Consider the following 57,336-nt stretch of genomic DNA (forward strand, 5'->3'; position numbering starts at 1 on the left):
ATGGTGTCGTTGGCGAAGGGTGCGAAGGTCACGATCGTCGATTCGTATGCGGGGTGGCGTGCGGTGACCTCCGGTACCAAGACGGGGTGGGTGCTCGCGTCCGCGGTGACCACCGCGCCGGCGGCCGCGACGAAGATCACGACCACCGCGGTCAACCTGAGGACCGCCGCATCGACCTCGAGCGCGAAGATCACCACGCTTGCACGGGGAACCACCGTGACGATCAAGGCGAGCAGCGGAAAGTGGTTCCAGGTCGCAGTGGGAACTCGCACCGGTTGGGTGCACGGGGACTACCTGCGCTGACTCGCCCCCGCTCACCGGAAAGGCCAAGCTCGCGGTCCATTAGGATTGCGGATGGCCTGCCCGGTGGCGAAGACCCGGCGGCATCACGACACCGCGAGGAACCTTGTGACCCAGATCGATTACAGCGCCTACGACACCCCCGGGCGCGGCCGAGGCATCCTCGACGTTTTCCGGTACCACTATCTGCTGCGTCTGCTCATCGGCAAGAGCACGTCCCTGCGGTACCGCAACTCGGTCCTCGGATGGTTCTGGTCGTACGTCCGGCCCACCGTCCAGTTCCTCGTCTACTACCTCGTGGTCGGCCAGATCCTCGGCCTGCACAGCAAGGTGCCCGCCTTCCCGCTCTACCTGTTCAGCGGCCTCGTACTCGTCAACCTCTTCAACGACACGATGTCGGCCGCGACGAGTTCGATCGTCAGCAACAAGGCGCTCGTGCGGAAGATCTACCTTCCGCGGGAGCTGTTCCCGCTCGCTGCCATCATCGGCACCTTCACGCACTTCCTCCCGCAGCTCGCGGTCCTCATCGTGGTGAGCCTGCTCTTCGGGTGGCTCCCATCCTTCGCTTCGGTCGGACTCGCCCTTCTCGGCATCCTGCTCGTCGTCACCTTCGTGATGGGCCTCGGGCTGTTCTTCTCGGCCGTCAATGTCCGGTTCCGCGACGCGAGCAACATCGTCGACATCATCCGCACCATCGCGACGTGGTCCGTGCCCATCCTCTACACGTGGGAGATGGTCCAGAAGGTCACGAGCAGTCATCACGTGCCGTGGTTGTTCGACCTCTACATGGCCAACCCTCTCGCCGTGGGAGTCGAGCTCTATCACCACGCCTTCTGGGGCACGCTCCCTGTCGTCAACGACGCGCAGCCCCGTCCCATCAACCTCGATTGGCCGCCCCAGTTCGAGTGGCATGTCGTGGCCGCCATCGGCGTCGTCCTTCTCTCACTGGTCATCGGCCAGTTCGTCTTCCGGCGCTTCGAGCGCAGCTTCGCACAGGACCTGTGATGTCGACTTCCCTTCAGCCCCAGCCCCGCATCATCGTCGACCACGTATCGAAGTGGTTCAGCAAGCGCAGCACCCGATCGATGAAGGACGCCTTCATCGCTGCGGTGCGGCGCCAGCCCGTGCGATCGACGAAGTTCCATGCCCTGAAGAACGTGTCGTTCTCCATCGGCGAGGGCGAATCCGTCGCCGTCATGGGCCTCAACGGTTCGGGGAAGTCCACGACGCTCAAGCTCGTCTCGGGCGTACTCGAGCCGGATTCGGGCCGCGTTCTCACCCGCGGCAAGGTCGCCGGCCTGATCGAGGTCGGTGCAGGGTTCCACCCCGACCTCACGGGACGCGAGAACGTCTTCCTCAACGCTGCCATCCTGGGGATGAGCGAGAAGGAGACGAAGGAACGCTTCGACGAGATCGTCGCCTTCAGCGAGATCGGCGACTTCATCGACCAGGAGGTCAAGCACTACTCGTCGGGCATGTTCATGCGCCTGGCGTTCAGTGTGGCGATCCACGTCGAGTTGGACGTCCTCCTCGTCGACGAGGTCCTCTCGGTGGGTGACGCGCCGTTCCGCGCCAAATGCAACGCGAAGCTCAAGGAGCTCGCCGAACAGGGCGTGACGATGATGGTCGTCAGCCACAGCAAGGGACAGGTCAAAGAGCTCTGCACCCGCGGGATCGTGCTGCGCAAGGGCGATGTCGTGTTCGATGGACCCATCGCCGAGGCGCTGGAGATCCTCGAATCCTGATACCGGAGCGCCGGCGAAGACGCGGCGCTAGCGGAGGTTCTTCATCTCCGACACCTGGACCGTGACGATCTGACCGGTCAGCTCCGACCCCAGGATGCCGACCGTCACCTTCGCGACGTCCTCGGCGTCCAGCAACGAGCCCTCTGGTTCCGAACCGAACGCCGCGGTGCGCATCGGGGTCGCGGTGCGCTGCGGGTTGATGCAGTTGATCCGCACCCCGTTCTCGGCCCATTCCTCGGCCAGCGCCTGGGTGAGGTTCACGACACCGGCCTTCGTGGCCGAGTAGGCCGCGTATCCGGACCGCCCGCGCGTGTACGAGCTGGAGGTGAAAAGAACCACCTGACCGCCATGACGGGCGAGGTGCGGATACGCTTCACGCGCGATGACCGCGGGGGCGAGGAGGTTCGTCTCGATGGTGTGCTCGAGATCCTCCTGAGACGTCTCGACCAGGGGGCCGATGCGGAGGACGCCGGCGGTGACGATGACGGCATCGATGCGGGACATCTTCTGGGCGGCCTCGGTGAGAGCGTCGCCGACCTGGAACGCCGACCGCACATCGGTGCCCGTGGAGGTGCGACTGAACTCCATGACGTTCGCGCCCTGCGCGCGGGCGAGTTCGACGATGCTCGCGCCGATGCCGTAGCTGCCGCCGAAGACGACGATCCCGGCCCCTGAGAGGTCGGGGAGCTCGCGCACGAGCCTCTCCATGGAGAGACTCGCCGACTGCAGCTGGAAGAGCTTGTCGGCGATGTGGACGTCGATCGGCTCGGTGACCTTCATGTTCTCCGGCGTCCCCTCGACGACGAAGATCGGAACGTCGGGCAGATAGGTGAACACGACGCCGCAATCATCCGTGGCGCGGAAAGCGGCGTCGCCCTCGGCGAGCTCGTACGCCTTCCGGATGGTTCCCAGCCGGAAGGCTTGCGGGGTCTGACCGCGCCGCAGCCGGGACCGGTCGGGAATCGCGGTGATGAGGCTCGCGTCGTCGACTTCGATGATCGTGTCGGCGGAGGCGATCGCGGTGTCGACCGCGTCGTAGGTGTCGAGCGCGCGGACGCAGTCGCTGATGATCCGCGCATCGATGAAAGGCCGGACGGCATCGTGGAAGAGGACCTTCGTGTCGTCGCCCTCGAGCACCGAGATCGCCAGCTTCGTGGTGTCGTTGCGCGTCGCGCCCCCCGGAAGGATGCGGCTGAGCTTGCCGAACCTTCCGCTCTCGATCAGGTGGTCGAGCTCGCTGATCGAGTCGGCGTTCATCATGACGATGATCTCGTCGATGTCGTCGCTGGCCTCGAGCGCCTCGAGCGTATGCTCGACGATCGCCTTCCCGGCGATCTTCAGCAGCTGCTTGGGGATGCCGAGGCCGACGCGGACCCCGATCCCGCCCGCCAGGACGACGGCGACGGTTCGACTCTGAGTGGGCATGTTGCTCCTCGGGTGGGGACGGTCCATCCTATCCGCCGACCCCTCGACGACCTGCTCACCGCCGCGCGAGGTGGCCCAGGAGCCGACGTAAACTGACCGGGTGCAGCGATGTGGGCGGATCTCGTGGTGACCATCACGGCGGTCGTGCCGCTGTATCGCGTGGAACCGTATCTGCCGGACCTGCTGCGCTCCCTCGATGCCCAGGCGCCGGGACCGTACGAACTCGACGTCGTGTTCGTTGACGACGGTTCCCCGGACGCGTCGGCTCGGATGGTCGAGCGCTGGTTGGCCTCGACGTCGGTCACGGGGGTGCTGGTCCGTCAGGACAACGCCGGTGTCAGTGCGGCGCGCAACCGCGGAATGGATTCCGCCACGGGGGAGTGGGTGACCTTCCCGGACTCCGACGATCTGCTGTCCGACGACTACTTCGCAGCTGTCGCACGGTTCCTGGCCGTGCACGCCGACGAGATCGACTTCGCCTCGGCGCGGCTCCTCCGGCTGCGGGAGCCCAGACCCGACCCCGAGGACGTCCACGCGCTCAGCTTCCGATTCGCTGGAGGTGACCGCGTGGTGTCGATGCGCGAGCGCCCGGACGTCTTCCAGCTGAACGTCGCGTCGGCGTTCTTCCGCCTCGCGGATCTGCGGCGTGCCGGAGCGCGGTTCCGCACCGGGCTCCACGCGTCCGAGGACGCGCTCTTCGTGGCCGAGTACCTGCTCGGTCTCGCCGCGCCGAGAGTAGGCCTGGTCGCCTCCGCCTCGTACATCTACCGTCGGCGAGCCGCGCGGGACTCCGCCGTCGACGCCTTTCGAACCGACCCGCGTGCGTACTACGAGCGATTCGTGGACGGGTACGAGCCACTCCTGAGCGGATGCGGCGACGCCGGCCCGCCGGAATGGCTGCAGTCGATGTTCCTGTACGAGTGCCAATGGCTGCTCCCCGTTCAGCTGACGCCGGACGGTCGCGCCGATGTCCTCGACGATGCGCAGCGGGAGACGACCCTCCGGGCCCTCGCGGCGTGCGCCCGCCACGTGACCGAGAAGCGACTGTTCGAGTACGACGCGACGGCGCTGCCCGTGGAGAGCCGACTCCTCCTGCAGGTGCTGGCCGGGCGATCCTTGCCGCCGTGGGTCGGGTCCTACGCGTCGCGTCGCCGAGACGGGGTGCGGCTGAGCACCCCCGTCACGGCGGGAGCCGGCATCCGTCTGTTCGACGAGGACGGCCGCCCGATGTCGGCGAACCGCGTCGAGCGCTTCGCTCCCGACTATTTCGGTCAGGACGTGCTGCAGCTGCACATCGCCGACGTCGATCGCGTGCCGCGTCGGGTCGAGGTCGACGGCCGCACCCGGCCCCTCGTCCGAGCCCGCGCGGGTGAAGGGATGACCGAGACGACGGACAGGCACCGTCGTGCGGTCGTCGGGACGTGGGCGATTCCGGCGCGGCAGGGCGACGTCCGGGTGTGGAAACCCGTGACCGATCCGGGAGTCGCCGTGAGGCTCCGGCTTCGGAGCGTCGTCACGGTTGCCGTGCGTCTCGGAAAGCGCGCCGTCCGTAGGGCGCTTCGACGCCGCACCCTCTGACGCCTCGTCCTGGGGCCGGGCGAGCGGCCGGGCGCACGCCGGTCACACCGGGTCCGCAGGCAACCCATGGCTAGAACGGCGATTCGTGCTTCCGGTTCCCGCCACCGCCGACGTCGCTCCCCGTCCGCGCCTCCTCCTGCTCGACCTGCTCCGTTTCGGCGCAGCCCTCGCCGTCGTGATGTATCACTACACGGCGCGACGACACTCGCAGTGGCAGGGCTCCTCCGCAGAGAACTTCCCGCTGATCTCCGGGCTGAGCGCCTACGGGTTCATGGGAGTGCAGCTGTTCTTCCTCATCAGCGGTTTCGTCATCCTGATGTCGGTCGAAGGGCGTTCCGTCGGCGACTTCGTGGCCGCGCGCGTCTCCCGTCTGTTCCCGGCGTACTGGGCGGCGGTCATCCTCGCCGCGATCCTGATCGCCTTCATCGCGGGAGATCAGCTCGACAAGAGCGTGACGTTCGTCCAGGTTCTGACGAACCTCACGATGCTCCAGGAGTGGGCGGGCGTGCCGCACGTGGACGGCGTCTACTGGACCCTCGCCGTGGAACTTCTGTTCTACGTGCTCATCGGCATCTTCATGAGTCGGAACCTGACCGTCGAGAAGGTGACCTGGCTGGCTTTCCTCTGGCCCCTGGCCGCCCTGATCGCGGACCGCTCGAACATGCAGTTCCTCGCGATGTTCCTTTCACCCGCGTACGCATCGCTCTTCGCAGCGGGGATGATGCTGTACGTCATCCACTCGCGCGGCTCGAACCTCCTTCGCTGGATGCTCGTCATCGGCAACGGCATCCTCGCCGCGCAGCAGACCATCATGTACGACATGGCCAACGCGGAGCGGCTCACCGGCATCGATCTCAAGGAGCCGGTCGCGGTCGCGATCATGGTCGTCATCTTCGCGGCGGTCGCCCTCGTGACGCTCTCACCGCTGCAGTTCCGAGAGGTTGCCTGGATGACCTACCTCGGTGCCCTGACCTACCCGCTGTACCTCGTCCACGAACTCTGGGGATGGTGGGTCATCGGGCAGCTCAGCCCTCACCTCAACAAGTGGGTGGTCCTCGTCGCGGCGATCGCCTTCGTGCTGTTGATGGCTGCGGCGATCGAGCGATGGGTGGAGCGCCGGTCGCGTCGCTGGTTGCGCACGCAGGTCAAGCGGTCCTTCACCCGCATCGAACGGACGCCGGCGACCACGCCCGCCCTCTAGCTGCGCGGATCACCGAGGCGCGCGCTGACGATCTCGGCGATCGCGTCCGCACACGGCGTCGCCCCGGGAGCGGGTGCGGGGTCGCCGGGCACCTGAACCCATCGTCGGGCGAACCGCTGCGCGTCGGCAGCGGAGGCGTCGGCTCGTCCGATGGCGCGGGCGAGCTCGTCGACGGTCCGAACGATCGGCCCCGGCAGGTCGCGCCGGTAGTCGAGGTAGAAGTCCCGTGACTCGAGGTAGGCATCGAGGTCGGGCGTGAGGAAGTACGTCGGGATGTCGAGCACCGATGCCTCGTACAGCGCCGACGAGTAGTCCGTGATGAACAGGTCCGCGATCGCGAGCATCTCCTGCGTCGAGAAGTCGCCTCCGGTGTCGACGTCGGGACCGAAGTCGGCGTGCATGAGGGGATGCAGCTTCACGACGGTGTGGACCCCGTGACCGTGGAGCGCCTCCGTCAGCGCGCGGACGTCGACCGCGACAGTGCCGTCGAGCCGGAACGTGGGCGCGAAGACCGCGATCCGCCGGCCCGCCAGGTGCGGCAGGGCCGCGAGGATGCGGGCGCGGGTGCGTTCGCGGCGCGCGGGATCGCGCAGCCTGTCGACGCGTGGCAGCGGCGCCACAGCGACGCGCTCGAGCGGAGTTCCGAACGCGTCGGCGAACGCGGGGCGGCATTCCTCCGCGCTCGTGAGCACGAGGTCGTAGCCCTGGTGCATGCGCATCGCGTCGGCCAGTCGTCTGTCGCGTCCCTCTTCGCGCCCGAGGATGCTGAGACCGAACTTCTTGAACGCCCCGAGCGCATGCCACATCTGGATCACGGTGAGCTCGTCACGGTGACGCAGGACGCTCGCGACGATCGCGTACGTGTCGATGATCAGTACGCGCGCCGTCGCCACGTGGTAGAGCTGGCGAAGCAGATGGAAGCCGTACCCGATCTTCCGCAGGATGCCGGGGGGAACCATCCGCACGAGCATGACGACGCGTACGGCGTCGTCATGCCGGGTGAGCGCGGCGGCGAGGTCGGTGAAGTCATCGGGGACGACGGGGTGCTCGCGGCTGATCATGACGACCTTCCGCTGTACGGGAAGGAGCTTGAGAGGCGCATACGCGACACTGAGGATGATGCGAGCGAGGCGCGCGGCGGCGACTCGGAGTCCCATCGCGCCTTCCGCGCGGGTGGGCTCGACGGAGCCCGGCGCGACCGCCTCCTCGTCCACGACGACCCGTTCAGGGGAGGCGAGCAGCATCCGCTCGACGATCCGAGCGGTCGACCCACCGTCCAGGGCGCCGCAGAACTCCTCGAGGAACGTGTCGAGGACGGCGTCATCGACCTCCGCGCGTCGGAGAGCCGCCGCCAGGTCCGCGGGCTCGCGCACGACCGGGCCGATCGCGTAGGAGTCGAAGGGGCGGTAGAAGGAGCGTGACCCGGCGTAGTCGTCGAGATCCGGAACGAACAGGACGACGGGACGCCGCAGCAGCGCGAACTCGAAGATGGAGGAGGAGTAGTCGGTGACGAGGATGTCGGTCGCCATGAGGAGGTCGTTCATCTCCTCCGATCCGCCGTCGAGGACACCGTCCGGGAGCGGTGGCGCGGACTTCGCCGCGAAGGGATGCTGCCGCACCACGACCCGGAATCCTTCGCCGAGCTCGGCGGCCACCCGTCCCCAGTCCGCGGACTCCTCGGGGCGCGCCGTGCGCTGACCGTTCCCGCGGAAGGTCGGAGCGTACAGGACGACCCGCGCATCGTCGCGCACACCGAGGCGGGCGCGCACGCGCGCTCGCGTCGTCGTGACGCGGTCGGCGTCGAAGAAGGCATCGGTCCGGGGCACGCCCAGCGCCTGCACGCGCGACACGTCGATCCCGAAGGCCTCCGCGTAGTCGGTCCGGATGCTCTCGGAGCTGACGGGCACATGCGTGTAGTTGCGGTGGATGTCGCTTCCCGGCACGGGGCCGCCCGGCAGACCCGCGCGACTGTGGCCGACCTGCTTGAAGGCGCCCGCAGCGTGCCAGATCTGCACGAGCCGTGCTCCGCGACGGATGGGCAGGGGGTAGATGATCGGGTAGAAGTCGTCGACGACGATGGTCCCACTCGTCGCCAGCAACCACGGCAGGCGGATGACGTCCCGCACGGGCCGCCGGGCGGTCAGGTGCGGCTTGAACACCCCCGCCACCTGTGCCTCCGGCATCCTGCGCAACAACTCGCCGCGGACGAAGCCCATGTTCCCGGTGAAGCCGAGATGGGAGTCGGAGAGGAAGAGGAACCGTTCGGGCCGGACCCGAGTGATCCGGAGCAGGATGCGGTAGGGCAGCGCGACGGGTTGCGCGCGGAGCCACCGGAGCACCCGACTCGTCCGGAGGAGTTCACGCACGAGCAGTCACCGCTTTCGGAGGGAATCGACCGATTCTACGTGGTCGCGCCTGTCAGCGAATCGAGCGGATGGCCTCGAAGGCGCGCTCGCAGTTCGCGCCGTCTCGGTCGATGAAGAACGTCGTCGCACGATCCGCGTAGACGGCCACCGACTCCGGCGCCACGAGGGCGTCGCGAATCGCGATCGCGGCCTCGTCGGCCTCGCGGGTCATCGGCCCGAACCCGTCGTCGGCATAGTCGAAGTAGCCGGCGCGGTGCGGGTGCTCCTCGAAGAACTGTTCGGCGTCGAACTGGAAGTAGACGACCGGGGTCTCGATGTACGCGGCCTCGAAGGCCAACGAGGAGTAGTCCGTCACGAGGACGCGGGCCCGCGCGATCACCGACTGGATGTCGTTGTCGCGGTAGCGGAAGACTTCCACCCCGGCAGGCACCCCGAGCCGGTCGAGGTGGGGCTCGAGGCTGGGGTGCGGCACGAATCCGACGCGGCACCCCTTCTCGGCCAGTGCCGGGTCGGTCGAGAGCCGCGCGAGCAACTCCCGCCACTGCGTCGCGTAGACCGAGTCGTCGAAATCGTCGATGAGCCCGCGCATCGTGCCCTTGTCGGTGATCTTCGTCATGAGGTACTCGCGCCAAGTGGGCATGACGAGGACGAGGTCACGTTCGGCCGCCGGGACGGCTGCGGCTTTCTGCGCCAGCGCATCATGTCGGGGGAAGCCCGTCAGGGCGACCTCGCGCCTCGTGAAGGTGTAGGGCGTGCCGTCGTCGACGAAGCTGTCGAACTCGGCCTGCCCGGTCGTCAGGATGAGGCGGATGGGCTTGCGGTTGAGCCAGCGAGAGATGTCGTCTTTGGTCACGCCGTGCTGCAGGAAGACGAACTGCCATTCCTGTTTGCGCAGGAGCTTCGTGCTCCACGGCTGCAGGACGTACTTGTCCACGTGCGAGGAGATGAGGAACTTCGCGTGGTGCAGCAACATGAAGTGCTCGGTGGAGCCGAAGTCGACGAGCCGGAAGCCCTCCTCGCTCAGTCGGGCCCAGTCCGAGCTCGACTTGCGGAGGACGTACCAGGCGTTCACGTCGCGACGGTTCTGCAGAACCCAGCGGTACAGGTGCTCGGCGTTGTCCTGGGCCTGGACGTCGCGGTCCATGAAGACCCACGCGCCGGCGTAGCGGGCCCGGACGGGCGGGGTCTTGGCGGCCCGGCGCGCGGCCGCGGCCCAGGGTCGACGCGCGGAGACCGACTCGCCGCGGACGATGCGTCCGACCTGCGCCGCGCGCTCGCGGATGCGCGCACCCCAGAGGTCGTGCGTGCGCTTCTCGGCTGCCGCGGGAGGAGCCGGCAGACGGCGCGCACGATCGGTGATACCCAGACGGTTGCGGAGACTGTCATTGGACACGGCGAGCTCGTGGGCGCCAGGACTGTTGTACCGGATCTCCGCGCGTCGGCCGTCGAGGCTGATGGTGAGGCCCTCGCGGGGCTCGAGCCACAGGATCCGTTCGTGCATGACGTCGTGGCCGAAGTAGACGATCACCCGGTCCTTCGCGTACGCCGGCACCACCGGCTCCCGGCCCACGGTGAACTCCTCCGTCGGTCGGTCGCCCGCGAAGTAGTACTTCACCAGCGCCTGCCGACTGCCCCGATCCGCACGCCACAGGTGCACGGGCGAGAGGGGCAGGCCGTGTCCGCCGATGGACATCAGGACGGACCGCAGCTGAGGCGACAGCGGGGTGATGCGGTAGGTCGCGATCACCTCGGGGTCGATGAGGGCGAGGACCTGCGAGACCGTCTCGAGGAAGCGATCCTTGATGTCCTGCGGGATCCAGCGCGTCGGGCTGTGGATCTGGGCGTCGTAGTGGAAGTACCAGTAGATGTCGTACAGGACGGTGTTCTGCATCCACACGGGCACATACCCGCGCTGAGCCACCGCGTGCTCCATCGTCGCGAGCCATCCGAACCGCGGCACGTCGATGTACTTCTCGACGCGCTGCCAGCTCGTCGTGGTCAGTGAGTTCGTCGCCGTGCGGCGACGGTAGAGATAGTGCGCCTCGGGAACCACGAGGACCTGCGGATCGTCGAAGGTCAGGAGGTAGCGGGCGATGAAGGCGGCATCCTCGAAATTGGGGCGGATGCGGTGGTCCCAGTGGATGTCCGCTGCGAGGACGTCCACTCGGCGGAGGAAGGATGTAGCAGCCGACAGCTTGATCAGCTGCGGATCGTCTCGGAGCGACACGATGCGTCGGCCTCCGTCGAACTGTTTGCCCAGGGGGTGGGTGTCACGGCGGGTGAGCAGCGTGTCGTCGGTGTAGATGAGGCGCGTCGACACGATCGCAGGGACGACGCCGACGTCCGCGGCCGAGCGCAGTGCCTCGCTCACTGAGCCGAGGTAGCCCGGCTCCAACACGTCGTCCGGATCCGCGTAGGTGATCCAGGTGCCGCCGGCGTGGACTGTGCCGGCCTCGCGGGCGGCGGCGACGCCCTGGTTCTCCTGGGAGACGACGACGGTACGGGCATCCCGGGTCGCGGCCCACTCCTCGACGATCCGTCGCGACTGATCGGGTGAGCCGTCGTCGACGAACACGATCTCAGCCTCGGCGAGGTCGTGCCCCTGCGCATCGAGGCTGTCGAGGAAGGCAGGAAGGTAGGGCTCGACGTTGTACATCGCGACGATGATCGAGAAAAGTGCCGTGCCGTCCGTCATTGTGGTTCCCATCGCTGATCATCGGCGGGGGCCGCAGTCTGCTCGCCGTCCGCGGATGCTCTCGGCGAGCCGGCGTCCGTCCCTCGACCGTCACGGCACGCAGCGGACCCGCAGGGCTCCCGCCCTCAACTATAACCGCGAGACGAAACCCGCCTCAGCCGCCGACGCGCTCGGACAGGTCGCGGCGCCAGCCGCGCACCTTCGACGCGCTGACGCTGCAGACCACCAGGAGGAACCAGCCGAATCCGCCGAGCAGGGCGCTCGTGACGATCGAGTCCGCCAGGACGATGATGAGCACGAGCGGCGTCCAGGTGTACACGGTGGAGCGTCGCTCGGTCGCGCTCATCCATGAACGGGCGAGGGCGAAGCCGGCCAGGAGGGCGAGGAGGGCGACGCCGACGCCGCCCGCCTGGAGGAGCATGTCGACCCAGGCGTTGAGGGCGGACCCGTGGTTTCGCCCCGTGATCAACCGGATGTAGGAGTACGGCGAGAGGTAGTCGGGCCACGTCCCGACCCATCCCCATCCCTGCACCGGCCGGTTCTCGGCGAGGTCGATGGCCGCATTCCACAGGCGCGAACGCACGAGGAAGTCCGGTTCCGCGTTCAGCCAGTAGACGAGCGGGCGTCGGAAGACATAGGCGAGGACGAGCCCGAGAACGACCGCCCCGCCGATGACGCGCTGGAGGGTGGGCCTCGTCCTGACCGGCGCCCGCCGCAGGAGCGCGAGGACGAGCGTCGCGAGCACCGTGATGACCGCCATCACCAGGACGATGGGCGAGTCCGTGAAGACCGCGAGCACCGAGGCCAGGACCACGGAGAAGAGTGACACCCCCGGCGCGACCGAGCGGGTCCGCCACTCGACGAGGAACGTGATGAGGGCGATCATCGTGACGACGCCCAGCACGGTGCGTGTGCCGAAGACCCCTTGGATCGGGCCGCCGAGGGCGAGGTTGCCCCCGATCCCGAGGAAGCGGATGGGAGCGTCGATCAGGATGCCGCTCAGGATCTCCAGGGCGAGCGACAGGACGAGCAGGAATCGGAGGACGTCACCGGTGGAGCGGACGGTCTGCAGCGTGTCTCGCAGCTGAGCGACCACGACGGCGAGGAAGGTCGGCACGGCCAGCTGAAGCCATCCCGCGAAGGTCTCCGATGCAGACGGGCCCCAGAGGAAGGAGGCGAGCAGCCAGACGAGGAGGAGGGCGAGCGTCGTCGGCATGATCTCGACGAGGCGCAACTCGCGCCGACGGGCGACGAGCATCCCGGCTCCGATGACGCACAGGGTCGTGGTGACGGCGCCGAGTCCGGCATCGCCCATGAGCTGGCGGAGCGCGTGCGTGGCGAACAGGGCGCCGATCGTGGCGGAAGCGTAGGCGGCGGCGAAATCGCTCGAACGCAGGACGTCGAGGACGCGCGCGAGGCCCGGGTTCATCACTCGGCGGGCCTGTCGCCCTGTTCGCCGATGAGGCGTTCCTCCGACGGTCCCCGGCCCACCAGCGGTGCCTGCTTGATCTTGAAGGCGAAGAGGATGAGCAGGAACCACCCCCAATTGAGGAGCGGGGTCGACTCCGCCAGGCCCTGCACCAGCAGGATCGCCCCGGTCAGGGTCGGGAGCAGGGTCACGGCGGTGTAGGGGCGGTCGGCGACGAGGTCCCACCGGGGACGGTCGACGGCGAAGAACCATGATCGCCAGACGAATGCGACATAGGCGGCGGCGATCAGGACGATCCCGACGGCACCGAGCTGGAGGAAGACGTCCACCCACATGTTGTGCGCCTGCATGACCGTCTGGCCGTGATCGACGATCCATCGATCGAACGCGGGGTCCGTGGGGATCCACGGAGTCGAGAAGCCCCAGCCCAAGACGGGGTGCTCCACCGCTCGGGCGAGCACCTTCTCCCAGATGGACTCCCGTCCGGTGAGATCGCTCGAGCGTCCCAGGGCGGTGAAGACACGGTCGCGCAGAAGCCACGCGGCGAGGAGACCGCCGACGGCGAGGAGGCCGTAGGCCACGTAGTACCGCGTGCGCTCGCCGGCCCGCGTGGTCGTCCGCATGACCAGCACCGTCACGAGCACGACGCCGACGGCGACGGCCGAGAGGGTCGCGGTGGCGGACCCGGCGCGGACGAAGAGATAACCGGCCAGGAGGAGCCACAGACCGAGCACGGGCCGGCGCGGTGCTCGCGAGGCGATGCGGATGGCGAAGACCACGATCGCGAGCAGGGCGACGTATGCGAGCGCGTTCGAGTTGCCGAAGATGCCCTGGATGCGGCCGCCGTCCAACAGGTTGTCGCGTGACCACAGGACGATGGGGTCGGGGACTCGGCCGACCGGCCGTTCGAAGTGGGGCAGGATCTGACCGCCCCAGACGAGGCTGACCCACAGTTCGAAGACGATCGACAGGCCCAGCATCCATTTGAGAGCGGATGCCAGTGCCCGGACGACCTCGCGCCAGGTCAGGACCGCCCCGACGAAGAGAGCGCCCACGGTCGTGACGATCAGAAGGGCGCCCGTGGTCAGGGTCGCTTCGAGCCAATGCGTCCACAGGATCGAGGCGAGTGCCCACACGATGTAGGCGAGTGCGTACCAGGGCAACCGCCGCCACTGCACCCGAGGTCGGATCGTCGCCCAGAGGATCACCGAGACCAGGAAGCTGACGACGCCGATGATCGCCGCGACCGGTACTCCGAAGGCCAGGGGGAGCGCGGTCCCGGAGAGGGTCACGATGAGGAGGGCGATGCACCACCCGCGCAGCAGGATGTGACTCGTCCGCTCACGCGGCGGGGCTGCCGGGGGCGCCGAGACCGGGTGCGATGAGTGGACGGCCATGGTGACAGCAGGGTATCGCGCGACCCCGTGCGTTCCGCCCCACGGCCTAGGCTGTTCGCGTGCTCGAGACGCTTGCGAACGCCCCCCGCGACTACTCCTGGGGTTCTCCCACGGCCATCCCCGAGTTGCTCGGGCGCACGCCCACAGGGGCGCCGGAAGCCGAGATCTGGTTCGGCGATCATCCGGGGAGTCCCGCGCTCCTGGGCGACGGTCGAACCCTCGCGGACGCGCGGGCGCAGTCCGGCGAGCCGCCACTTCCCTTCCTGCTGAAGATCCTCGCGGCGGCGTCGTCGCTGTCGATCCAAGCGCATCCCGACCTCGCCCAGGCGAAGGCCGGCTTCGCCGCGGAAGAGGAGGCCGGCGTTCCCCGTGACGCGACGGAGCGGATCTACCGCGACGACAACCACAAGCCGGAGATCATCGTCGCGCTGAGCGAGCGCTTCCGCGCCCTCGTCGGGTTGCGCCCCGTCGCCGACACCGACCGTCTGCTCGCGGGCCTCGGCCAGGCATCCGGCATCCTTGAACTGCGGAGGGAGCTGGCGGCTGCCGCCCCGCGCGACGCGCTCCGTTCGCTCATCGAAGCGGTCCTCACCGGGCGCGCGGAGGGTGTCGTGGCAGACGTCTCGGCCGCTCTCCGGGATGCCGACGTTCCCGGGTTCGCCGAGGAGCTCGATGTGCTCCGTGCCATCGTCCGGGACTTCCCGGGTGACCCCGGCATCGTCGTCGCCCTTCTCATGAACCTCGCCGTGCTGCAGAGGGGCGAGGCCGTCTTCGCTCCCGCGGGCGTCCTCCACGCCTATCAGGACGGGCTCGGTGTGGAACTGATGGCGGCGAGCGACAACGTGCTCCGGGGCGGCCTCACGCCGAAGCACATCGACGTTCCCGAGCTCATGAGGATCGTAGACACCGAGCCCGCCCCCGCCGCTGTCCTGACGCCCATCCACGACGGGGCGGCGGAGATCTTCGACGTCGGCGTCCCCGACTTCCTCCTGACGCGTCATCACGCGGCGGGCGCACCCGTCACGGTCGCGGTCGACGGTCCCGCGATCGTGCTCGCGACCGAGGGGCGGATCGCCGTGACCGGTGGCGCGACCCGCGTACACCTCGCCCCGGGAGAGGCGGCCTACGCACAGGATGAGGACGCGCTGGTCCTGGACGGGGTCGGCGTCGTCTACATCGCGCGGCCCGGTCGTCGCCGCTGAGCCGAGCGACACGCCGGTGACCTCAAGAAGATTCAATGTCGGGTTGAGGGTTTACGATTTGCGACTTGACCGGAGCGAATCACACGGGTGTAATTAGGCATCGGCCGTACCGCGGCGAGTGTCTACAGGTGGGAGAGCAAGATGACGGGTTACCGTTCCGGCGTTCCCGAGAATTGGTTCGTCGACCCGGTGAACCTCGGTGTCCCCGGCGTCCGCCGGCGTATCGACACCGATGAGGACACCGCTCTCGCGTGGCAGGCGGACGCGTTGTGCGCGCAGACCGATCCGGAGGCGTTCTTCCCCGAGAAGGGCGGCTCGACACGCGATGCCAAGCGCATCTGCACATCCTGCGACGTCCGCGGCGAGTGCCTCGAGTACGCGCTCCAGAACGACGAGCGGTTCGGCATCTGGGGCGGCCTGAGCGAGCGGGAGCGCCGCAAGCTCAAGCGGCACGCTTCCTGACGCGATCCGCGCCACCCCGCCCGTCCTCCCCGCGACGGTCGGCACGCGACCTAGGCTGACCTGGTCATGCCCGCCCGAGTACACGCGATCCTCGTCGTCCGCCCCCACGGACGCGGCCCCACGGATCTCCATCTGAGCCGCACCCTGCGCGCGCTCGCCGCCCAGACGCGGCGCGTCGACGCGCTCACCGTCGTGCTGTGCGGTCCCGACGACGCGCTCAGGAAGCTCGCGTCCGAGTCCGGGGCCGAAGCCGTCATCGTCACCGGGCGAGCGACCGGGTTCGCCGATGCACTCCGACTCGCCAGCCGGCGTGTCAGTGGCGATGCCGTCTGGTTGCTGGCGCAGGACACGGCCCCGGCTCCGGATGCGCTCGCGCGGCTCGCCGGCGCACTGGAGACAGCGCCGTCCGTTGCGCTGGCGGCGCCGAAGCTGGTCTCGTGGGATGACGCGAGTCGCATCGTCTCGCTCGGCGTCACCGTGACGGGCACCGGCCGCACGGTGGGCCTGGCCGACGGGGAGCTCGACCAGGGCCAGCACGATACCGGCGAAGACGTCCTCGGATCGGACATCCGCGGCGTGCTCGTGCGCTCCCAGGTGTGGCGCGACCTCGGCGGCGTCGACCCGGGCCTCGCCGGCGCGGACGAAGGGCTCGACCTCGGCATCCGTGCCCGTCTGTACGGCGGACGCGTCGCGCTCGCCCCGACCGCGCTCGTGGCCGTCGCCGGCGACGGCGTCGCCGGCGCTCCGACGGGTCGCTCCGCGGGAGCGCGCGGGCGTCGTCTCTATGCCGAACGCAAGGCGCAGTTGCATCGCCGGCTGGCCTACGCGCCGGCGCTCGCCGTCCCCTTCCACTGGCTGAGTCTGCTCCCGCTCGCGCTGTGGCGCACTCTCGGTCATCTGCTGGCGAAGAACCCCGGCCGCATCGGGCCGGAGTGGGTGGCGTCCGTCGTGGTGCTGTTCGGTCTCGCGCCCGTCGTGCGCGCGCGTCGCGCCATCCGCCGTCACCGTTCTGCGTCGTGGTCATCCCTCGCGCCCCTGCGCATCGGGCGACGCGACCTGCGGGAGCGTCTCGAGGACGAGGCTGATGCCGCTGCCTCCCCTCGAAAGGATCTGCACTTCTTCAGCGGCGGGGGCGCGTGGCTCGTCCTCGGTGCGCTCGCGACGTCGGTCCTGGCGTTCGGCGCCCTCCTGGCGTGGCCCGTGCTCGGCGGCGGCGGACTCGTGCCGCTGCGCAGCGGCATCCTCGCACTCTGGACGGATGCCGCCTACGGCCCGCGCGCACTCGGGTGGGACACCGTGGGTCCCGCCGACCCGTTCGCCGCCGTCGTGGCCGCCCTGGGGTCGCTGGCACCGTCCGCCCCGTCCCGTGCGCTCGTCATCCTGTGGGTCCTCGCGCTGCCCTTGGCCGCCCTCGGCGGCTGGTTCGCGGCGACGCGCGTGACCGCTCGTCCCATCCTGCGCGCCGCCGCGGGGTTCGCCTGGGCAGTTGCGCCGATGTTCCTCGCAGCGCTGGTCGAGGGCAGGCCGGCCGCGGTCATCCTCCACCTGGCCTTCCCGTGGCTGATCTACACCGCGGTGGCCGCGAGACGCTCGTGGAGCAGTGCGGGACTGGCATCGATCATCCTGGTGGTGGTGCTGGCGTGCGCCCCCTCCCTCGGACCGGCGCTCATCGTGCTCTGGGTCGGGGGACTCGTGCTGGCGATCTCGACACGCCGCGGACGGGGCGCCGGTCGCATCGCCTGGCTCGTCGTGCCGTCCGTCGCCGTCTTCCTGCCCCTGACCTGGTACCACCTCACCGTGGGCGACCCGCTCGCCGTCTTCGCCGACCCCGGACGTCCGCTCGCCGTCGCCGGTGGCACCGGGGGACTCCTGCCCACGGTGCTCTTCGCGTTCGGGTTCCCCTCGACGGACGGCGTCGGCTGGGCGCAGTTCCTCGGCGAAGGCGACCGGGCCTGGTGGGTGGCAGCGTTCACCGCACCGGTCGTCGTCCTCGCGCTCCTCGGCCCCGTCCTCGGTCGTCTGCTCCCGGCATCCGTCGCCCTCATCGCGGGCGTCCTCGGCGTCGCGACCGCCGTCGCCGGGTCCGGCGTCGCCCTGACCGCGGGAATGTCCGGGGCCGTCCCGATCTGGCCCGGCAGCGGACTCTCGCTCGCGTGGGCGGGTCTCGTCCTGGCCGCGGTCGCCGGGCTCGACGGACTGCGACGTGTGGACGCCCTCGTGCCTGTGGCGGCGTCGCTCATCATCGCGTTCCTCGCCGTCGGCGCGGTGCCCGCGCTGACGGCCGTCGTCCGAGGGCAGTCCGCTCTCACCGACGGGCCCTCGAGCACACTTCCCGCCTACGTGCAGACCGCGGGCAGCGAAGGGGAACGCGACGGCGAACAGACCGCCACGCTCGTCCTCACGGTGCAACCGGATGCCGCCTACTCCGCGTCGGTGGTCTGGGGTGCGAGCGAGACGCTCGGTGGACAGACGACGCTGCAGTCGACGCGTCCGGAACTGACCGGCGGTGACCGGGAACTCGCCCATGTGACGGCCGATCTCGTCTCGACGACGGGTGGCGACGTCGTCCCCACCCTCGCTCGACACGGCATCGCGTACGTCCTTCTCGAGCGAGCCCCCCGCGAGAGCGACCTCGCCCGGGCGGGCCGACTCGGTGCCCAGAATCTGCTGAACCAGCGCGCCGATCTCGTGAGCGTCGGCGAGACGGCCCGCGGCACCCTGTGGAGTGTGAAGGGCGCCATCGCCGAGCGCACCGTCGACGACGCATCGGGACCGATGTCGGTCCGGGTGGCGCTCCTGCAGCTCGGCGTGATCGTGGTAGCGCTCCTCCTGGCAGTTCCCACCCGGACGAGTCTTCGAGCGGGACGACGTCATCCGCGCATCATCGGCCAACGAGACGCGCTCGCTGTAGAGAGGAGCGGCTCGTGACGACCGCCCGCCGGATCCGTCGGGGCGTCGGGGCTGTCGTGAGCGTCCTCGTCGTCGTCGGCACGTTCGTCCTCGTGACGACACCCTTCCCCGAGATCGAGCGACCCACGCTGTCGCTCACGACCAGGCCCGAGGCCGCGACGTCCGTCCTATCCTGCGCCGGGCCGGTGTTCGCCGCCGGTCGGAACTCCGAGGACGCCGCCGCAGTGCAGGTCGCAGCGCCGCAGAGCGTTGTGTCGGCGACCTCCGCGGGCGCCTCCGCGCCGGCCCAGGGGCAGGTCGCGTCTGCGGTGCCCGACGGTCCGCCCGTGGAATCGTTCTCGGCCGCTCCCGTCGACCGGATGCGGACGGACATCGCCGCTGCGGGTTCCTCCCGGGTCGACGCCGATGACCTGGCCGGCTTCGCCGCCTCGGCCTGCACGCCGCCTGCCATGGAGACGTGGCTCTCCGCCGGCAGCGGTCTGACGGGCGCCGCCGACCTGGTGGTCATCGCGAACCCGGGGGACGTCGCCGCTCGCGTAGATCTCACCGTCTTCGCGTCCGGCGGCCGGACCGCGCCCGAGGCGGGAGCGGGCATCCTGGTGCCGCCTCAGCAGCAGCGCATCGTCCCGCTCGCGTCCCTCGCGCTGGGGGAGACGAGTCCCGTCGTGCTCGTCTCCGCCACGCAGGCCCCGGTGCAGGCGACGCTTCAGTCCAGTCTCACCCGCACTCTCGTGCCGGTCGGCGTGGATCAGGGGGGAATGACGGGTCTGCCGCGCGCGCAGCAGACGATCCCTGCGTTCAGCGCGGTCGGTGAGGGCGAGGAGCCCACCGACACGGCGGTGCGACTGCTGGCACCCTCCGACGACACGACAGCGTCCGTGTCGGTGACGCCCGTCGGCGGGAAGACGCCCGCCGCGTCGTTCCCCGACCTGGCGCTGACCACGGGCGTGCCGATCGAGATCGACATGGACAAGCTGCCGCAGGGGAGGTACCGCGTGGACATCGACGCCGGCGCCCCCGTCGTGGCCTCGGTCCACGCGTCGACCGGAGCGGATGCCGGATCCGACTTCGCCTGGTACGGGACGGCCGACGACATCCGGGTCCCCTCCCTCCTCGCCGTCGCGCAGGGACCGCAGCCGCAGCTCGCGATCGTGAACCCGGGGGCGCGGGAGGTCGCCGCCGTGCTCACGGGCGACGCGGGCGCGGGTGAGCCCCGCGAGGTTCGGATCCCGGCGGGAGGATCGGCGTCGGTCGACCTGCGCGCGGGGGGCGTCTACCGGCTGGACCCCGCCGGCGGAACCCTGCGCGCGAGCGTCACCTTCACTGCTCCCGATGCGATCGCGGGCTACCCCGTCGTCCCGGCCGACGCGGCTGCCGCGCCCGTCGTGGTGCGGCCGCGCTGAGAATCGGCCCGCATCGTCGCGTCAGAAGCGGAAGCGGTCGGGACCCAGGTCCCAGGGATCGCGGTCCAGGTATTCCGCGGCGGCGCGGAAGACGCAGCTCTCGATCATCATGCGGCGGTGCAGGTCGTCGTTGCGATGGAGCCGCGCGAGCCGTTCGATGGGCAGGCGGAAGAGGATGATCCGCTTCTGCTCGCTCTGGACCGCCCAGCGCGGGATGCCGTCCTCGTCGGACGCGTCCGGCATCCACCCGATGTCGAAACGGACCTCCCGGAGTTCGGGCCAGGCGCTCCGGAGGAACTCGACGGCCGTCGTGACGGTCAGATCGAACTTCTCGGCGCGGGTTTCGATGGCTGGCAGTGGGGGCCGGACGACGGAGCTGCGATCCAGGCGGCCGTGCCGGCCGTGACGGTCGGGCCTAGGGGTCGTGCGAGCGCGTCGCCTCACCGGTCCACCTCGCTGCGCATGACGCCATCCTAGGCGTCGGCGGGGTGCCCGACGCCGTCCTGCCGGACCGCGATGCCGCCGACGATGAGAGCGAGGGCGGCGGAGAACGCGTCCTCGCTGGGGTGTGCGAACGACGCCGGGGTGATGCTCGCTCCGGGTGCGGCGGCGCCCCAGGCGTCCGCGGACCGGCGCTGTTGCTCGTGGAAGGTGATCCCGACGACGTAGTGCGTGATCGCGTCGGCGACCACGCGCGCCGTGACGGTGTCCTCCCACGCCGAGAGCGCCACGTGCAGGGGGGATGCCACGAGCCCGAGCGCGAGCGAACTCGAGACGACCTCGGCGCCGTCCCGGTGGGCGAGGAGCGCATCGTGCAGGCGGTGACCCAGGATCGCGGCGGCCTGTCCGAGGCCCTCCGGATCCGACGGCCGGGGCGCGACGGGAGTCAGAATGCGTGCGCTCACGGCGGCCAACAGCTCCTGTTTGCTGGACACGTGCCAGTAGAGAGCGCTCGGCTGGACCCCGATCTCCTCGGCGAGACGGCGCATCGAGAGATCGGGGAGACCGACCCGGTCGAGCAGGTCGACGGCGGCGTCGACGATGTCCTCCTTCGTCCGCCGCGGCGCGCGGGGGGACGGGTTTGAGTCCGGGGGAGTCATGGGGCTACCCTACCTGAACGGTGTTCACGTGAACGCTGTTCAGGAGGATAAGATGACCCGCCCACGCCCGACTCCGCGTCTGGATACGACCGACCTCGCTCGCGCGGCGGTCTTCGCCGGCGTCATCGCCGTGCTCGGACTGCCCGGCTCGTTCTCCGTCTTCGGCGGAGTGCCCATCACGGCTCAGACGCTGGGGGTCATGCTCGCCGGGGCGATCCTCGGTCCGCTCCTGGGAGCCGTGTCGGTGGCGACCCTGCTCGCGCTGGTCGCCCTGGGGCTGCCCCTGCTCGCCGGAGGGCGAGGGGGAGCGGGCGTCTTCGTCGGACCGACATCGGGCTACCTCATCGGTTGGCTCGTCGGCGTCGTGATCATCGGGCTGATCGTGCACGCCGGCAGACGGCGACCGGTGTGGTGGCGAACCCTCCTCGGCGTGTTCGTCGGCGGCGTCGCCGCCGTGTACGCCTGCGGCATCCCGATCCAGAGCCTCATCATGCGGATCGGCCTGGAGCAGGCGGCGCTCGCCAACCTGGCTTTCGTGCCGGGCGATGTCGTCAAGGCCGTCATCGCGACCGTCGTCGTGGGCGGCCTGGTCCGCGGCTACCCGCGCGCGTTCCGGCGCACCTGGGCACCGCGCGCGGGTGTCGCACGCGAGGCGGCTCCGGTCCGGTGACGAGCGCCGTCAGACTCGCCGCGGTGTCGGTCCGGTTGGCCGACGCCGACGTCCTCCACGACGTCGACCTCGCGTTCGACGCCCGGACCGTCGCCGTTGTGGGCGACAACGGCTCGGGCAAGTCGACGCTCGCCCGGCTCATCGGCGGACTCGTGCGGCCGACGCGGGGGAGTGTCGAGGTCTTCGGTCTCGACTCGATGAGGGATGCCGCGGCCCTCCGTCGCCGCACCGCCATCGTCTTCAGCAATCCCGACGCGCAGATCGTCATGCCGACCGTCGCCGAGGACGTGGCCTTCTCCCTTCGCGCCGACCGGCTGTCCCGAGCGGAACGGGACGCGCGCGTGGCGACCGCGCTCGAGGAATTCGGTCTCGCTGACCTCGCCGACCGGCCGGCGTTCGAGCTGTCGGGCGGTCAGAAGCAACTCCTCGCCCTGTGCGGGGCCTTCGTCCGGCGCCCGGACATCGTGATCGCCGACGAGCCGACCGCCTTCCTCGACGGGCGCAACGCCCACATCGTCTCCGGCCATCTCCTCGGCGATGTCGGGCACCGTCTCGTCGTCGTGACGCACGATCTCGACCTCGCCGCGCGGTGCGACATCGCCATCCGGATGCAGGCGGGGCGCGTCGCCCAGGTGGGCGCGGCGGCGGACGTCGTCGCGGCGCATTCCGCGAGCTGGCGATGCTGACCATCTATCGCCCGGGAACGGGGCCCTGGCATCGGATGCCGGCGGGACCGAAGGCACTGGCCCTCCTGCTGCTCGTCTTCGGCGTCTCGCTCCTGCCGTCAGCCTGGCCGGCCGCGGCGGTCGCAGCCGGTGCGTGCGTCGCCTGCTACCTCATCCCCGGCGTGGGTATGGCGGAGCTCGGTCGTCAGGTGTGGGCGCTCCGCTGGCTCGTCGTGGTGGCCTTCGGCCTCCCGTGCATCTTCCTCGGGGTCGAGGCCGCGGCTGTCGGAACCGTTCGGATCGTCGCGGCGGTCTCGCTCGCGGCGCTCCTCGCCCTGACGACTCCGGTCGCCGCTCTCCTCGACGTCGTCGAGCGGGCGTCGGCACCGCTGCGGGTCCTCGGCGTGGACGGCGCCCGTGTCGCCCTCCTGCTGGTCGTGGCCCTCGGCACCGTGCCGACCCTCGCCCGCCTCGCACGTGAGGTCCGTGACGCACAGCGCGCGCGGGGCGCGCGCGGCATCCGGGTCTTCGTGGTTCCCTTCCTCGTGCTCGCGCTCCGTCATGCGGACGACCTCGGGGACGCGCTCACGGCACGCGGGGTGCGCTGAGTCCGGCGCGGCTTCCCACCGGCGCCGGATCGCGCCGATAGCGTGGAGCCGATGCTCGACAGACTCTGCTCCAAGGTGGGCTGCGCCCGTGAGGCCGTCACGACCCTGACCTACGACTACGGCGACCAGATGGCCGTCCTCGGCCCGCTCGGTGCGGGGAACGACCCGCACGCCCACGATCTCTGCGCCATCCACACCGGCCGGATGTCGGTTCCCAAGGGGTGGGTCGTCGTCCGTCACGAGACGCTCCGCGTCTGATCCTGCATGGGGGATGGGCGCGTGCCCGCTCCTGTGGAGCCGACACGCCCGACGCGCTCCTCTTTTGATCGGATCAAAAGAGGAGCGTAGAGTGGGGGCATGACCGATCTCGCCGCGGACCCCGCCGTCGCCCTGCGCGATGCGGGCCTGCGGGTGACCGAATCGCGCCTCGCGGTGCTCGCCGCGCTCGCCGCCCACCCGCACGCCAGCGCGGACGCCGTCTTCGCGGAAGTGACCGGGGCGCTGCCGAAGGCGAGTCGTCAGTCGGTCTACAACGCGTTGAACGACTTCGCGGATGCCGCGATCGTCCGCCGCATCGAGCCGGCCGGCCAGCCCATGCTGTTCGAGCTCCGCGTCGACGACAATCACCATCATCTCGTGTGCACATCGTGCGGTCGTGTGCAGGACGTCGACTGCGCCGTCGGCGCCGCGCCCTGCCTGCATCCCTCCGACGATCACGGCTTCCGGATCGCCTCCGCCGAGGTGACCTACTGGGGCCTCTGCGGCGACTGCGCGGCCGACGCCGCCTCCTGACACCTCCTCCTCCTCTCACCCACCCGAACGGAAGGATCACCATGAGCGACCGTGACCCCCAGGCCGAGCCCATCGGCGCCGAGACCACCGACGTCGACCAGGCCGTCACCCCCATCGACACCCCGGTCGATGAGCGCGGCGACGGCGAGACCCGGCCGCGGGAGAACACCGCTGACGCGTGCCCCGTCATCCACGCCGCGCCCGGCGCCGACCGTGCGAACCACGGCGGCCAGCCGCATCCGACCGTCGGCACCGCCAACCAGGTGTGGTGGCCGAACCAGCTGAACCTGCGCATCCTCAAGAAGAACCCGGCCGTGGGCAACCCCGTCGGCGAGGCATTCGACTACAAGGCCGCCTTCGAGGGCCTCGATCTGGCCGCCGTGAAGGCCGACATCGCCGAGGTCCTCACCACCTCGCAGGACTGGTGGCCCGCCGACTTCGGCAACTACGGCCCCCTCATGATCCGCATGGCCTGGCACTCCGCCGGCACCTACCGCGCGACCGACGGTCGCGGCGGCGGCGGCACCGGCCAGCAGCGTTTCGCGCCGCTCAACAGCTGGCCCGACAACGTCAACCTCGACAAGGCGCGCCGCCTGCTCTGGCCCGTCAAGAAGAAGTACGGCCAGTCGCTCTCGTGGGGCGACCTCATGATCCTCGCCGGCAACGTCGCGCTCGAGACCATGGGCTTCGAGACCTTCGGCTTCGGCGGCGGACGCCCCGACGTCTGGGAACCGGACGACGACGTGTACTGGGGTCCCGAGACCACGTGGCTCGCGGACGAGCGATACAGCGGTGACCGCAACCTCGAGAAGCCCCTCGCGGCGGTCCAGATGGGTCTCATCTACGTGAACCCCGAGGGCCCGAACGGCGAGCCCGATCCGCTGAAGTCCGCTCGCGACATCCGCGAGACGTTCGGCCGCATGGGCATGGACGACGAGGAGACCGTCGCGCTCATCGCCGGTGGGCACACCTTCGGCAAGACGCACGGTGCCGCGCCCGACACGAACGTCGAGGACAATCCCGAGGCCGCCGGACTCGAGCAGCAGGGCCTGGGCTGGAAGAACAACCACGGCACCGGAAAGGGCGACGACACGATCACCTCGGGACTCGAGGTCACGTGGACCTACCACCCGACCCGGTGGGACAACGAGTTCTTCCACATCCTCTACGCCTACGACTGGGAGCTCATGCGCAGCCCCGGCGGCGGGCACCAGTGGCGTCCGAAGAACGGCGCCGGCGCCGATATGGTGCCGCTGGCCCACTCCGACGGGCGCCGCGAGCCCCGCATGCTGACGAGCGACCTCGCCCTGCGGATGGACCCGGCCTATGACGAGGTCTCGCGCCGCTTCAAGGACGACCCGGTCGCCTTCGGCGACGCATTCGCCCGCGCCTGGTTCAAGCTCACCCACCGCGACATGGGGCCCGTCGCCCGCTACCTCGGCCCCGAGGTGCCGCAGGAGGAGCTCATCTGGCAGGACCCGGTGCCCGCGGTCGACCACGAGCTGATCGACGAGGCGGATGCCGCCGTCCTCACCGAGCGCATCCTCGCGACCGGTCTCACGGTCTCCCAGCTCGTCTCGACGACCTGGGCCGCGGCATCCACTTTCCGGGGCAGCGACAAGCGCGGCGGCGTCAACGGTGCCCGGATCCGCCTCGAGCCGCAGAAGGACTGGGAGGTCAACAACCCGGAGCAGCTGCAGACGGTCCTCGCGGCACTCGAGGACGTGAAGGCGGCGTTCGACGCCGAGCAGCAGGGCGGCAAGAAGGTCTCGCTCGCCGACCTCATCGTGCTCGCGGGCAACGCTGGTGTGCAGAAGGCGGCGAAGGATGCCGGTGTGGAGATCTCCGTGCCGTTCCGCGCCGGCCGTACCGACGCGACCCAGGAGCAGACCGACGTCCACTCCTTCGGCTACCTCGAGCCGGTCGCCGACGGCTTCCGCAACTACTACGGACCGAACGCGTTCCTGCCCGCGGAGCACCACCTCATCGACAAGGCGAACCTGCTGACCCTCAGCGCACCCGAGATGACGGTGCTCGTGGGTGGCCTGCGCGCGCTGGGCGCGAACTGGGACGGTTCGTCCCACGGCGTCTTCACGGACCGGCCGGGGGTGCTCACGAACGACGTGTTCGTGAACCTGCTCGATCTCGGTTCGACGTGGACCCCGCTCGACCCGGGCTCGCACGCCTTCCGCGGCGTCGCGTCCGACGGTTCGCAGATCGGCGTCGGCACCCGTGCGGACCTCGTGTTCAGCTCCAATTCCGAGCTGCGCGCGATCGCCGAGGTCTACGCGTCCGATGACGCCGGCGAGAAGTTCGTCCGCGACTTCGTCGCGGCCTGGACGAAGGTCACCGAGCTCGACCGGTTCGACCTGCACGCCTGACCGGCGCCTCGACCACGACGCACGGCCCCTCCGTCACCGGAGGGGCCGTGCGTCGTCCGGGCGGGAGCGGCCGCCCGTCGGTTACTGTGGACTCACCCGTGGGCGGAGCACCGGCATCCGCTGACCCCGAAGGACGACATCGGCTCTATGACATCGCGCATCCTGGTTGTCGACGACGACACCGCTCTGGCAGAGATGATCGGCATCGTGCTGCGCACCGAAGGCTTCGACGTGGCCTTCTGCGCCGACGGTGCGGCTGCCGTCGACGCGTGGCGCGAGGAGCGTCCCGACCTGATCCTGCTCGACCTGATGCTCCCCGGGATGGACGGCATCGAGGTGTGCACGCGGGTGCGTGCCGAATCCGGCATCCCGATCATCATGCTGACCGCCCGCACCGACACCGCCGACGTCGTCCGGGGTCTGGAGTCAGGCGCCGACGATTACATCGTCAAGCCCTTCAACCCGAAGGAGCTCGTCGCCCGCATCCGCACCCGGCTGCGGCCCACCGCCGAGGCGCAGACCGAGAACCTGCGCATCGGCGACCTGACCGTGGACGTCGCCGCGCACGAGGTCCGTCGGGCCGACGGGGTCATCGCGCTCACTCCGCTGGAGTTCGAGCTCCTCGTCGCGCTGGCCTCCAAGCCCCAGCAGGTGTTCACGCGCGAGATGCTCCTCGAGCAGGTGTGGGGCTACCACTACAAGGCCGACACCCGGCTCGTGAACGTGCACGTGCAGCGGCTCCGCGCCAAAGTGGAGCGAGACCCCGACAATCCGCAGATCGTGACGACCGTGCGCGGCGTGGGTTACCGCGCCGGCGCCGCCGTGTGATCGGCCGGAGGATGCCGCCGTGTCGGTGACGGCTCGGACCGGCACGCACACGGTCGTCCCGGGCTGGCGCGACTGGCGGTCGTGGCAACGACGCATCCGGTTCCTGTGGCGACGTTCGCTGCGGTTCCGGACGCTGTCGGCGACGCTGACCCTCACCGCCCTCACCATCCTCGTGGCGCTCGTCTGGATGTCCCTCGCGATCCTGACCGATCTGTACGAGTCCCGTGCGGAACAGGTGCAGGATGCCGCGCAACGCGCCACGCAGGCTGCCCAGAGCACGTTCGATGCTGCCGTCGTCGACAGCGACCAGGTCGCGCTCCAGGTCCTGATGGACGAGGTGAGGCGGGAGATCCTCTCCCGGCAGGCGGGGACCACGATGCTCGCGGTGTTCCGCATCGACGACGAGCCGTCGGCGATCGCCCCGCAGAACTTCGAGGCGGGCGGGCTCGAGGAGTCGATGATCTCGCCGGAGCTCCGCGAAAGCGTGCGGCTGTCCGCCGACCGGCAGTGGTGGCAGTCCATCGGGCTCCCCGAGGCCGATGGCGGCGAGACGCCCGGGATCATCGTCGGACAGCAGCTGATCGTGCCCGAAGCGGGTGCCTACGAGGTCTACTTCGCCTACGATCTGGGCTCCGAAGCGCAGACGCTCCAGTTCGTGCAGGTGACCCTGTGGGTGGTCGGCGCCGCTCTTCTCGTGCTCATCGGAGGGATCTCGCTCTTCGTGCTGAGGTCGGTGACCGTGCCCATCGCGCAGGCCGCCGAGACGAGCGCCAAACTCGCCGCGGGCGACCTCGCCGTGCGCCTCCCGGTCCGCGGCGAGGACGAGTTCGCGACCCTCGGCCGCTCTTTCAACGCGATGGCCGACAGCATCGAGGGGCAGATCAAGGAGCTCGCCGAGTTGTCACTCGTGCAGCAGCGTTTCGTCTCCGACGTCTCGCACGAGCTCCGCACCCCGCTCACGACCATCCGCCTCGCGGCCGACATGATCAACGACCAGCGCGACGAGTTCGACCCCTCGACCGCTCGCGCCGCCGAGCTGCTGCATGCGCAGGTGCAGCGATTCGAGGTGCTCCTCGGCGACCTGCTCGAGATCAGCAGGTACGACGCGGGGTCGGTTCAGCTCGAGCTCGAGGCGACGAGCCTCGCGCACCTCGCCGAGGACACGATCGAGTCGATGGCCCAGCTCGCGGAGCAGCACGGCAGCGACGTCCGACTGGTGGCGCCCGGCGGCTATTCGCCGGTGGAGATGGATCCGCGCCGCATTCGCCGCATCGTCCGGAACCTGCTCGGCAACGCGATCGAGCACGGCGAGGGCCGTCCGATCGTCGTAACCGTCGACAGCGATCAGCGCGCCGTCGCCCTGGGGGTGCGCGATTTCGGACTGGGCATGAGCGACGCGGACACCGAGCGGGTCTTCGACCGGTTCTGGCGCGCCGACCCGTCTCGGCGCCGGACGATCGGCGGCACGGGCCTCGGGCTCTCGATCGCGCTGGGGGACGCGCGCCTGCACGGCGGCACGCTCGAGGTGTGGTCCGAACTGGGGGGCGGGAGCCATTTCGTGCTGACTCTTCCCCGCCGGGTGGGGGAGCACCTCACCGGCGGATCGCCCATCGAACTCGACCCGCGCGACGACGCCGCGCTCGGAGAGCTCGGGCTCACCCAACCCATCACCCTGCCACCGCGGGAGGAGAGATCATGACCACTCGTCGCACCGTCAGCACGGCGATCGCACTGTTTCTCGCCCTCGTTCTGACGGCGTGCGCGGGCCTGCCCACGGGAGGCCCCGTCCACGTCGGCAAGGCGATCGACGAGGTCGAGGGCCCGCCGGACTTCTCCTACGTGCCCAACAGCCCGGTGAAGGACGCCACCCCGCAGCAGATCGTCGAGGGATTCATCGCCGCCGGTTCCGGGCCACGCGGCAACTGGAAGGTCGCACAGGAGTTCCTGACGACGACGTTCCGTCAGAAGTGGCAGCCGCAGGCGGGTGTCACGGTATACGCGCCCGGTGAGAGTTCGATCTCGTCGTCCGTCGAGAACGAACTCGTGTTCAGCGTCGAGCCGGTCGCGACCGTCGATGCGACCGGCTCCTACCGGCCGGCCGACCGCGGCCGCATCCCGTTCACCTTCTCCCTCGCGAAGGAGCGGGGTCAGTGGCGCATCGCCCAGGCCCCGGACGGGATCATCCTCGACGCCAACCGGTTCGGCTCCGTGTTCCAGAGCTACGACCTCTCGTACTTCGACCGCGGGTGGCGAACGCTCATCCCGGACGTCCGTTGGTTCCCCTCCACCAATCCCGCCACGCGGATCACGGCTGCCCTCGTCTCCGGGTCGCCGAGCCCCTGGCTGGCGGAATCGGTGCGATCGGCGTTCACCGGCGAGGTGACGCTGACCCAGCCGTCCGTCCCGGTGGAGTCCGGGACCGCACAGATCTCGTTCGACCCGTCGATCCGCGATCTGAACCGCGAAACCCTGGCACGCATGAAGACCCAGCTCGAGGCGAGCCTGGCGGGAGCGGGCATCCTCGACGTGCAGATGCTGGTCGGCGATGAGCCCCTCGACGTGACGGCACGCACCACGAGGTCCACGGCGGTGGACGCGCGTCCACTCGTCCTGCGCGACGGGGCGTTCGGCTTCCTCTCGGGGAACGACATCGAGAAGGTCGCGGGTCTCGGCGAGGCATTGGACGATGCGGATCCCGACGCCGTCGAGACGGATGCCGCGCGCACGACGGCCGCGGTGCGCACCGGGAGCGGCGCCATCCTGCGCGTGTCCGCCGACGGCACGCAGACGCAGCTCGACACCCGTGCGGGAATGACGGCGCCCACCATCGACACGTTCGGATACATCTGGACGGTGCCCGAGGATCAACCCGGCGAGGTCGTCGCCTACGGCCCGGACGGCACTGCGCGGAAGGTCCCGGCGGGCTGGGTCGGCGCGACGGAGGTCGCGGCGATGCGGGTCTCCCGCGACGGGGCTCGCCTCGCGGCGCTCGTCCGGGCGGGCGGGCAGTGGTCCGTCTGGGTGGCGGGTATCGTCCGCGACGAAAGCGGTTCCGTGCCCACCTCCCTCGGGCAGCCGCTTCCGGTGGCGAACCTCAGCGGCCGGGGCATCGACCTGTCGTGGATCGACGGGGCGACCATCGCGATCGTGTACGTCGACGGTCAGCAGCGGGTCATCCGCGAGCAGACGGTCGGCGGGCAAGGGACGGAGGTCAGAGGCCCCGACGGCGTCGTCGCGATCTCGGGTGGCAACCAGAGCGGGAGCGTCTTCCTGCTCACCGAGGACGGGAGCCTGTACGCGCAGCGCGGATCGTGGCAGATCCTCGCGTCGGATGTGAGCGTCCTCGCGGAGCAGCAGGGCCTGCCCGGCTGATCCTCCTCCACAGGACGCCTTCGGGGGCGCGCGCCCGCAGAGTGGTGCGGCGATCGCCGCGGAGGTCCGTCGGCGAGCACCGTGGGAGGATGCCGCAACCCATGGAAACCCGCACTCCGTCACCTCTGCGACGTGCGGTCACGGAGGCCCTCGCCGTCGTGTTCCCCGTCTGCTGCGCGGGGTGCGACCTTCCGGATCTCGATCTCTGCGATCCGTGCAGCGCCGCGCTCCGCCCCGAGCCTCGTTCCCGCCGCCTCGAGGGCGGCCTCGACGTGCGCAGCGCCCTCGTCTTCGACGGTGTGCCTGCCCGGGTCATCCGTGCCTTCAAAGAGGACGGGCGCACATCGCTCGCGGCGCAGCTCGGCGGCGCCCTGCGCGGTGCGTGGCCTCCCGGGACGGAGGCCGTCCCGGTGCCCGTTCCCACCACCCGGTCGTCGATGCGGCGACGAGGATATTCGCCGGTCGCCCTGGCCTGCCGACGGGCGGGCTGGCACCCCTGCGGTCTGTTGCGCGTCACCCGTTCGACCGCTGATCAACGCGCCCTCGGCCGCGACGAACGCGCCGCGAATCTTGCGGGCGTGATGACGGTGGACCGCCGCGCAGCGGCACGTCTCGCCGGGCGCAGCGTCGTGCTCGTCGATGATGTGGTGACGACGGGAGCGACCCTCTCGGAGGCGGCCCGGGCTCTGTTCGAGGCGGGCGTGCACGTGGCGGGGGCCGTCACGATCGCCTCGACGCCGCGTCGGAGCGCGTCCCGGGGGTGAAAGCGGATTCATCGTGAACAGTCCGTGACACGGCGAGGTGACGGCACTACGGTGGGGGGACACAAGGCGAACCGAGGTCCGCCCTTGACCGGGTGGACCGGAACAAGGAGGTCACGATGGAGATCAGTATCGTCGGCGTGGGAGTGAGCGTCAGCGACCGATTCCGCTCCGTTGTCGAGGAGAAGTCCGCCCGAATCGAGCACCTTTCCCCCCGAGCCCAACGGCTCGACATCAAGGTCACGCATCGCGCCTATCACAACGGGGGCCGCGAGGACGAGACCGTCGAGGTCACCCTGACCGGCAAGGGCCCTGTGGTCCGCGCGGAGGCGGTGGACGGCGACAAGTTCGCCGCTCTCGATCTCGCGATGACCAAGCTCGGCGAGCAGATCCGCCGCGCGAAGGAGAAGCGCGTCGACCTCCGGAACCACCCCCGCGGCGCGAAGCTCGAGAAGGGCACGGGCACGCTGCAGGGCATCGACGTCCAGCCCGCCTCCGTCGACGTCATCCGCGCCGTTGCGACGGGCGAAGTCCCGATCATGACCGGGGCCGAGGACGAGGAGGACTACACGCCGGTCGTCATCCGCACCAAGCGATTCGATCCCGAGTGGATGACCGTCGAAGACGCCGTGGACCGCATGGAACTCGTCGGCCACGACTTCTTCCTCTTCATCGACGCCCGCACCGACCAGCCGAGCGTCGTCTACCGCCGCAAGGGCTGGGACTACGGCGTGATCTCCCTGACCACCACGGCCGCGCCGGCGGAGCTCGCCTCCTGACCCGTCACGTCCGAACAGGAGAGGGTGGATGCCGCGCGGCATCCACCCTCTCTTCGTCTGGCACGCGGAATCTCAGTCGCCCGCGAGCGCGGCCAGGACGCCGTCGCTGAAAGGAGGCCACGCCTCGGCGGCCCACGGACCGAAGGGGCGGTCCGTCAGTGCGATGAGCGCGGCCCCCGCTCGAGGGTCCACCCAGAGGAATGTGCCGGACTGCCCGAAGTGTCCGAAGGTCTCGGGGGAGTTGTGGGTGCCCGTCCAGTGCGGGCTCTTGGTCCCGCGGATCTCCAGCCCGAGCCCCCAGTCGTTCTCGGGCTGCTGGCCGAAGCCCGGAAGGACGCCGCGGCGCCCCGGGAAGGACACGTCGGTCGCGCGCTCGAGCGTCGCGGGGTCGAGCAGACGAGGACGCTGCAACTCCGCGGCGAAGCGCGCCAGGTCGGCGGTGGAGGACGATCCTCCTGCCGCCGCGGAGTCGCCGATCGAGGTGTGGGCCATCCCGAGCGGCGCGAAGACCGCCTCGTGGGCGTAGGCGTCGAAGGCGATCCCCGTCTCGGACTCCAGCAGATCCGCGAGGACCTCGAAGCCCGTGTTGGAGTACAGCCGGCGCTCGCCCGGGGCCGCTCGGAGGGTCGACGACGAGAAGTCGTACCCGGCGGTGTGGGCCAGGAGGTGCTCCACGGTCGCGCCGGGAGGGCCGGCCGGCTGATCCAGCGACAGGGCGCCCTCCTCGACGGCGACGAGCGCCGCGTACGCACTGAGGAGTTTCGTCACGGAGGCCAGACGGTAGATCCGGTTCTGATCGCCGGCGGATGCCGCGGTTCGGCCGTCGGCGGCGACCACCGCGGCCGAGGCGTGCAGAACATCCCAGCGCTGCGAGACGGCGAGGGCGTCATCGAGCGCCGTCATCAGTCGAACATGCCGTCGAGGAGACCGCCGATGACGAGGCCGCCGAGCAGGCCGCCCGCAAGGCTTCCGCCCCCCATGCCCCCGCCCATGCCGCGTCCGCCGTAGCCACCGTTGCCCCAGTCGTCGGGGCGCGAGGAGTCGATGTCGCGCTGCGCGAGCTGCAGAGCCTCGCCGGCGAGGTGCGCAGCCCGGCGAGCGAGGCCCATCGCCTCGTCGCGGTCGTCTTCGCCGATCGCCCCGGCGAAGCGCAGCAGGTCGTTTCGGACGCGTTCGGCTTCGGCCAGTCGGGTGCGGGCATCCGCGCCGATCCAACCTCGGTGACCGGAGATGACGCTCCGGGCGACGCCGATCTGGCGATCGGCGTCGTCGATGGCGTGATGCACGTGAGCTTCGGAGGGGACCGGGCGGGCTGCGCGTTCACGAGCCTTGTCGACGGCGGCGTCGAGCGCCGCGTTGGCCGCGCGCAGTCGGGTGAGCTCGGCGAACGGGTCCGGTTTGCTGCCGGCGGGAGTCAGTGACCGGAGTGCGGCGTCGAGGTCGGCTGCGGCTGCGGCGACTGCAGGAGTCGACAGCAGGGGCTGCGCGACGATCAGATCATCCCGGGAGTCGTCGACGATCGCGGCGAGTGTGGATTCGGCGCGGAGCGCCTCGATCTCGAACGTGTCGACGGCCTCGACGAGCGTTCCCGCGCGGCGCGAGGCCTCGATCGCGGTCTCGAGGGCGAGGTTCGCCTGCTCGCGCTGTCCGGCGTCGCGCCGACGCTCGGACACCTCGGAGCTGTGCTCCGCGAAATCGAGCAGCTGGGCGGCCTCTGCGGCATTGCCCAGAACCGTTCGCATCGCGGCGTCGGAGTATCGGGTAGACAAGCGCTCGAGACTCGCGTTCAGCGCGGGAAGCCGGTCACGCAGCCGGGCCACGTCACTGCGGATGCCGGCGATGATCTCCGGTGCGCGACGCGCGCGGGCGATCGACTCGGCCAGCGTTTCGGTGCGGTCATCCAACAGGTCCTCGGCCCACTCGCACAGCTGCACGATCCGAGCGTTGCGCGTGCGCAGCTCCTCGGGGGTGTCGGGGATCTCGTCGTGGTTCAGTTGATGCAGATGGAATGCCTCGCCGAGATGCTGTCGAACGGCAGCCAGCGCCTCGCGGAGGTCCTTCGTCGCGTCGTGCCCGAGCTCGATCTCCGCATACGCGAGTTCGTCGTCCGTCACGCGGATGCGCTCGTCGGCGGCGACCAGTGCGGCCCCCGCCTTCCGGCCGAGTTCGGCATCCTGTGCCTCGATCTCCGCGTCTTCGCGCTTGCGCCTGCCCCAGAAACCCGCCATGCGCCCGATCTTACGGGCCGACGGATGCCGGCGGTCCGTCACCGGCCCGGGGATGGCGACGTCTCCAGCAACCTCGTAGGTCACGGGCGGATAACATGGCGATGTATGTCTGCGCGTCCTGCGCACCGGCATCCCGACATCGCTCGTCGGAATGCCGAATCGACAGATGGAGAACCTCCGTGGCGAACCCCCTCGAGAAACTGCTTCGTGCCGGTGAAGGCCGCGTCCTGCGCAGGCTGCAGCAGGTCGTGAAGGCCGTATCGGCGCTCGAAGAGGACTACGCGCACCTCACCGACGAGGAGCTGCGCGGCGAGACGGCCGAGCTGCGCGCGCGCTACGAGGCGGGCGAGACGCTCGACAAGCTCATGCCCGAGGCCTTCGCCGCTGTGCGCGAGGCCGCGAGCCGCACCCTCGGTCAGCGTCCCTACGACGTCCAGGTCATGGGCGGCGCCGCCCTCCACCTCGGCAACATCGCCGAGATGAAGACCGGTGAGGGCAAGACCCTGACCGCGGCGCTCCCGGCGTACCTGAATGCGATCGCCGGCCAGGGCGTCCACGTCATCACGGTCAACGACTTCCTCGCGTCGTACCAGTCCGAGCTCATGGGTCGCGTCTTCCGCGCCCTCGGCATGACGACGGGCACCGTGGTCTCGGGTCAGAACCCCGAGGTCCGCCGCCAGCAGTACGAGGCCGACATCACCTACGGCACGAACAACGAGTTCGGCTTCGACTACCTGCGCGACAACATGGCGTGGCGCAGCGAGGACCTCGTCCAGCGCGGCCACTTCTACTGCATCGTCGACGAGGTCGACTCGATCCTCATCGACGAGGCCCGCACCCCGCTCATCATCTCCGGCCCGTCCTCGGGCGAGGCGAACCGCTGGTTCACCGAGTTCGCGAAGATCGCCCGCACCCTCGAGCCCGGGGTCGACTTCGAGGTCGACGAGAAGAAGCGCACGATCGGCGTGCTCGAGCCCGGCATCGAGAAGGTCGAGGACTACCTCGGCATCGACAACCTCTACGAGTCGGCCAACACTCCGCTCATCTCGTTCCTGAACAACTCCATCAAGGCGCTCGCCCTGTTCAAGCGCGACACCGACTACGTCGTGATGAACGGCGAGGTCATGATCGTCGACGAGCACACCGGCCGCATCCTGGTCGGCCGCCGCTACAACGAGGGCATCCACCAGGCCATCGAGGCCAAGGAGGGCGTCGCGGTCAAGGCCGAGAACCAGACCCTCGCGACCGTCACGCTGCAGAACTACTTCCGCCTCTACGAGAAGCTGGCCGGCATGACCGGTACCGCCGAGACCGAGGCGGCGGAGTTCATGTCGACGTACAAGCTCGGCGTCGTCCCGATCCCCACGAACAAGCCGATGATCCGCAAGGACCAGTCCGACCTCGTCTACAAGAACGAGCAGGCCAAGTTCACGCAGGTCGTCGAGGACATCGCGGAGCGGCACGCCTCCGGTCAGCCGGTGCTCGTCGGCACGGTCAGTGTCGAGAAGAGCGAGTACCTGTCGCGGTTGCTCGCGAAGAAGGGCATCAAGCACGAGGTCCTCAACGCGAAGAACCACGCGCGCGAGGCCGAGATCGTCGCCCGCGCCGGACGCTACGGTGCGGTCACCGTCGCCACCAACATGGCCGGCCGCGGAACCGACATCATGCTCGGTGGAAACGCCGAGTTCCTCGCCGTCTCGGAGATGAAGGCCAAGGGGCTGGACCCGGTCGAGACCCCGGACGAGTACGAAGCCGCGTGGGAAGAGGTCTACGCCGGCGTCAAGGAGAAGGTCCAGGAGGAGGCGGATCGCGTCGTCGAGGCGGGCGGTCTCTACGTCCTGGGCACCGAACGGCACGAGTCGCGACGCATCGACAACCAGCTGCGCGGTCGCTCGGGTCGTCAGGGGGATCCCGGTGAGAGTCGCTTCTACCTGTCGCTGACCGACGACCTCATGCGGTTGTTCCAGTCGGGCGCCGCCGAGGCCATCCTCGCCCGCACGAACTTCCCCGACGACGTGGCGATCGAGTCGACGATGGTCTCGCGGGCCATCAAGAGCGCTCAGTCGCAGGTCGAAGCCCGCAACGCCGAGATCCGCAAGAACGTCCTCAAGTACGACGACGTCCTCAACCGCCAGCGCGAGGCGATCTACGCCGACCGCCGCCAGATGCTCGAAGGCGACGACCTCTCGTCGCGCGTCGAGCACTTCATCGAGGACGCCATCGCGGCGATCATCGACGAGCACACCGGCTCCGGACACAACGAGAGCTGGGACTTCGACGCCATGTGGACGGAGCTGAAGACGCTCTACCCCGTGGGCGTCACGATCGACGAGGTCGTCGCCGAGAGCGGCGCCAAGGGCAAGGTGACCCCGGAGCTGCTCAAGCGCGAGTTGCTCTCGGACGCCAAGATCGCCTACCGCTCGCGTGAGGAGACGCTCGGCGAGCCGGCCATGCGCGAGCTCGAGCGCCGCGTCGTGCTGCAGGTGCTCGACCGCCGCTGGCGCGACCACCTCTACGAGATGGACTACCTCAAGGACGGCATCGGCCTTCGCGCCATGGCTCAGCGCGACCCGCTCATCGAGTACCAGCGCGAGGGCTATCAGATGTTCCAGTCGATGATGGCCCAGATCAAAGAGGAGTCGGTCGGCTTCCTCTTCAACCTCGAGGTCGAGGTGAGGCAGACCGAGGGCGGCGACATCGAGGCCAAGGGTCTGGACTCTCCCGACATCGATGCTCAGAAGCTGCAGTACACCGCGCCGAACGACGCCGGCGAGGTCGAGGTGCGCAACGAGCGCGGTCAGGTGCAGCAGGCGGCGACGAATAAGGCGCGACAGCGCGAGGCGGAGCAGGAGGCGCCCGCCGAGGCGCCCCGCGGTGCGTTCGGTCAACAGGTGGATGCCGAATCCGAGCCCGCCGACACGGGCAACCGTGCGCAGCGCCGGGCTGCCGGCAAGAAGAAGTGAGGGCGGGCCGACGGGCGCCGGGCGGTCCACGGACCCGTCATTGGCCCCGTCGGCCTTCGCTATCCTGAACCGATGACCCCGCGTACCCTCGATCAGTCATCCAAGCTCAAGGACGTCCTGTACGAGATCCGCGGTGCCGCCCTGGTCGAGGCCGACCGGCTGCAGGACGAGGGTCACACGATCCTCAAGCTGAACACCGGGAATCCGGCGATCTTCGGGTTCGAGGCGCCGTTCCAGATCGTGCGCGACATGATCGAGGCCGTGCCGCAGGCGCACGGCTACTCGGATTCGCGCGGCATCATGTCCGCGCGTCGTGCCGTCGTCTCGCGGTACGAGGAGGAGCCGGGTTTCCCCAAGTTCGACCCCGACGACGTGTACCTCGGCAACGGGGTGTCCGAGCTCATCACCATGACGATGCAGGCCCTGCTCGACGAGGGCGACGAGGTCCTCATCCCGGCACCCGACTACCCGCTGTGGACGGCGATGACGAGCCTCGCCGGCGGAACTCCGGTGCACTACGTCGCCGACGGTGAGAACGGCTGGCAGCCCGACCTCGACGACATCCGCGCGAAGGTGACCCCTCGCACGAAGGCGATCGTCGTCATCAACCCGAACAACCCCACCGGCGCCGTCTACACCCGCGAGGTGCTCCGGGGGATCGTCGAGATCGCCCGCGAGAACGATCTCCTGCTGCTGTCCGACGAGATCTACGATCGGATCCTCTTCGACGGCGCGACGCACATCCCGCTCGCCACCCTCGCGCCCGATCTGCTGTGCCTGACCTACAACGGACTGTCGAAGACCTACCGCGTCGCCGGGTACCGGTCCGGATGGATGGTCATCACCGGGCCGAAGAAGCACGCAGCCGGTTTCCTCGAGGGCATCCAACTCCTCGCGTCCACTCGGTTGTGCCCCAATGTCCCGGCCCAGTTCGCCGTGCAGGCCGCCCTCTCGGGAGTCCAGTCGATCGACGCGCTCATCGCCCCGACAGGCCGCCTGCACGAGCAGCGCGACGCGGCCTGGGAGGGTCTGACCGCCATCCCCGGCGTCACCTGCGTCAAGCCGCAGGGCGCCCTCTACGCCTTCCCCCGCCTCGACCCCGAGGTGCACGAGATCCACGACGACGCCAAGTTCGTCTACGACTTCCTCGTCGCAGAGCACGTGCTCCTGGTCCAGGGGACCGGGTTCAACTGGCCGATACCCGATCACTTCCGGATCGTCACGTTGCCGGAGGCCCGCGTGCTCACCGAGGCGATCGAGCGCCTCGGGAACTTCCTCTCGTCGTACCGCCAGTAGCGCGCCTCACAGGAGCGCGAGGGACGTCGCGCGCCAGCGGCCGTCCCACCCCTCGAGGCGCATCGCGATGGCGCGCGTCCGCACGGGACCGCTGACGACCACGACCGCCTCAAGCGCACCGTCCGACGGTTCGCACGTGCGCTCGGTCAGGATCTGATGCGCGGGTCGAACAGCGGCGACACCGCGGGCACTTCGCGCCCGCGCGGACAGGTTCGCGCGGGTGACGAGAGCGCGGTACGCATCCTCGCCGAGCCATCGTGCGAGCTGGTCCACGTCGCGGACGCCGGCGAGCACCTCCAGGACACCGATCGTCAGGTTCTTCACCAGCGGTAGCGGGTCGGGGAGCTCGCTCGACGATGTGCGTTGCGGTGCGAAATACTCCGCGACCTCGAGGGAGCTTCCGGACCGCGGGATGCGGATGTCTTCGGTGGCGGCGAGGGCCATGTCGATTCCTCTCGGGCGACAGGTGTCTGCGGGGCGTGTGAACGGCACGAGTACAACACACGCGGGAGCGACGCTGGATGAGAATACTCCAACCTGTGGACAAAGGCGGCGGCCCGACGTCTCCGTCCTCTACTGTCGCGTGGGTGCGCTGGGACCGATTCTTCGAGGACCTCGAGGACCAACTCGACTCCGAATGGGAGGCCGAGCGAGCCGCGCTCGACAGCGAGGCCGAGCGCCTCCGGGTGGCGCGGCTGTCGCTGTTCGAACGGCTGAGCGCGCTGTCCGCCTCAGTCGAGGGCGATGTGCTCGTCGACATGCGCGGGGGTGCGTCGGCGACGGGCCGACCGGTCGGGGCGGGACCGGACTGGTTCGCGCTCGACGACGGTCCATCCCGCGGAGTGCTCATCGTTCCGCTCGCTGCGGTGATCGCGCTGGGAGCGACGCACGCCGACGTCCTGCGAAGCGCTCGGGGCGGCTCGCTCAGTCGGATCCGCGAGCGCATGACCCTCGGGTTCGTCCTGCGGGACCTCGCGCGACGGCGGGTGCCGGTGACCCTTGTGACCACGGATGGCCGCGAGTACAGCGGAACGGTCGACCGTGCCGCATCCGATCATCTCGACCTCGCCCTGCACGATCGCGGGGCACCGCGGCGCGTCGACCTCGTGGCCGGTCACCGGCTCGTGCCCTTCGGGGCTCTGGCGGGAATCCGCTTGGACGCCCCCGTCGCCCTCGCGTGATCGAAAGAGCCGGTCCCGCGCTCTATTCGCCGCCGCGGCGGCCGCGACCCCACAGCTCGGGGAAGCTCGCGGCGTTGGATTCGCGCCAGAGTGCGTGCAGACGGGCGTCCTCGGCCTGGTCGTCGAGGTAGTCCTCCACACTGGCTTCCTCCACGCGCCAGGAGGCGGGAGAGCCGACCCGAGCCCCGCGGAGCCTGCCGTCCAGGACGAGCGCGACGACCTCATCCACCTCGAGCTGCAGCATCTCCGCAACCTGGGCAGGCGTGAGCATACGCACGGGAAGTCGATCGGGCATGAGGCCATTATGGGCCCGGCGGCCGGGCGTCTCCCGAGCGTCGGCGGCTTGTGGATAATCGCCGCCTCGTCTGATACCCCTCCGTCACCATGGGCGTCATGACCACTCCCGACACCGTGAGACCGGCCCCACGCGCGTTCTGGGCGGATGCCCGATTCCTTCTCGGCATCGCGCTCATCATCGCCTCCGTCGCGGGGGTCTGGCTCGTCGTCGCATCGGCCCGGCAGACGGCGCCCGTGTTCGCCGCGGCGAGGACCATCGTCCCGGGTCAGACCGTGACGGCAGAGGATCTCCGCGTCGTGGACGTCGCGCTCGGGCAGGCAGGCGAGACGTACGTGTCGCCCGCCTCGCTCGTGCCCGGCGCGGTCGCCACACGCACGATCTTCGAGGGTGAGCTCGTGCCGCGAGAAGCGATGGGCGATGCGGATGCCGGGACCACGACGAGCGTCGTGATCCGCACGGCGGGCGACGTGTCCGCCGCGGTGGCCGCCGGCTCCGTCGTCGAGGTGTGGGCGGCGCCGACGGGGGACGGCGAGGAGCTCGGGAAGCCGCGCATCCTCGTGCCCTCGGCGACGGTGGTCACCGTCTCCCGTGACGACGGGGTCGTCTCGGGAGAGGACGTCTCGCTGGAGATCGTCATTCCGAGGGCGGACGTGCCGGCCATGCTGGCCGCCCTGTCCGATGACTCGAGCCTGTCGGTCGTGCCCGTCGCGGGGGATTCGCGATGAGAGTCGTCGTCGCGGTCGACGGCCGGGCGGGTGAGGACGTCGCGCGGCGCGTACGCGATGAAGGCGTCGAGGTCCGAGCGGTGGTGGCGGCATCCGCTCCGGCCGCAGCAGCCATGGACGCCCTCTCGACTCCCGAGGCTGCGGAATTGCTCGCGGAGCTCTCGCGTGCCGATGTGCTCATCGTCGACGGGCGCGCTGCCGCGCTGACGGCCCCCCTCGTCGCGGCATGCGATCGCATGTCCGTCCGGATCGTGCCGGTCTCCTCCCGCCCGGCCGACGGTCGCCTCGCGGCCTCGCTGGGGCTCACCGCCCACGATGCCGGAACTCCCGCGGCCGAGCTCCTCGCTGCTCCGGTTCCCCGCCCGCCCGCCGAACCGACGCGCGGTCGGGTCATCACCGTCTGGGGAGCGCCGGGCGCACCGGGTCGGACGACCCTGGCCGTCGAGGTGGCGTGCGCACTGTCGGCCCCGGCACATCGTGTCGCGCTCGTCGACGCGGATTCTCACGCGCCGTCTCTGGCGCTGGCCACCGGGCTGGCCGACGAGGGGCCGGGGTTCGCGGCCGCGTGCCGACAAGCCGAGCGCGGCTCGCTGACGACCGCGGAACTCAGTCGGATCGCGTCGTCGCTGGGAGATGTCGACGTCCTGACGGGGCTCAACCGCCCCGGTCGCTGGCCCGAGCTCTCGCACAGCCGCGTTGCGGCCGCCCTCGACGCGTGTCGGTCCTGGGTCGACGACACCGTCGTCGACACCGCCGCTCCGCTCGAACGCGATGAGGAGATCGTGAGCGACCTCGTCGACGGTCCTCGCCGCAACGCCGCGACCCTGGCATCGCTGGAGTCGGCCGACGTGGTCCTCGCCGTGGTCGCCGCGGATCCGGTCGGGGTCTCGCGCTTCGTGCGGGCATGGCCCGATCTCCGCGCCGCCGCCGGCGCAACCCCGGTCCGGGTCGTGGTGAACAAGGTCCGGGCCGCCGCCCTCGGCGTCGACGCGCGAGGACAGGTGCGCCGCACGCTCGAGCGTTACACGGGCGTGACGGATGTCGCCTTCGTGCCGTGGGATGCCCGGGGGACGGATGCCGCAATGCTCGCGGCTCGTCCCATCGCCCACGTCGCACCGCGCTCGGCGGTGCCGACGGCGGTGCGACGCCTCGTCGCCGAGTCCTTCGCGCCGCGGCCGGCAGCGGAGACGACCGCGACGCGTCATGCCCTGCGGCGCCTCGCGCGGAGCGCGTGACCGCTCGCCCGACCGCTCGCCCGAGCTCTCGCACGGGAGCGGTGGGACGGAGGATCTAGGGTGGAGGCGTGTCCACCCTCAGCGACCTCGTCTACGCCCAAGGCCGTTCCACCGCGGAGGATGTCGAATGGCTCCACCGTCTCGCCGGCGACGGGCAGCTGCTCGCCGACCTCGCCTTCGCCGACATCGTCGTCTGGGTGCCGACTCCGGACGACTCGTTCATCGCGGTCGCCCACACGCGCCCGAGCGGTGCGGCGACGCTCTTCTACCGCGACATCGTGGGTGATGTCGTGCGTCCGCAGTGGCGCACGCAGGTCAAGGACGCCTTCACCCAGGTCCGGATGGTCGATTCAGCCTCGCCGGACTGGTTCGAGGAGACGCCCACGCGCGTGCGCGCGGTCCCCATCGTCCGCGAACGCGCGGCAGAGGGTCGCGAAACCCGGGTGATCGGTGTGCTCACCCGGCACACGAACCTGGGGGAGGCGCGGACGCCCTCTCGTCAGCAGATCACCTTCAACGACTGCGCCGACGACCTCTTCGGCATGATCGCCTCAGCGGACTTCCCCGACCTCACGGCGCCGACGTCGCCACGCCGCGGCGCCCCGCGTGCGTCGGACGGCCTCATCCGTCTCGACGTCGACGGCATCACGACCTTCGCGAGCCCGAATGCGCTCTCGGCGTTCAACCGGCTGGGATTCGACGACGAACTCGAGGGCGAATCGCTCATGCAGGTCGCGACGACGATCATGCCGGCATCCCGTCAGTTCGACGAGTCGCTTCCGATCGTCATGGCCGGTCGCGCGCCCTGGCGTGCGGACGTCGAGGCACGGGGCGTGACCGTCTCGCTCCGGACGATCCCGCTCCGCGAGAACGGCACGCGGATCGGCGCGATCGTCCTCTGCCGCGACGTCAGTGAGATCCGCCACCAGGAGCAGGAGCTCATCACGAAGGACGCGACGATCCGCGAGATCCACCACCGCGTCAAGAACAATCTGCAGACGGTCGCGTCGCTCTTGCGCATCCAGGCACGTCGCACGCACTCGGACGAGGGGCGGGACGCTCTCACTCAGGCCATGCGTCGCGTCAGTGCGATCGCCGTCGTGCACGACACGCTGTCGGAGGGCCTCATGCAGAGCGTCGACTTCGACGACGTGTTCGAGCGGGTGCTCAAGCTCGTGGCAGAGGTCGCGGCTGCGCCCAACACGCGCGCACGGACGGTCAAGACCGGGACGTTCGGGACGCTGCCGAGCGAATACGCCACGCCGCTCGCTCTCGCCCTCACCGAACTGGTGACGAATGCCGTCGAGCACGGGCTGGCCGACAAGGAGGGCGAGGTCGAGATCATCGCCGAGCGCGACACGGACCAGCTGCTGGTGCGCGTGCGTGATACGGGCGTCGGCCTGCCGGAAGGCCAGGTGGGCCGTGGTCTCGGGACGCAGATCGTACGCACGCTCATCCAGGGTGAACTGAGCGGCACGATCGACTGGCACACCCTCATGGGCAGTGGCACCGAGGTGACGATCGAGATCCCGATGCGGTACATCGAGCGCGCGCGGGCCTGAGGCCCGCGCGCGGGCTCGTCAGGACGCGCGGCGGGCGCGGGCGGCGCGACGCTTGAGAGCGCGGCGCTCGTCTTCGGAGAGGCCGCCCCAGACGCCCGAGTCCTGACCGGTCTCGAGGGCGTACTGCAGGCAGAGTTCGGTGACGGTGCACCGGGCGCAGACGGACTTCGCCTTTTCGATCTGGTCGACGGCGGGCCCGGTGTTCCCCACGGGGAAGAACAGTTCGGGGTCGACGGTCAGGCAGGCGGCTTTGTCGCGCCAATCCATAGCGGTGCTCCTAAGGGGGATCGGAAGTCGGGATGCGACGCCGGGCGACGTCGACTAACCTGGGTGGTGTGCGAGCAGATGCTCGCCCCACGCCGCTGTGGGAGCACACTTGCCCGTCAATATTCCCATGCCCGGGCATGTGAATCAAGGGTTAACGGAGTATTTCGGCGCCTCGCCGAGCCCGGCGCCCAGGAGGGGCCATCATCGTGCGGATCAGCCGTCTCGAGCGCGCCGCGGCAGGCTGGCTCGCTCTCGAAGCGACCGGCGTGCTCGTTCTCGCGCTGTGGGAGCTCGTCGCTCTTGTGCGCGGCGACAGCGAGAGCCTCGGAAGCTCGATCGCTCTGCTCGCGCTGACGGTCCTGGCCGCTGCGGCGCTCGTCGCGTTCGCCGTCGCCGTGTGGCGCGGCGCGTCCGGGGGGCGATCCGGCGGTGTCGTCGTTCAGGTCCTCGTCCTGTCCGTCGCGCTCGGCACTCTGACGGGCGAAGGCGCGGACCCCCGCCTCGCCGCGGCGATCGCCGTTCCTGCGCTGGTGGGGCTCGTCCTGCTCATCGCGGCGGCCCGCACCGCAGGTCGTCGCGCCAGGGCGTCGGGCGACGCCGCGGACGTCTGATCAGACGCCCAGCAGTGCCGTGACGCGGGCGACGTGCCCCGTCGCCTTCACGTTGTAGAGCGCGTGCGCGATCGCGCCGTCCTCATCGATGACGAACGTCGATCGGATGACGCCCTCCACGACCTTGCCGTAGTTCATCTTCTCGCCCCACGCGCCGTAGGCCTCGTGCACCGAGTGGTCGGGGTCGCTCAGCAGGTCGTACGGGAGAGCATCGCGTTCGCGGAAGGCCTGGAGCTTCGCGGGGTCGTCACGCGAGATGCCGACGACCGTGTACCCCGCGGACTGCAGCGGTGCCACGCTGTCGCGGAAGTCGCACGCCTCGGTCGTGCATCCGGGCGTCATCGCCGCGGGGTAGAAGAAGGCGATCAGGCGCTTCCCGCGGAAATCGGCGAGGGAGACGGTGCGTCCGTCCTGATCGACGAGGGAGAAGTCGGGTGCGGGGGATCCAGTGCTCAGGCGCGGCATCCGACCATCTTAGGACGCGACCTCAGGTGGCGAAGGTGGCGAGCAGCCGCTGGAGGGAGTCGAGGCGCGCGGCGCCCCGTTCGCCGAGGCGCCCCTCGGCCACCGCCTCGGCGATGGCGCAGTCGGGGGCGTCGGGGAGGTGAGTGCACCCGCGGGGGCACTCTTCTGCGACAGCGGCAAGGTCGGTGTAGGCGCGGAGGATGTTGGCAGGGTCGACGTGTCCGAGCCCGAACGACCGCACCCCGGGGGTGTCGATGACCCAGCCCCGGCCGTCCTGACCGGTGTACCGCAGCGAGACCGCAGAGCTCGAGGTGTGCCGGCCGCGGCCGGTGACCTCGTTGACGTGCCCGATCGCGCGAAGCGCGTCGGGGACCAGGGCGTTCACCAGCGTCGACTTGCCGACGCCGGAGTGCCCGACGAAGACCGTCGAGTGACCGGCGAGGCGCGCACCGATGACGTCGACCGGCATGGCGTCGCGGCCGCTCGTGAAGACCTCCAAGTCGTCGAGACCCTCGAAGTGGGCGAGGAACGCCGTCGGATCCGCCAGATCGGTCTTGGTGACGACGAGCATCGGGTGCATCCCGGCATCCAGCGCAGCGATCAGGTAGCGGTCTACGAGACGGGGACGCGGCTCCGGGTCGGCAGCCGCGACGACGATCAGGAGCTGGTCGGCGTTCGCGACGATGATCCGCTCGATGTGGTCGGTGTCATCGGCGCTGCGTCGGAGAAGCGAGGTCCGCTCCTCGATCCCGACGATCCGCGCGAGCGTGCCGTCGTCGCCGGACCTGTCGCCGACGACGCGCGCACGATCTCCGTTGACGATCGGCTGCTTGCGGAGCTCGCGAGCACGGGACGCGAGGATCTGTCGCTCCTCGGGGCCGTCCTCGTCGACGAGGACGGTGTAGCGACCGCGATCGACGCCGAGGACGCGCGCGATCTGAGCGTCGGCGTGGGCCGGGCGTCGCTTCGTCCGTGGCCGGTTCGCCTTGGGGTTGGGACGTACCCGGATGTCGGCCTCGTCGAAATCGAGGTCGTCGTCATCGTCGTCGGTGAGCCAGCTCACGCGAGCATGTCCGCCCACAGTCGGGGGAACTCGGGCATGGTCTTCGCCGTCGTGCCGATGTCGTCGACCATGACGCCCGGTACCCGGAGACCGATCACGGCGCCCGCCGTGGCGATGCGGTGATCGTGGTGTGCACGCCAGGTCCCGCCGTGGAGCGGCCGGGGACGGATGTGGATGCCGTCCTCCCGCTCTTCCGCGTCGCCGCCGAGTGCCCGGAGGTTGTCCACGAGAGCGGAGATGCGGTCGGTCTCGTGGCCGCGGATGTGCCCGATGCCGTGGAAGGTCGTCGGAGCGTCCGCGAAGGCCGCGAGTGCGAACAGCGTGGGTGTCAGCTCGCTCGCCGCCGAGAGATCCAGGTCGACCCCCGCGATCCGGACGCCCGCCGTGATGGTGAGTGCGCCCGCCCGCCGCGAGGCGTGCGCCCCCATGACGGGCAGGATGTCGGCGAGCAGCGCCCCCGGCTGCGTGGAGTGCGCGGGCCACCCCGGCACCGTGACCGATCCGTCCGTCAGGATCGCGGCGGCGAGGAAGGGCGCGGCGTTGGAGAGGTCCGGCTCGATCGCGACGTCCTTGCCGCGGACGGGACCGGCAGGGACGACCCACTCGTTCGGGGACGGGTGCTCGACGTGCACACCGCGGCGCGCGAGCGCCTCGACGGTCATCTCGATGTGCGGAAGGCTCGGGAGGCGCTCGCCGTCATGGATCAGCCGGAGCCCCACGTCGAACCGGGCGGCGGCCAGGAGCAGTCCGGAGACGAACTGGCTCGACTGGCTCGCGTCGACGGTCACTTCGCCGCCGCGGAGGTGGCCGTGACCGCGGATGTCGAAGGGGAGCGCCCAACTGCCGGCGTCATCGATGTCCGCACCCACTTCGCGGAGGGCCTGGATCATCGCGCCCATCGGGCGGTGCATCGCTGTCGGATGCGCCGTCACGTGCACATCGCCGACAGCGAGGCCGGCGATCGGGGAGACGAAGCGCATGACGGTGCCCGCCTGACCGCAGTCGATCGTCGTGCCCCCGGTGAAGCGGGCGGGCGGGGTGACGTCGAGGTCGGGGCCGAACGGCGAATCCCCGGGAACGGGCTCGATCGAGACCCCCAGCGTGCGTAGCGCCTCGATCATCCGCACGGAGTCGTCGGAGTGGAGCGCGCCCGTCAGGAGGCTCGGGCCGTCGGCGATGGCTGCGAGGACCAGCTCGCGGTTCGTCAGCGACTTGGACCCCGGAACGGAGACGCGCGCGTGGACCGGCTCGGTCGGCGTGGGAGCCGGCCACGACCCGGACGCGGCGGTGGTGGCGGGGGAGGAAGGGGCGTCGCTCATCGCGTCCAGCCTACTGAACGGGGCGTCGGCGCCGACGAAGGCGGTGTCACGACGATGTCTCGAAACTGCGACACCGCCGCGACACGGCGGCGACATCGACCCCCTAGCGTGAATCCCATGCACCAGACCTCCCGCACCGGCATCCGATCCGTCGTCCTCGCCGCGGCCCTTCTCACGCCCCTCCTCCTGGCGGGCTGCTCCGTGGCCGTCACCGACCCCGCGTCGAGCTCGACACCCGCAGCGTCGGACCCGCGCAGCTCGATGCCCGACGCACCGGAGGCCTCGGCCGCACCGGACGCCTCGTCGGCGCCGAACGCGGAGTCGAGCGGCGAGGTGGACCCCGACGTCCGGGCACGCTTGGATCGGACCCGCCTGCGGGATCTGGTGACGCAGAACCTGACCTGTGTCGACGGTTCCGCGACCGTGGGGCGCGACCTCGACGGGATGTACGTCGAGCTCACCGGTGAATGCTCCACGGTGACGATCCTCGCGAGTGCGGGCGGAGTCCTGCTGCCCGACGTCGGCGTCCTCACGATCGAGGGCGACGGAGCGACGGTCATCATGACGTCGGCGAAGAAGATCGCGTTCGACGAGAGCGCCGACATCAACGTCGTCGGCTGGGAGAGCGGGACGCCGGAGATCGCCTACGCGGGCACCGCCAACGTCACGACGCCCCTGTCCTGATCGCTACGATCCGGGTATGTCCTCCGAAGCGGCGCCACGACTGCTCCTCGTCGACGACGAGCAGTCGATCACCGAAAGCCTCGCTCCCTTCCTGGGCCGCAGCGGTTTCGACGTCGACGTGGCCGCCGACGGGGCGGAGGCGCTGCGGGTGATCGAGTCCCAGCATCCCGACATCGTCGTGAGCGACGTCGTGATGCCCGTCGTCGACGGACGCGAGCTCCTGCGACGGCTGCGGCGCGCGGGGGATGCGACTCCCGTCATCCTGCTCACCCATGTCGGCGAATCGGGGGAGCGGTCGGCGGCGCTCGACGAAGGGGCGGACGATTACCTCAACAAGCCGTTCGATCCGCAGGAGCTCGTCTCCCGGGCCCGCGCTGTCCTCCGCCGGGTCGCGGCGGGTGCCGGCGGCCTCGTGTCGTCCGAACTGGTCGAGGCGGAGGGGCTCCGGCTCGATCGTCCCGCCCGGCGCGTGTGGCGGAACGGTGTCGAGGTCTCGCTCACGCCGAAGGCGTTCCAGCTGCTGGAGTTCCTCATGACCCGCCCCGGCGAGGTCCACGCCCGGGAACGGCTCCTCAGCGTCGTGTGGGGGTTCGACTTCGCCGCCCACACGCGCGCCGTCGACAACCGCGTCGCCGAACTGCGATCCGTCCTGAGGGATGATGCGTCCGCTCCGACGTACATCGAGACAGTACCCGGGGTGGGCTACCGCTTCACGCGATCGGTGCGTCGCGCATGACCGGGCGCCGCGCCCTCTTCGCCGCGTTGCCGACGGTCGCCCTTCTCGTCCTCAGCGTCACGGCCTTCGCAGTGGACCGGCGGACGATCACCGTATCGGCGCCGCTCGGCGCAGCGATCCTCGTCGCGGCTGCCGTCGCGGGCGCCATCACGGTCGTCGCCCTCACCTGGCGGGGGCACGTGGACCGTGCGTCATCGCGTGCGGAGCGGCACGCGCTGGAGGCGGCCGCCGCGGAGCACCGTCGGTTCCTCGATCGGCTGGACCACGAACTGAAGAACCCCATCACCGCGATCCGTGCCGCTGTCGCCGTCAGCGAGGCCGCGACGCCGCAGCTGACGGCGATCGACACCCAGACCACCCGGATGGCGCGTCTGGTCGGAGATCTCCGCAAGCTCGGCGAACTGCAGACGGCTCCGATGGAGCGCATCCCGGTCGATCCCGGCGGAATCGTCGCCGACGTCGCCGCAACGATCCGCGACGCCCACCGCAGGGAGATCCGCGTCACGCTGCCGTCGGCACCGTGGCCTCTGCCCGCGGTCACCGGCGACCCGGATCTGCTCTTCACCGCGGTCCACAACGTCGTCGCGAACGCGGTGAAGTACTCGGAGCCCGGAGACGCGGTGGAGATCCGCGGCATCGAGCGGTCCGGTCGCATCGTCCTCGAAGTCGCCGACACGGGTCGCGGCATCCCCACCGCCGACGTGCCCTCGGTGCTGCAGGAGCTCGCGCGCGGATCGAACGCGCGTGATCGCCCGGGGAGCGGCCTCGGGCTGGCTCTCGTCCGCACCATCGTCGAGCGACACGACGGAACCGTCTCGGTGGATTCGCACGAGGGACGAGGTACACGGGTGAGCATCGAGTTCCCCGTCGGAACCGTGTGACCGGCGTCCTCAGCGGAAGCTGGGAATAGGCCCAGCCCCGACGTCGTTGGATCCTCGTGTCGACGACATGCACAGGCGGGAGAGGAGCGGGATGATCGCCACACTGGACGCACCGGAACTCGCCGAATGGGCAGACGTAGACTGGCCTGCGATGAACGATCAGGCGGTCGAAGACCCGCGTACCCAGTTCGAGGAGCAGGCGCTCCCCTTCATGGACCAGCTCTACGCGGCGGCGATGCGGATGACCCGCAATCCCGCCGATGCGTCGGACCTGGTGCAGGAGACCTTCGTCAAAGCGTTCGCGGCGTGGGCATCCTTCACGCAGGGGACGAACCTCAAAGCCTGGCTGTACCGCATCCTCACGAACACGTACATCAACACGTATCGCAAGAAGCAACGTGAGCCCTACCAGGGCACGATCGACGATCTCGAGGACTGGCAGCTCGGTGGAGCGGAGTCGACGACTGCCTCGTCGGCACGGTCCGCGGAGGCGGAGGCGATCGACCACATGCCGGCGTCCGTCGTCAAGGACGCTCTGCAGTCCCTTCCCGAAGACTTCCGGCTCGCCGTGTACCTCGCGGACGTCGAAGGGTTCGCGTATCAGGAGATCGCGGACATCATGAAAACCCCCATCGGCACGGTCATGAGCCGTCTGCACCGTGGCAGACGACAGCTCCGAGACCTGCTGTCCGACTATGCGAAAGAGCGTGGCATCGAGGTGCCCGCCACAAGGAGTGCGAAATGACCGATTGCGGTTGCGACAAGGCTCGTACGGACCTCGAGGAGTACCTGCGTAACGAGGTCTGCAACACCCGCCACGCCGACATCACCGAGCACCTCGAGAACTGCGCCGAGTGCCGTGACGAAGCGCTCGTCGCGACGACACTCACCGCGGTCGTCGCGCGTGCCTGCAAGGAGGCCGCGCCCGAGGATCTCCGTGACCAGGTGCTCGCACGTCTGCGGGCGGAGCAGGCCACCCACCACTGACGCGACGTACCCTGATACGGCAGAAGGCCCCGCCGCGGCGGGGCCTTCTGCCGTATCAGGAGGGACGCTCAGAAGTTCAGCGCCTGCTCCATGATCTCGGCGTGCTGGCGCGCGTGGACCTTCGGTGAGCCGGTGGCCGTGGATGCCGCTGCCGACCGGGAGATCCGCTTGATGGTCCGACCGTGGAGGTGCTTGACCACCTCGAGGGCGATGAACGGCCAGGCGCCCTGGTTCTCCGGCTCCTCCTGGACCCAGTAGAGCTCGGCGTTCGGGTAGCTGTCGAGGATCGTGTTGAGCTGGTCGATCGGCGCCGGGTAGTACTGCTCCAGCCGGACCAGAGCGACCTTCTCATTCGGGTTCTTCTCGACCTCCGCGGCGAGGTCCCAATGGATCTTGCCGGCGTGGAGGAGGACGCGGGTGACGGCCGCGCGGTCGAGCGAACGCTCGTCGTCGATGACCGGCTCGAACCGGCCCTCGAGGAAGTCCTCGACGGGGCTCGTCGCATTCCGCAACCGCAGCATCGCCTTGGGCGTGAAGACCACGAGCGGACGGCGCGGACGGGCGTACGCCTGGCGCCGAAGCAGGTGGAAGTACGACGCGGGCGTCGACGGGCGGGCCACGGTCATGTTGTCCTGCGCGCACATCTGCAAGTAGCGCTCGATTCGCGCCGAGGAGTGGTCGGGTCCCTGGCCCTCGTAGCCGTGGGGGAGCAGGAGCACGACGCCCGACTGCTGTCCCCACTTCTGCTCAGCCGAGGAGATGAACTCGTCGATGACCGACTGCGCGCCGTTGGCGAAGTCGCCGAACTGGGCCTCCCACAGGGTGAGGGTGTCGGCGCGCTCGACGGAGTAGCCGTACTCGAAGGCCATGGCCGCATACTCGCTCAGAAGCGAGTCGTAGACGTAGAAGCGGCCCTGGTTATCGCTCAGGTTCGCCAGCGGCAGCCACTCCTGGCCGTTGGCCCGGTCGTGCATCACGGCGTGACGGGTCACGAACGTGCCGCGGCGGACGTCCTGGCCGGCCAGACGGACGTTCGAGCCCTCGGCAAGCAGGGATCCGAAGGCGAGCAGCTCGCCGAAGCCCCAGTCGATCTTGCCGTTGCGGCTCATGTCGTAGCGCTTGTCGAGAAGCTGCTGGAGCTTGGTGTGCACCGTGAAGCCCTCGGGCTTGTTCACGAAGGCGTCGCCGATGCGCTCGATGACGTCACGGCCGACGGCGGTCGAGTCGGGCTCGCCGACTGCGGGCTCGGCCTGTCCCTCGGACGAGACCACTGGCGATGTCCCGGTCTGGGCGGCGTGGATCTCGGCGAAGGCGATCTCGAGGCGGTTCTGGAAGTCCTGCTTGGCCTTCTCGTACTCCTCCTCGGTGATGTCGCCGCGGCCGACGAGCGCCTCGGTGTAGAGCTTGCGGACCGACCGCTTCGCCTCGATGAGGTTGGTCATGAGCGGCTGGGTCATCGACGGGTCGTCGCCCTCGTTGTGACCGCGGCGGCGGTAGCAGACGAGGTCGATGACGACGTCGCGGTTGAACTCCTGGCGGTACCGGAAGGCGAGTTCGGCGACATGGACGACGGCCTCGGGGTCGTCGCCGTTCACGTGGAAGATCGGCGCCTGGATCGTCTTGGCGACGTCGGTCGCGTAGATCGAGGTGCGGGCATCGAGCGGAAGGGTCGTGAAGCCGACCTGGTTGTTGACGACCACGTGGACCGTACCGCCGGTCCGGTAGCCGCGCAGACGTGACATCTGCAGCGTCTCCATGACGACGCCCTGGCCCGCGAAGGCGGCGTCGCCGTGGACGAGGATCGGCAGCCAGGAGAACGACCCGATGGGGAGACGGTCCTGCTTGGCCCGGACGATCCCCTCGAGGACGCCGTCGACGGTCTCGAGGTGCGAGGGGTTCGCCGCGAGGTAGACGGGGAGCTCCTCGCCGCCGTCGGCGACGAAGGTGCCCTGGGTGCCCAGGTGGTACTTGACGTCGCCCGATCCGCTCTTCGACCCGACGGCGACGGAGCCCTCGAATTCCCGGAAGAGCTGGCTGTAGGTCTTGCCGGCGACGTTCGTGAGGACGTTCAGGCGCCCGCGGTGCGCCATGGCGATCGCGGCTCCGTCGAGACCCTCGCCGGCAGCGCCCTGGAGGATCTGGTCGAGGAGCGGGACGAGCGACTCGCCGCCCTCCAGGCTGAAGCGCTTCTGCCCGACGAACTTCGTCTGCAGGAAGGTCTCGAAGGCCTCGGCCTCGTTGAGCTTGCCGAGGACGCGGAGTTGCTCGTCGTGGCCGGGCTTCTGGTACTTGACCTCGAGGTTGTCCTGGAACCACTTGCGCTGCGTCGGGTCCTGGATGTGCATGTACTCGACGCCGACGGTGCGGCAGTACGAGTCGCGGAGGATCCCGAGGATGTCGCGCAGCTTCATGGTGCGCTTGCCGCCGAAGCCGTTCGTGACGAACTCGCGGTCGAGGTCCCAGAACGTCAGCCCGTGGTTCTCGATCTCGAGGTCGGGGTGCGTGCGCTGGACGTATTCGAGCGGGTCGATGTCGGCCATCATGTGCCCGCGTACGCGGTACGAGTTGATGAGCTCCTGCACGCGGGCGGTCTTGTCGACGCGCTCGGCGATGTCGACCTTGATGTCGCTCGACCAGCGGATGGGGGAGTAGGGGATGCGGAGGGCCGCGAAGATGTCGTCGTAGAACCCCTCCTGACCGATGAGGAGCTGGTGCACGATCTTGAGGAACTCGCCCGAGCCCGCGCCCTGGATGACGCGGTGGTCGTAGGTGCTCGTGAGAGTGATGGTCTTGCCGATGCCGAGCTCGCCCAGGGTCTTCTCGCTCGCGCCCTGGAACTCGGCCGGGTAGTCGAGGGCGCCGGCGCCGATGATGCAGCCCTGGCCCTTCATGAGGCGGGGGACGGAGTGGACCGTGCCGATGCCGCCGGGGTTGGTGAGCGAGACGGTGGTGCCCTGGAAGTCGGCGGCCGTCAGCTTGTTCTTGCGCGCACGCTGGACCAGGTCCTCGTACGCGGAGAGGTACTCGCCGAAGGTGAGCGTCTCCGCCTGCTTGATGCTCGGCACCATGAGCGCGCGGGTGCCGTCGGGCTTCGGGAGGTCGATCGCGATGCCCAGGTTGATGTGGGCGGGGGCGACGACGGAGGGCTTGCCGTCGACCTCGGCGTAGTAGACGTTCTGCGTCGGGAACGCCTTCAACGCCTGGATCAGCGCCCAGCCGATGATGTGGGTGAAGCTGACCTTGCCGCCGCGCGTGCGGGACATGTGGTTGTTGATGACGATGCGGTTGTCGATCATCAGCTTCGCGGGGATCGTGCGCACGCTCGTCGCCGTGGGAACGGTCAGCGACTCGTCCATGTTCGCGGCGAGGGTCTTGGGGAGACCGCGCAGCGGGGTGACGGTGTCCTCGAGGGTGGCCTTCTCACCGGTGGCGGCCTTCGGCGCCTCGGCCGGGATCGGCTGCGGTGCCGCAGGGCGGGCGGTCGTGCGGGCGACGGGCGCGGTGCCGGTGGGAGCGGGGCGCGATTCCGGGGCGGGGGCGGGTGCCGCCGGCGCCCCGGCAGGGGCTGCCGGAGCGGATGCCGTCGGTGCCGACTTCTCGGTCGATGCTCCACCGGACGGGGCGTCGGGGGTGTAGGCCTCGAGGATCGGCCACCATTCCTTGTCCACCGAGTTCTTGTCGCGGCTGTACTGCTCGTACAGCTCTGCGACGAGCCATTCGTTGGCTCCGAACTCCCCGTCGCTCGTAGTTCCCACGCCGGTCGCCTGACTGGACACGGTTCCGCCTGCTTTCGTCGTCGACGTTCGAATTGTGCGGGCCTCGCGCGGCCTCGCGCACAGACGTCAAGGGTATCCCAGGTTGCCGCCCCTCCGACCCGCGCAGCCCGCCCGGACACGGGGGTTCCTCGTCGCCTAGCGTGGGTGTATGCACTTCTCCGGCGAGCGGCCCGCAGGCGACCTGACCTACTCCGACGTGTTCCTCGTACCGCGGCGTTCCGACGTGGCGAGCCGGTTGGACGTCGACCTGTCGCCGGGGGACGGAACGAGCGCGACCATCCCTCTCGTCGCCTCGAACATGAACTCGGTCACGGGTCCCCGCTTGGCCGCCACCCTCGCGCGCCGCGGCGGTCTCGCCGTCCTGCCGCAGGACATGGCGCTCCAGGACGTCGATGCCGGCATCCGGTGGGTCAAGGAACAGCCGGTGCGCTGGGACACGCCGCTCGTGCTCCCGCCCGAGGCTCTGGTCGCCGACGCCGCGGCCCTCCTGCCGGCGGCGGCGGGACACGGCATCGTCGTCGCAGCGCGCGCGGACCGGGTCCACGTGGACGACATCCTCGGCATCGTGCCGGCCGAGCGGCTGGGCACCGCCCTGCCCGACGCCCGCCTCGGAGACCTCGTGCGGGGACGGGCGGCATCCATCGACGCGGACGACGTCGACACCGCACGCGCAGCGTTCGACCTCCTGATCGCGGCGGAGGTCGACATCGTCACCGTCGTGCAGCACGGATACCTCGTCGGGACCCTCTCGCAGCGGACCGCGCTCCGCTCCTCGCTCTACCGGCCGGCCGTCGATGCCGACGGCCGGCTGAGCGTCGCCGCGGCCGTCGGGATCAACGGCGATGTCGCGGCCAAGGCGCGCGCGCTCGCCGCCGCCGGTGTCGATGCGCTCGTCGTCGACACGGCGCACGGGCACCAGGAGAGCATGATCCGGGCGCTCCGCGCGGTCGCCGCCGAGGACCTCGGTCTTCCGATCGTCGCGGGAAACGTCGTGACGGCGGAAGGCGTGCGGGACCTCGTCGAGGCCGGGGCGACGATCCTGAAGGTCGGCGTGGGGCCCGGCGCCATGTGCACGACCCGCATGATGACGGCCGTCGGACGTCCGCAGTTCTCGGCCGTGCTCGAGACGGCCGAAGCGGCCGGCGCGGCCGGTGCGCACGTCTGGGCCGACGGCGGCGTCCGCTACCCCCGCGACGTCGCCCTGGCGCTCGCGGCAGGTGCGGCATCCGTCATGATCGGTTCCTGGTTCGCCGGCACGATCGAGGCGCCCGGTGACCTGCGGGTCGACGCGGAGGGGCGCGTGTTCAAGGAGTCGTGGGGGATGGCCTCCACGAAGGCCGTGCAGGGACGCTTCGGCCGGCTCGACCCGTTCGAGCGAGCGCGCAAGGAACTGTTCGCGGAGGGGATCTCGTCGTCGCGCATCTACCTGGACCCGTTGCGGCCGAGCGTCGAGGACCTCCTCGACATGATCACCTCGGGAGTCCGATCCTCGTTCACCTACGCGGGAGCGGCGACAGTCGCGGACTTCCATGAGCGCGCGACGGTCGGCTTCCAGTCCGCCGCCGGTTACGAAGAGGGCAAGGCGCTGCCCGTCAGCTGGTGAGAGAACGCGCCCGCGTGACGCGCGCGGTGCCGTAGAATCGTCCGCACAATGGACGACCCTCCCAGTAGACCTTCGCCCCACCGACCCTGTTCCCCGATGATCGGGGGTGACGTGTGATGGACTACGTCATGTTGGGCGTGGGGCTGCTCCTGACAGTGGGAACCGGCCTGTTCGTCGCCAGTGAGTTCGCACTCGTCAACCTCGACCGGGCCGACCTCGAATCGCGCCGAGCCGCCGGCGAGAGCCGTCTGACGCTCACGATCAACGCGCTGCGGATCACGTCGACGCACCTCTCGAGTGCACAGCTCGGCATCACGCTGACGACCCTCCTCACCGGTTACACGATGGAACCGGCGCTCTCGAACCTGCTGCACCCGGTGTTCGAGCTGTGGGGTCTGCCGGAAGCGGCATCCCGCCCCATCGCCACCGTGGTGGCCATGGCGACCGCCACGATCTTCTCGATGATCATCGGGGAACTCGTCCCCAAGAACTTCGCGCTCGCGGTTCCCCGTCAGACCGCGAAGCTCGTCATGGGGTTCCAGACCGTCTTCACGACCGTCTTCAAGCCCGCGATCCAGCTGCTCAACGGCAGCGCGAACGCGGTGCTGCGGGCCATGGGCGTCGAGCCCAAGGAGGAGCTCTCCGGTGCGCGTACCGCGGAGGAACTGTCCAGTCTGGTCCGCCGGTCGGCGAGCGCCGGCGTCCTCGAGAAGGACACGGCGTCGCTGCTCGATCGCACGCTCACCTTCTCCCGCCTCACGACGGCCGACGTCATGACCCCGCGTCCGAGCATCCACGCGCTCGCCGCCGACGACAGCGTCGAGGACGTCGTCCAGCTCGCACGGCGCACCGGCCACAGCCGGTTCCCCGTGTTCGGCGAATCGATGGACGACATCACCGGCATCGTGCACCTCAAGCAGGCGGTGTCCGTGCCGCGCGAACGCCGCGCCGACGTGCCCGCCGCCGCCATCGCGGAGGAGCCGTTGCGGGTTCCCGAGGCCGTCCATCTCGACGGACTGATGTCGGAGCTCCGCTCCCGCGGCTACCAGATGGCCGTCGTCGTCGACGAGTACGGCGGTACCGCCGGTGTGGTCACCCTCGAAGACCTCGTGGAGGAGATCGTCGGCGAGGTCCTCGACGAGCACGATCGAAACCGTGCAGGCGTCGTCCGGGCGAAGGGCTCGATCATCTTCCCCGGCGACCTCCGTCCGGACGAGGTGCTCGACCGCACCGGCATCCGCGTCCCCGAGGGCGACGTGTACGACACCGTCGGCGGATTCATCATGGCCACCCTGGAGCGCATCCCCGCGGTGGGCGACCGGATCACCCTCGACGACGGGACCATCACCGTGCAGCGGATGGACGGTCGCCGTGTCGACCGCGTGAA

50 protein-coding genes (1 of these 50 only partly in view) are annotated in these 57,336 nt (G+C 69.8%); 34 read left to right on the forward strand and 16 right to left on the reverse strand.

The genetic code is table 11. The features are described 5' to 3' along the window. The 3 genes from BBA86_RS14655 to BBA86_RS01235 all read left to right on the forward strand — a co-directional run. Positions 1-303: SH3 domain-containing protein (locus tag BBA86_RS14655; protein WP_223246989.1), on the forward strand; the 303-nt coding region annotated here is incomplete at its 5' end. 105 nt (positions 304-408) lie between these two features. Beyond that, entirely contained in the window at positions 409-1,305 is an 897-nt protein-coding gene (locus BBA86_RS01230) for an ABC transporter permease (RefSeq protein WP_223246990.1), read from the forward strand. After that, the gene (locus BBA86_RS01235) at positions 1,305-2,045 is read left to right on the forward strand and encodes an ABC transporter ATP-binding protein (RefSeq protein ID WP_065569884.1); all 741 of its coding nucleotides are present in this window, start codon (positions 1,305-1,307) and stop codon (positions 2,043-2,045) included. Before BBA86_RS01230 ends, BBA86_RS01235 begins: the two co-directional genes overlap by 1 nt. A 27-nt stretch (positions 2,046-2,072) precedes the next feature. Here BBA86_RS01235 and BBA86_RS01240 read toward each other — a convergent pair whose 3' ends face one another. Continuing rightward, a complete protein-coding gene (locus BBA86_RS01240) occupies positions 2,073-3,470 on the reverse strand; it encodes a bifunctional cytidylyltransferase/SDR family oxidoreductase (RefSeq protein ID WP_065569885.1) in 1,398 nt (465 codons plus the stop codon). Positions 3,471-3,596: 126 nt separating this feature from the next. Here BBA86_RS01240 and BBA86_RS01245 point away from each other — a divergent pair, with 126 nt between their 5' ends. Then, positions 3,597-5,048 carry a glycosyltransferase family 2 protein gene (locus BBA86_RS01245; RefSeq protein ID WP_189318396.1) on the forward strand — a complete coding sequence of 484 codons (1,452 nt, stop codon included), beginning with the start codon at positions 3,597-3,599 and terminating at the stop codon, positions 5,046-5,048. 85 nt (positions 5,049-5,133) lie between these two features. Then, a complete protein-coding gene (locus BBA86_RS01250) occupies positions 5,134-6,249 on the forward strand; it encodes an acyltransferase family protein (RefSeq protein WP_065569887.1) in 1,116 nt (371 codons plus the stop codon). Here the strand turns inward: BBA86_RS01250 and BBA86_RS01255 are convergent. From BBA86_RS01255 to BBA86_RS01270, 4 genes are all read right to left on the reverse strand, one after another. Further along, entirely contained in the window at positions 6,246-8,615 is a 2,370-nt protein-coding gene (locus BBA86_RS01255) for a CDP-glycerol glycerophosphotransferase family protein (protein ID WP_223246991.1), read from the reverse strand. The two genes, BBA86_RS01250 and BBA86_RS01255, sit on opposite strands and share 4 nt — an antisense overlap. Before the next feature lie 52 nt (positions 8,616-8,667). Beyond that, positions 8,668-11,322: a CDP-glycerol glycerophosphotransferase family protein gene (locus BBA86_RS01260; RefSeq protein WP_083199394.1), complete on the reverse strand. Its 2,655-nt coding sequence runs from the start codon at positions 11,320-11,322 to the stop codon at positions 8,668-8,670. A gap of 142 nt (positions 11,323-11,464) precedes the next feature. Next, a complete protein-coding gene (locus tag BBA86_RS01265) occupies positions 11,465-12,739 on the reverse strand; it encodes an O-antigen ligase family protein (RefSeq protein ID WP_065569890.1) in 1,275 nt (424 codons plus the stop codon). Next, the gene (locus BBA86_RS01270) at positions 12,739-14,136 is read right to left on the reverse strand and encodes an O-antigen ligase family protein (protein ID WP_065569891.1); all 1,398 of its coding nucleotides are present in this window, start codon (positions 14,134-14,136) and stop codon (positions 12,739-12,741) included. The genes BBA86_RS01265 and BBA86_RS01270 overlap by 1 nt, the downstream gene beginning before the upstream one ends. A gap of 59 nt (positions 14,137-14,195) precedes the next feature. Here BBA86_RS01270 and manA point away from each other — a divergent pair, with 59 nt between their 5' ends. The 4 genes from manA to BBA86_RS01290 all read left to right on the forward strand — a co-directional run bounded on the left by manA (position 14,196) and on the right by BBA86_RS01290 (position 20,113). Continuing rightward, a complete protein-coding gene (manA, locus tag BBA86_RS01275; protein ID WP_065569892.1) occupies positions 14,196-15,338 on the forward strand; it encodes a mannose-6-phosphate isomerase, class I in 1,143 nt (380 codons plus the stop codon). A 141-nt stretch (positions 15,339-15,479) separates the two neighbouring features. Further along, on the forward strand, positions 15,480-15,800 hold the full coding sequence (locus tag BBA86_RS01280) for a WhiB family transcriptional regulator (protein ID WP_083199396.1): 321 nt from the start codon (positions 15,480-15,482) through the stop codon (positions 15,798-15,800). A 66-nt stretch (positions 15,801-15,866) separates the two neighbouring features. Then, entirely contained in the window at positions 15,867-18,728 is a 2,862-nt protein-coding gene (locus BBA86_RS01285) for a glycosyltransferase (RefSeq protein WP_065569893.1), read from the forward strand. Continuing rightward, complete coding sequence (locus BBA86_RS01290) at positions 18,725-20,113, forward strand: DUF5719 family protein (protein WP_065569894.1); 1,389 nt, start codon at positions 18,725-18,727, stop codon at positions 20,111-20,113. The genes BBA86_RS01285 and BBA86_RS01290 overlap by 4 nt, the downstream gene beginning before the upstream one ends. A gap of 21 nt (positions 20,114-20,134) precedes the next feature. Here the strand turns inward: BBA86_RS01290 and BBA86_RS01295 are convergent, their stop codons facing one another. Both BBA86_RS01295 and BBA86_RS01300 read right to left on the reverse strand, forming a co-directional pair. After that, a complete protein-coding gene (locus BBA86_RS01295; protein ID WP_065569895.1) occupies positions 20,135-20,557 on the reverse strand; it encodes a metallopeptidase family protein in 423 nt (140 codons plus the stop codon). 29 nt (positions 20,558-20,586) lie between these two features. Beyond that, positions 20,587-21,213: a TetR family transcriptional regulator gene (locus BBA86_RS01300; protein ID WP_065569896.1), complete on the reverse strand. Its 627-nt coding sequence runs from the start codon at positions 21,211-21,213 to the stop codon at positions 20,587-20,589. A 52-nt stretch (positions 21,214-21,265) separates the two neighbouring features. Here BBA86_RS01300 and BBA86_RS01305 point away from each other — a divergent pair, with 52 nt between their 5' ends. The 11 genes from BBA86_RS01305 (at position 21,266) to hpf (ending at position 32,069) form a co-directional block, all read left to right on the forward strand. After that, positions 21,266-21,883 carry a biotin transporter BioY gene (locus tag BBA86_RS01305; RefSeq protein WP_065569897.1) on the forward strand — a complete coding sequence of 206 codons (618 nt, stop codon included), beginning with the start codon at positions 21,266-21,268 and terminating at the stop codon, positions 21,881-21,883. Then, positions 21,880-22,569 (forward strand): energy-coupling factor ABC transporter ATP-binding protein, encoded by a 690-nt coding sequence (locus BBA86_RS01310; RefSeq protein ID WP_065569898.1) that lies wholly within the window; start codon positions 21,880-21,882, stop codon positions 22,567-22,569. Before BBA86_RS01305 ends, BBA86_RS01310 begins: the two co-directional genes overlap by 4 nt. After that, positions 22,563-23,156: an energy-coupling factor transporter transmembrane component T family protein gene (locus tag BBA86_RS01315; protein WP_065569899.1), complete on the forward strand. Its 594-nt coding sequence runs from the start codon at positions 22,563-22,565 to the stop codon at positions 23,154-23,156. Before BBA86_RS01310 ends, BBA86_RS01315 begins: the two co-directional genes overlap by 7 nt. A 51-nt stretch (positions 23,157-23,207) precedes the next feature. Then, positions 23,208-23,414, forward strand: a complete 207-nt coding sequence (locus BBA86_RS01320) for a DUF3499 family protein (protein ID WP_065569900.1) — start codon at positions 23,208-23,210, stop codon at positions 23,412-23,414. 99 nt (positions 23,415-23,513) lie between these two features. After that, positions 23,514-23,948, forward strand: a complete 435-nt coding sequence (locus BBA86_RS01325; RefSeq protein ID WP_065569901.1) for a Fur family transcriptional regulator — start codon at positions 23,514-23,516, stop codon at positions 23,946-23,948. A 41-nt stretch (positions 23,949-23,989) separates the two neighbouring features. Further along, positions 23,990-26,329, forward strand: coding sequence for a catalase/peroxidase HPI (gene katG / locus BBA86_RS01330; protein ID WP_065569902.1), 2,340 nt, complete (start codon positions 23,990-23,992; stop codon positions 26,327-26,329). Positions 26,330-26,476: 147 nt separating this feature from the next. After that, positions 26,477-27,157, forward strand: coding sequence for an MtrAB system response regulator MtrA (mtrA, locus tag BBA86_RS01335; protein WP_065569903.1), 681 nt, complete (start codon positions 26,477-26,479; stop codon positions 27,155-27,157). Between the two features lie 19 nt (positions 27,158-27,176). Continuing rightward, positions 27,177-28,856 (forward strand): MtrAB system histidine kinase MtrB, encoded by a 1,680-nt coding sequence (gene mtrB, locus BBA86_RS01340; RefSeq protein ID WP_065569904.1) that lies wholly within the window; start codon positions 27,177-27,179, stop codon positions 28,854-28,856. Then, positions 28,853-30,529: an LpqB family beta-propeller domain-containing protein gene (locus BBA86_RS01345; RefSeq protein WP_065569905.1), complete on the forward strand. Its 1,677-nt coding sequence runs from the start codon at positions 28,853-28,855 to the stop codon at positions 30,527-30,529. The genes mtrB and BBA86_RS01345 overlap by 4 nt, the downstream gene beginning before the upstream one ends. Positions 30,530-30,618: 89 nt before the next feature. After that, complete coding sequence (locus tag BBA86_RS01350) at positions 30,619-31,293, forward strand: ComF family protein (RefSeq protein WP_065569906.1); 675 nt, start codon at positions 30,619-30,621, stop codon at positions 31,291-31,293. A gap of 116 nt (positions 31,294-31,409) precedes the next feature. Beyond that, a complete protein-coding gene (hpf, locus tag BBA86_RS01355) occupies positions 31,410-32,069 on the forward strand; it encodes a ribosome hibernation-promoting factor, HPF/YfiA family (protein ID WP_065570152.1) in 660 nt (219 codons plus the stop codon). Between the two features lie 72 nt (positions 32,070-32,141). Here hpf and BBA86_RS01360 read toward each other — a convergent pair whose 3' ends face one another. Both BBA86_RS01360 and BBA86_RS01365 read right to left on the reverse strand, forming a co-directional pair. Further along, on the reverse strand, positions 32,142-32,972 hold the full coding sequence (locus BBA86_RS01360) for a serine hydrolase domain-containing protein (protein WP_065569907.1): 831 nt from the start codon (positions 32,970-32,972) through the stop codon (positions 32,142-32,144). Further along, entirely contained in the window at positions 32,972-34,297 is a 1,326-nt protein-coding gene (locus BBA86_RS01365; RefSeq protein ID WP_065569908.1) for a hypothetical protein, read from the reverse strand. Before BBA86_RS01365 ends, BBA86_RS01360 begins: the two co-directional genes overlap by 1 nt. Positions 34,298-34,476: 179 nt before the next feature. On the opposite strand from BBA86_RS01365, the gene secA reads away from it, so the two are divergent. Continuing rightward, positions 34,477-37,260 (forward strand): preprotein translocase subunit SecA, encoded by a 2,784-nt coding sequence (secA, locus tag BBA86_RS01370; RefSeq protein WP_065569909.1) that lies wholly within the window; start codon positions 34,477-34,479, stop codon positions 37,258-37,260. Between the two features lie 72 nt (positions 37,261-37,332). Then, on the forward strand, positions 37,333-38,556 hold the full coding sequence (locus tag BBA86_RS01375) for a pyridoxal phosphate-dependent aminotransferase (RefSeq protein ID WP_065569910.1): 1,224 nt from the start codon (positions 37,333-37,335) through the stop codon (positions 38,554-38,556). Between the two features lie 6 nt (positions 38,557-38,562). Here BBA86_RS01375 and BBA86_RS01380 read toward each other — a convergent pair whose 3' ends face one another. Continuing rightward, a complete protein-coding gene (locus BBA86_RS01380) occupies positions 38,563-39,000 on the reverse strand; it encodes an Rv3235 family protein (protein ID WP_065569911.1) in 438 nt (145 codons plus the stop codon). A 143-nt stretch (positions 39,001-39,143) separates the two neighbouring features. Between BBA86_RS01380 and BBA86_RS01385 the strand changes: the two genes are divergently transcribed. Continuing rightward, on the forward strand, positions 39,144-39,737 hold the full coding sequence (locus tag BBA86_RS01385) for a hypothetical protein (protein WP_065569912.1): 594 nt from the start codon (positions 39,144-39,146) through the stop codon (positions 39,735-39,737). Positions 39,738-39,759: 22 nt separating this feature from the next. Here the strand turns inward: BBA86_RS01385 and BBA86_RS01390 are convergent, their stop codons facing one another. Next, positions 39,760-40,008 (reverse strand): helix-turn-helix domain-containing protein, encoded by a 249-nt coding sequence (locus BBA86_RS01390; RefSeq protein ID WP_065569913.1) that lies wholly within the window; start codon positions 40,006-40,008, stop codon positions 39,760-39,762. A gap of 122 nt (positions 40,009-40,130) precedes the next feature. Here BBA86_RS01390 and BBA86_RS01395 point away from each other — a divergent pair, with 122 nt between their 5' ends. The 3 genes from BBA86_RS01395 to BBA86_RS01405 all read left to right on the forward strand — a co-directional run bounded on the left by BBA86_RS01395 (position 40,131) and on the right by BBA86_RS01405 (position 43,557). Further along, a complete protein-coding gene (locus BBA86_RS01395) occupies positions 40,131-40,760 on the forward strand; it encodes an SAF domain-containing protein (protein ID WP_065570153.1) in 630 nt (209 codons plus the stop codon). Then, positions 40,757-41,995, forward strand: a complete 1,239-nt coding sequence (locus BBA86_RS01400) for a CpaE family protein (protein ID WP_065569914.1) — start codon at positions 40,757-40,759, stop codon at positions 41,993-41,995. Before BBA86_RS01395 ends, BBA86_RS01400 begins: the two co-directional genes overlap by 4 nt. Positions 41,996-42,063: 68 nt before the next feature. Next, positions 42,064-43,557 carry a sensor histidine kinase gene (locus tag BBA86_RS01405; RefSeq protein WP_065569915.1) on the forward strand — a complete coding sequence of 498 codons (1,494 nt, stop codon included), beginning with the start codon at positions 42,064-42,066 and terminating at the stop codon, positions 43,555-43,557. 18 nt (positions 43,558-43,575) lie between these two features. On the opposite strand, the gene BBA86_RS01410 is transcribed toward BBA86_RS01405, so the two are convergent. Continuing rightward, entirely contained in the window at positions 43,576-43,824 is a 249-nt protein-coding gene (locus tag BBA86_RS01410) for a WhiB family transcriptional regulator (RefSeq protein WP_018188706.1), read from the reverse strand. Positions 43,825-44,030: 206 nt separating this feature from the next. Between BBA86_RS01410 and BBA86_RS01415 the strand changes: the two genes are divergently transcribed. After that, the gene (locus BBA86_RS01415) at positions 44,031-44,435 is read left to right on the forward strand and encodes a histidine kinase (protein WP_065569916.1); all 405 of its coding nucleotides are present in this window, start codon (positions 44,031-44,033) and stop codon (positions 44,433-44,435) included. Here BBA86_RS01415 and bcp read toward each other — a convergent pair whose 3' ends face one another. Genes bcp through aroA form a run of 3 tightly spaced genes read right to left on the reverse strand, consistent with a single transcriptional unit; the run spans position 44,436 to position 47,282 of the window. Beyond that, positions 44,436-44,900, reverse strand: coding sequence for a thioredoxin-dependent thiol peroxidase (gene bcp, locus BBA86_RS01420; protein WP_065569917.1), 465 nt, complete (start codon positions 44,898-44,900; stop codon positions 44,436-44,438). It lies immediately after the preceding gene. 22 nt (positions 44,901-44,922) lie between these two features. After that, a complete protein-coding gene (rsgA, locus tag BBA86_RS01425; protein ID WP_065570154.1) occupies positions 44,923-45,963 on the reverse strand; it encodes a ribosome small subunit-dependent GTPase A in 1,041 nt (346 codons plus the stop codon). Beyond that, positions 45,960-47,282 carry a 3-phosphoshikimate 1-carboxyvinyltransferase gene (gene aroA, locus BBA86_RS01430; protein ID WP_065569918.1) on the reverse strand — a complete coding sequence of 441 codons (1,323 nt, stop codon included), beginning with the start codon at positions 47,280-47,282 and terminating at the stop codon, positions 45,960-45,962. Before aroA ends, rsgA begins: the two co-directional genes overlap by 4 nt. A 117-nt stretch (positions 47,283-47,399) precedes the next feature. Between aroA and BBA86_RS01435 the strand changes: the two genes are divergently transcribed. The 5 genes from BBA86_RS01435 (at position 47,400) to BBA86_RS01455 (ending at position 50,570) form a co-directional block, all read left to right on the forward strand. Continuing rightward, positions 47,400-47,966, forward strand: a complete 567-nt coding sequence (locus BBA86_RS01435; RefSeq protein ID WP_065569919.1) for a hypothetical protein — start codon at positions 47,400-47,402, stop codon at positions 47,964-47,966. A 16-nt stretch (positions 47,967-47,982) separates the two neighbouring features. Then, positions 47,983-48,702, forward strand: coding sequence for a response regulator transcription factor (locus tag BBA86_RS01440; protein ID WP_065569920.1), 720 nt, complete (start codon positions 47,983-47,985; stop codon positions 48,700-48,702). Next, complete coding sequence (locus tag BBA86_RS01445; protein ID WP_065569921.1) at positions 48,699-49,583, forward strand: sensor histidine kinase; 885 nt, start codon at positions 48,699-48,701, stop codon at positions 49,581-49,583. The genes BBA86_RS01440 and BBA86_RS01445 overlap by 4 nt, the downstream gene beginning before the upstream one ends. 91 nt (positions 49,584-49,674) lie before the next feature. Beyond that, a complete protein-coding gene (locus BBA86_RS01450; protein WP_065569922.1) occupies positions 49,675-50,328 on the forward strand; it encodes a sigma-70 family RNA polymerase sigma factor in 654 nt (217 codons plus the stop codon). Beyond that, a complete protein-coding gene (locus BBA86_RS01455; RefSeq protein WP_065569923.1) occupies positions 50,325-50,570 on the forward strand; it encodes a zf-HC2 domain-containing protein in 246 nt (81 codons plus the stop codon). The genes BBA86_RS01450 and BBA86_RS01455 overlap by 4 nt, the downstream gene beginning before the upstream one ends. Positions 50,571-50,638: 68 nt before the next feature. Here the strand turns inward: BBA86_RS01455 and BBA86_RS01460 are convergent, their stop codons facing one another. Then, positions 50,639-54,346, reverse strand: a complete 3,708-nt coding sequence (locus BBA86_RS01460) for a multifunctional oxoglutarate decarboxylase/oxoglutarate dehydrogenase thiamine pyrophosphate-binding subunit/dihydrolipoyllysine-residue succinyltransferase subunit (RefSeq protein ID WP_189318397.1) — start codon at positions 54,344-54,346, stop codon at positions 50,639-50,641. Between the two features lie 148 nt (positions 54,347-54,494). Here BBA86_RS01460 and BBA86_RS01465 point away from each other — a divergent pair, with 148 nt between their 5' ends. Continuing rightward, positions 54,495-55,949, forward strand: a complete 1,455-nt coding sequence (locus BBA86_RS01465; RefSeq protein WP_065569924.1) for a GuaB1 family IMP dehydrogenase-related protein — start codon at positions 54,495-54,497, stop codon at positions 55,947-55,949. Between the two features lie 116 nt (positions 55,950-56,065). Continuing rightward, on the forward strand, positions 56,066-57,336 hold the 5' portion of the coding sequence (locus BBA86_RS01470; RefSeq protein WP_065569925.1) for a hemolysin family protein. Its footprint extends 58 nt past the window's final position; 1,271 of the gene's 1,329 nt are visible here — the first part of the coding sequence; the start codon lies at positions 56,066-56,068; the stop codon falls past the right edge of the window.

It is taken from the genome of Microbacterium oleivorans (assembly GCF_001691565.1).
Lineage (GTDB): Bacteria > Actinomycetota > Actinomycetes > Actinomycetales > Microbacteriaceae > Microbacterium > Microbacterium oleivorans_B.

What these genes read in the sequence shown, in the direction of transcription:
- BBA86_RS01235 (WP_065569884.1), top strand. Translation starts at nt 1,305, where the DNA reads ATGTCGACTTCCCTTCAGCCCCAGCCCCGCATCATCGTCGACCACGTA.
- BBA86_RS01240 (WP_065569885.1), bottom strand. Translation starts at nt 3,470, where the DNA reads ATGCCCACTCAGAGTCGAACCGTCGCCGTCGTCCTGGCGGGCGGGATC.
- BBA86_RS01260 (WP_083199394.1), bottom strand. Translation starts at nt 11,322, where the DNA reads ATGGGAACCACAATGACGGACGGCACGGCACTTTTCTCGATCATCGTC.
- BBA86_RS01265 (WP_065569890.1), bottom strand. Translation starts at nt 12,739, where the DNA reads ATGAACCCGGGCCTCGCGCGCGTCCTCGACGTCCTGCGTTCGAGCGAT.
- BBA86_RS01270 (WP_065569891.1), bottom strand. Translation starts at nt 14,136, where the DNA reads ATGGCCGTCCACTCATCGCACCCGGTCTCGGCGCCCCCGGCAGCCCCG.
- BBA86_RS01280 (WP_083199396.1), top strand. Translation starts at nt 15,480, where the DNA reads ATGACGGGTTACCGTTCCGGCGTTCCCGAGAATTGGTTCGTCGACCCG.
- BBA86_RS01285 (WP_065569893.1), top strand. Translation starts at nt 15,867, where the DNA reads ATGCCCGCCCGAGTACACGCGATCCTCGTCGTCCGCCCCCACGGACGC.
- BBA86_RS01300 (WP_065569896.1), bottom strand. Translation starts at nt 21,213, where the DNA reads ATGACTCCCCCGGACTCAAACCCGTCCCCCCGCGCGCCGCGGCGGACG.
- BBA86_RS01305 (WP_065569897.1), top strand. Translation starts at nt 21,266, where the DNA reads ATGACCCGCCCACGCCCGACTCCGCGTCTGGATACGACCGACCTCGCT.
- BBA86_RS01315 (WP_065569899.1), top strand. Translation starts at nt 22,563, where the DNA reads ATGCTGACCATCTATCGCCCGGGAACGGGGCCCTGGCATCGGATGCCG.
- BBA86_RS01320 (WP_065569900.1), top strand. Translation starts at nt 23,208, where the DNA reads ATGCTCGACAGACTCTGCTCCAAGGTGGGCTGCGCCCGTGAGGCCGTC.
- BBA86_RS01325 (WP_065569901.1), top strand. Translation starts at nt 23,514, where the DNA reads ATGACCGATCTCGCCGCGGACCCCGCCGTCGCCCTGCGCGATGCGGGC.
- katG (WP_065569902.1), top strand. Translation starts at nt 23,990, where the DNA reads ATGAGCGACCGTGACCCCCAGGCCGAGCCCATCGGCGCCGAGACCACC.
- mtrA (WP_065569903.1), top strand. Translation starts at nt 26,477, where the DNA reads ATGACATCGCGCATCCTGGTTGTCGACGACGACACCGCTCTGGCAGAG.
- BBA86_RS01345 (WP_065569905.1), top strand. Translation starts at nt 28,853, where the DNA reads ATGACCACTCGTCGCACCGTCAGCACGGCGATCGCACTGTTTCTCGCC.
- BBA86_RS01350 (WP_065569906.1), top strand. Translation starts at nt 30,619, where the DNA reads ATGCCGCAACCCATGGAAACCCGCACTCCGTCACCTCTGCGACGTGCG.
- hpf (WP_065570152.1), top strand. Translation starts at nt 31,410, where the DNA reads ATGGAGATCAGTATCGTCGGCGTGGGAGTGAGCGTCAGCGACCGATTC.
- BBA86_RS01360 (WP_065569907.1), bottom strand. Translation starts at nt 32,972, where the DNA reads ATGACGGCGCTCGATGACGCCCTCGCCGTCTCGCAGCGCTGGGATGTT.
- BBA86_RS01365 (WP_065569908.1), bottom strand. Translation starts at nt 34,297, where the DNA reads ATGGCGGGTTTCTGGGGCAGGCGCAAGCGCGAAGACGCGGAGATCGAG.
- BBA86_RS01375 (WP_065569910.1), top strand. Translation starts at nt 37,333, where the DNA reads ATGACCCCGCGTACCCTCGATCAGTCATCCAAGCTCAAGGACGTCCTG.
- BBA86_RS01380 (WP_065569911.1), bottom strand. Translation starts at nt 39,000, where the DNA reads ATGGCCCTCGCCGCCACCGAAGACATCCGCATCCCGCGGTCCGGAAGC.
- BBA86_RS01390 (WP_065569913.1), bottom strand. Translation starts at nt 40,008, where the DNA reads ATGCTCACGCCTGCCCAGGTTGCGGAGATGCTGCAGCTCGAGGTGGAT.
- BBA86_RS01395 (WP_065570153.1), top strand. Translation starts at nt 40,131, where the DNA reads ATGACCACTCCCGACACCGTGAGACCGGCCCCACGCGCGTTCTGGGCG.
- BBA86_RS01400 (WP_065569914.1), top strand. Translation starts at nt 40,757, where the DNA reads ATGAGAGTCGTCGTCGCGGTCGACGGCCGGGCGGGTGAGGACGTCGCG.
- BBA86_RS01410 (WP_018188706.1), bottom strand. Translation starts at nt 43,824, where the DNA reads ATGGATTGGCGCGACAAAGCCGCCTGCCTGACCGTCGACCCCGAACTG.
- bcp (WP_065569917.1), bottom strand. Translation starts at nt 44,900, where the DNA reads ATGCCGCGCCTGAGCACTGGATCCCCCGCACCCGACTTCTCCCTCGTC.
- aroA (WP_065569918.1), bottom strand. Translation starts at nt 47,282, where the DNA reads ATGAGCGACGCCCCTTCCTCCCCCGCCACCACCGCCGCGTCCGGGTCG.
- BBA86_RS01435 (WP_065569919.1), top strand. Translation starts at nt 47,400, where the DNA reads ATGCACCAGACCTCCCGCACCGGCATCCGATCCGTCGTCCTCGCCGCG.
- BBA86_RS01440 (WP_065569920.1), top strand. Translation starts at nt 47,983, where the DNA reads ATGTCCTCCGAAGCGGCGCCACGACTGCTCCTCGTCGACGACGAGCAG.
- BBA86_RS01445 (WP_065569921.1), top strand. Translation starts at nt 48,699, where the DNA reads ATGACCGGGCGCCGCGCCCTCTTCGCCGCGTTGCCGACGGTCGCCCTT.
- BBA86_RS01450 (WP_065569922.1), top strand. Translation starts at nt 49,675, where the DNA reads ATGATCGCCACACTGGACGCACCGGAACTCGCCGAATGGGCAGACGTA.
- BBA86_RS01455 (WP_065569923.1), top strand. Translation starts at nt 50,325, where the DNA reads ATGACCGATTGCGGTTGCGACAAGGCTCGTACGGACCTCGAGGAGTAC.
- BBA86_RS01465 (WP_065569924.1), top strand. Translation starts at nt 54,495, where the DNA reads ATGCACTTCTCCGGCGAGCGGCCCGCAGGCGACCTGACCTACTCCGAC.